Genomic DNA, 55,844 nt, shown 5'->3' on the forward strand with positions numbered 1-55,844 from the left:
CTGTACGAGTGCCCACACAGATGATTGCTTTATATTGTTAAAGAACGTTGCGGTTAAAGTTAAACTTTATCTCGCTAGGGCTGCGCATATTACGCTTTCCTATTTTTTTGTCAACACTTAATTTTTAGTTTCTTTTAAAAGATTTCAAAGCTAAGTTTTACTCGACTTACTTACCGTTTGTTCAGCGCTTTTCATTGCTGCCTGCCGGGTCAGTGGATGCGCATTATAGGGATATTCTTGAGGCCGTCAACGCTTTATTTCAGTTTTATTAAATTAATTAACCATTTGCTCAAAAGGCATACAAACAAGGCGTTATAGCGTTATTTTCGCTTAAATTTTCAGCTATGAGAGCAACCAAGCTGCGCATACAGACCTGATCCATCTCATAGCTAAATAGCAATTATTAAACTGTTGCACTGTTATCTTTTTTAATTGGATTAAATGCGGCTATCGGATTGATTAATTTTCCTTCAAATTTAAGATTTTTTGCCGGATCTGCCAAATCTATCATTTGCTGATTATTACTTAACTGTAATCGGTTTAAACACGACAAGGTGAAATCAGCACTAAATAGATCGTACTTGATAAACTTATCTTTTAGTTCTGGGTGTGATTGTTGATAGCTAATTACACACTCTGCAACTTGTTGCCAAAAGTCTCGTCCTGAATAGTCGTTTTGCTGATCAAGGATATCAGCCACGAACCTAAAGAAACAATCAAACACATCTGTAAAAATTGACAGCACTTTTAATTCATCGGGCACATCCACAGTTAAGCGTTGAATATTATCCGCCAGTACTAAATCTTTATTAAGAATAGCTATCTCCTCGGCAATATCTTTCATTATTGCTTTGGCTGGAATGTTGTTCTCAAGTAACAGGATCAAGTTTTCACCATGAGGCATAAATACTAAGTCATGGGAGTAGAAACAATGAAGGAGTGGATCTAAGTATGCTTTTAGATATTTAGCAATCCATATATGAGTAACTATCTTGGCTGATTTTATCAAAGCAGGTAATAACGCTTGTCCTTGATTATCTATATGCAGCAGCGACGCCATGGTCATTAAGCGCTGATTACTCTTTATCTTTGGCATTGGGCTTTCACGCCAAAGTGCAGAAAGCATTTTTCGATATGGGCTGTATTGATCGGTTGCGGCTTCTAGAGCGTGATTATAATAACCAATTGCTGCAACCTCACGCAGAATTGTAAAACCGGATTCAGCTAAGTACGGATCCTGTGATAATACTTGTGCTACCCAATCGTTAATTGCGGGAGTTGCACTCATATAATAAGGCGATAAACCACGCATGAATCCCATATTCAAAATTGACAGTGCGGTCTTTACATAGCGTTTATGCGGATGTGTTTTATTGAAAAAAGTACGAATAGACTGCTGCGGCTGATATTCATCTTCACTGTATCCTAAGCAAACCAAATGCTGATCAGCAATATCGTTAGAGAATAACGACGCGAGTTTATTAAACCACTGCCAAGGATGAACGGGGAAAAAAAAGTAATCGTCACTATTTACTCCACGCGCTAATAGCTTTTGCTTAAATGACTCTATGGTGTGCGTTGATAGCTCTTGCGTTATGAGTGTTTGATAATCTAAATCATCGGTGGTCGAAAACACCACTCTATCTTTATGCGCACCTAGCCAAACCAGCTGTAAGTGCGCGCCAGTCTCTGGTGCGTATTGCCGATAATCATTGGTATCAAACCCTATTCGACCATTGTTTGCTATAAAGCAAGGATGACCTTCCGTCATCGCACTCTCTACCTGTTGAAAATCCGCAGTGGTGAGTTGCTCAGCAGTCAATGCTGGCAGCTGATGCTTATAAGCACTGCCATATAAAGTACTGGCTATCTCTTCTAAATAAGTAGGCAGCATAGCTTGGCTGATACCTAAACTATGTTGTAACTCACAAATAAAGGCGATTGAATCGAGCTCGGCTACTTGGTTATCTATTTGTTTTTCAATTGAGTCTGCTGCTATATGCCAGTGATTCAAATACCCCAGCTTGGCTTTAAAGCGATAAACAATGGTTTCTTTGTCTGTACTGAGCTCAAAATATTGCCAATCTGCATCTTCATTGGTCAATTGCGGTTTTATCAGCCGCTCATGAGCAAACTCACTCAAAGCTTTGCGAACATGTAACCTATTTACATGCCGCCATAGCTGTTGCGTTAAATGACTGACGGCTTGCTCTGGGCTCAGCGGAATGTGCTTCATAGTATTATCCTTATTTAATGCATGATAAAAGTTATCACGCGTGCAAAATGCGAGATGTGCGGTTTTATGAGTTAACCTAACCGCAGATTGATAACGAAAGCCGGCTTTAGTATTCAAACAATGAATTTTGTTATTGCGAATATCGGGTTCAACAATAACGCGCTGATTTTTGTCATTAGCAAAAATGAAATTCATCACCAGTTGAAACACCGACCAAGTAAAGCCATGCACCTTGTTATTGCTTTGGGCAATCAGAATGTGCATGCCAATATCACCTGCTTTGACGGGGTAATGATTACCTATTTCATCTAATAGAGGGTCATATAACTCAACTAAAAAACACGCGCTATTGTTTGCGTAGCCGATATAAATATCACTATGTGCTAACAGGCTTTGATATTCTTGCTGTAACTGCTCAATGGTAAATTCCTGCATGCCCCAAAACTGTGCATGAGGCTGAGTAACCCACTGGTGAATTAACGCGAGATCTTGTGCTAGGCTAAATGGCCTTAAGCTAAGCTCTGCGATATTAGTAAACTGCTGACAAAAAACAGCTGCTGTAATGGACATTATTGAGCCCTCGTGGTCGATGCCAGATTGGCGCAAGGAGTATGGCGTCGACTTTGCTTGCTCAGTAGCCATAAACAACAAGCAGATATAGCGAGCCCACCAGCGGCGACCCAAAAAGGTATTACTAAACCAGAGCTTTTAACCAGCAAACCCGCGCAGTAAGAAGCTAAAAGTACACCTAAGCTTTGGCAAAAACTGACTTTACTAAAATCTTCAGCGTACTTGTCTGGCGTACTCACTTGGTAAAGCAGCAGATCAAGACGCACAATAATAATGAATAGCGATAGACCGAACAGGCAGCGTCCTGCGATCACTACTAAGTAAAGAGGGCTGGCTTGTAATGCAACGCCTGTAATGATCAACATAAAGACAACTAATAAGTTGATGGGGTTGCGATTTGTGTGCTGCCGCCAATGATTAAAGCACAGCGCAAGCAATGCCATAAAAGCAGGGATAGAAAACACAACACTCGCTAGGACGATACTGGAGGTGTCGCTAATACTTTGCCAATATGCCGCAAAAAAAGGCCGGATCAAAAAAGCACTAAAGTAAAAGCACAACATAACAATGCCAAGTTGATATACAGGCCAACGACTTGATGAAGTGATTGATGTTTTTGCTACTGGAGGCGACTGATTTTTACTAGGCGCTAATCTTATGAGATAGGCGCACACAAAAACCTGAGTAAAATCGCTTAGAGCCATTATTAAAAATGCGGCTTTGCCAGGAAGAGCCGATAACACAAAGCCACCAGCAAGTGCGCCAAGTATGGCGCCAAAGTGCACCACAACACTAAGCATTGCAATCGTCGTAACGTGATTTGTTTTCGCTTCCAAGCTCATTAAGTATGGATAAACCAGTAAATAGCTGGCTTTAAAAGCAAACATAGCCATGGAGGAAAACCAAAACCAATTTAAGTCGCTAGCAAAAAAGCTACTGACACTAAATACACCCGCAGCAATTTGGCTATAAACCAATAAAGGTAGCACATTAATGTATTTACTAATGAAGGCCCAAATAGGAAAACATACCATGACAACAAAGCAGCTGGCAGCAATGTAAGTGCCAACATAGGCAGGGTCACTTATATTAAATACCGCACTAAAGAAAGTAGGATAAAACGGCAATAACATTGAATCACTGAGCACTGCAAATACCGTTACCGCGATCAACAAAACTTTAAACTGCTTACTCATGCGCGAAACTGCTCTACTTCGTCGCTTAACTCATAATTGGGCGCAGCAAACTCCTGAAAAGCTATTTTACGTTCTATTGGATAATATTCATGTCCGGTGATCGCACGAATAATACAAGAGTTGCGATAACATGCCATGCCTAAATCAGGAGTCACAAAACCATGGGTGTGTTGCTCTGTATTTTGTACAAAAATACGTTGATGCTGCTTGTCTATTGAGTAATTACGAGCAACTTGATAAAGCCCCGCGTCGTCACTATCAATGCAATGACTGATCCCTGCTAAAAAGCTCGGTTGGTAAGACTGATAACCCGTTGCAAAAATAACGCTTTGGGTGTTTAGTGAATAACCTTGCTGCTGTTCAGTTTGCTCTAAGCTAAGTTCAAAACCCTGCTGGTGGCTCAGGTAGGTCATATCAATCAATGCCGAGTTTGTGTGCAAGCTTACTGGCAATTTAGCTGTTAGCCGTTTGCTATACAGCAAATCAAAAATATTGTTGATCAATTCGCTATTAATACCTTTATAGAGATTATGCTGACGACGATTTAACTGCTGGCGTTTTTGTTCTGGTAATTGATAAAAATAATCAACGTATTCTGGTGAGGTCATTTCTAACGTTAATTTAGTGTATTCGAGCGGGTAAAACCGTGAAGAACGAGTAAGCCAATTTAGTTGATAATTATGCTGATCAATCTCTTGTAATAAATCATAAAAAATCTCAGCGGCACTTTGCCCGCTACCAATAATGCTGATCGACTGCTTTTGCTGTAATTGACTTTTATTGGCTAAGTAGTTGCTAGAATGAATAACCCCCTCTTGCAACTTAAATGCTTGAGCACATTGAGGATGACGTGGCACCGGCCCGGTGCCTAACACTAAATGTTTAGCTAGATACACTTGCTCTGCTGTTTGTACTATATAAATATCTTCGTCTTGGCTGTACTCAACATGCTGAACCTCTGAATTAAAACGTATATTAGGCAGCTGCTTTGTTGCCCACTGGCAATACTGATTATATTCTTGGCGAAGTAAGAAAAAGTTTTCTCTAATATAAAAAGAATACAGTCGACCTTGCTGCTTTATATAGTTTAAAAAGCTATAAGGGCTAGTTGGGTCAGCAAGCGTTACCAAGTCAGACATAAAGGGGGTTTGTAAACTTACCTCAGGAAGCATCATGCCTGGATGCCAATTAAACTCAGCTTTTTTATCTAAAAAGAGGCTGCTGACTCCTTCAAGTGGCGCAGTTAAACATGCCAGACTTAAATTAAATGGCCCTAAACCAATACCAATAACATCATAAATGGACTTATCCATAGCTAACTTCCTCCAGTGCAAGACTTAAAGGAGCATGTTCGTTCGCTAAATCACTTGCTAAGTATTGATAACCATATTGCTTTATAAGCCTTACAACTTGCTGGATATCATTGATAGTGGTGGCACAGTTCAGTAAGGTGAACTTTAAATATTGTTTATCTGCTACCTTAGTTGCCGCGATCAACGCCTCACCTTGGCGAGATAACTGTTTACGAATATATTTATTTACGGCGTCCAATTCACTATCTGTAGCACCGCTATCGCCAACAAAACGAAATACTAGTGTACTTAACTGCGGCTGATGAATAATTTCAATATCTGCTTCAGAGGCTAATAACAAATAACCTTGTCGTGCTAAATGCATCACTTGTTCAAATGCTACACCTAAGTTTTGAGCTCCTACCGTACGCAGTGAAAACCACAACTTTAACGCATCAAAACGTCGTGTGGTTTGAATGCTCTTATTGCATAGATCTGGCGTTCCCGCTTGTTGCTGACTTAATGGGTTTAAATATTCGGCATGATAAGTAACAACTGATAGATGTTGCTTATCTTTTACAAAAAAAGCACTGCAGCTAACAGGCTGAAAAAATGACTTATGGTAATCAATAGTGACCGAATCTGCGCATTCAATACCCGCTAACTTGTGTTTATTATTGGGCGTGATTAATAAGCCCCCGCCATAAGCAGCATCAACATGAAGCCACGCACCACAGCGCTTAGCTATTTCAGCTATCTGCGTTAATGGATCGATACTACCAAAATCAGTTGTTCCAGCTGTTGCAACGATGGCCATAACGATATCGCCTTGTTGCTGACAGTGTTCGATCGCCTGATTTAAAGCGGTCATATCCATTCTAAAATATTCATCACACGGAACGCTTACAACAGCATCGTAACCAAGTCCTAAAATTGCGGCGGCTTTTTGAATACTAAAATGGCTAACTTTTGAGGTGAAAATTTTTAGTCGCCTAAAGTCGTGTGGTAAACCTTGCTGTTTATTAGTATGCCCTGCATATAACTGGCACTGAAAATCACGAGCTAACAACATCGCCATTAAATTAGATTGCGTACCACCACTGCTAAATACGCCATCAGCCTGCTCACCAAGCGCCAGTTTTGAGAGTGTCCAATCTACGATACTTTGTTCAATAAAAGTGGCACCACCACTTTGATCCCAGGTCTCTACAGCAGTATTAATCGAAGTAGCGAGCAATTCAGCAAGGATACTTTGATAAACAATCGGACAATTTAAATGCGCGAGATAGCGTGGATTATTAAAATAAACAGCATCTTTAAGATAAAGCTGAGCAACTTCTTTTAGTGCGTCCGGTATATCAAACAGCGGTTGATTAAGGTCAATACCAATAAATTTTTTAGCTAGCTCCTGCGGTAATATTCCGCTAAATGGTTTTTGTTGTGTTGCGATTGTTTGCTCCAACAATTGCATAACCTGCTCAAGACCTATTTTAAAATTATCTATATTTTTCTTATTAAACATTGAATTAAGCATTGAACTTGCTTCATTAGTTGAAGCTTGCTGCTGTGAATCCGCCAGTAACACATTTAACTGAACCATGAGCACGATCACCTTTAATTGAAAACAATTGATAAATCTAAATGAGAATGTATACTAATCGCGTTTCCAATAAAGTGTCAATGGTTTAATTCTAGTAAAATTTAAGGAGTGATTGTGTTAAAAAAATCAATGTTTGGACTATCTGCAATATCATTATGTTTAATGAGTAACTATGGGTTTGCTGCAGAAAAGCCAGCCGCAGACGACATAGAAAGTATTGAAGTATATGGAAAAAGTTATCGTTCAACAGGGACCAAATCGAGTTTGACGCCGATTGAATCGCCTATGAGTTTTGAGGTTTACGACAATAAATTACTAGAGTTACGCCAAGTAGATACCGTTAATGAAGCATTGCGCTATGTTTCTGGGATCACACCTGAAAATCGCAGTACAGTAACAATTTTTGACCAATATACGATTCGTGGTTTTGAAAGTTACCGTAATTTTTACGATGGTTTACCGCTGCAATACAACCTAGCTTATAACTTAGCTCCACAAGTAGATGCGTATGCAACACAAAGTGTCGAAATTTTAAAAGGCCCAGCATCGGTTTTATACGGAGCGGCACCTCCAGGTGGCATGGTTAACCAAACAGCAAAAACGCCTCAAGCATCCTCTGAGCATAATATTAGAGCCCGAATTGGTAGCAATAGCTTGGCTGAATTAGCTTTAGATAGCACAGGCGCTATTACCGACGGCGTTAATTATCGCTTTATTGCACTTGCCCGTAGCCGCGACGGCCAACAGCAAACAACCGAAGAAGAAAGAGTCACCATTGCGCCCTCAGTAACTTTTGAGATAAGTGAGCAAACAAGCTTAAACCTTAACTTATATTATCAAGACGATCCTAAAATGGTGCCATCAACGCCATTACCCGCGAAAGGCACACTTTACGAAGCCAGTTACGGTAAGTTAGATGCTGATGCGTATGCTGGCGATGAAAACTGGGCTGAGTTTGCTCGTGAAGTCACTATGATCGGGTATAAATTAAATCATGAATTTTCAGATTCAATTTCGTTTTTACAAAACTTTCGTTATACCAATGCCGATGCCACGCAACAAAATAGCTATGACTTCGGCTTAGCTGATGCAGATAAAATTTTAACTCGTACTGCCTATAAAACCATTGAAGACGCGGAAGGCTTCGTGGTTGATAACCAACTCGCTGTGCAATTTGGTTTAGCGAAGACTAATCATCAGCTATTATTTGGCTTTGAATATCAAACCCTTGATTCTACATTTGACTATGCCGATACTTTTGGTGCAAATACGCCAACACTTGATTTATCAAATCCAGATCACAGCCAGTTTAATGCAGCTACTACAGCCGCTTTAGATAGCTATCGTCAATTTAGCCGTTTAGAGCAATCTCAACGCGGTTTTTATCTTCAAGATGAGATAAAGCTCGATGCGCTGACAGTGATTGCTGGCCTTCGTTATGATAATTACTACAGTGTTACAGATGATACGAAAAGCGGTATATCTAGTAGTCAAGAAATCGATCAAAGCGATACCACTTTTCGTATGGCAGCAATTTATACCTTTGATAATAACATTGCTCCTTATGCCAGTTACTCAGAATCATTCGAGCCCACTTCGGGGGTAGATACCTTAACTGGCAAAGCATTTAAACCAACGACCGCAGAGCAAATTGAAGTCGGAATGAAATATCACAACAATGATGCAACAACTAAAGTAACCGCGGCCTTTTTTGATTTGCGCAAACAAGATGTGGTGGTTAACACTCCAGACTTTATGAAATACACACAAAATGGTGAAGTACAATCGAAGGGTTTTGAGATCAGTGTTTATCAGCAACTCACTGACACTCTTGATGTTACTGTAAATCTAACAGATATGGATGTTGAGGTAATAGATAATCCACAAAACCCGGCATTGGAAGGTAAAACACCTATTTGGGTAGCAGAGCAACAAGCCTCAATGTGGTTAAATTACTTCTTTAACGATGCACTGGAATTTAATGGCGGTGTACGTTATGTCGGTGAAAGTCAGTTAGATGCCTTAAATTCCGATACAGTACCGGGTTATACCTTGTTTGATGCTGCCGCTAGCTATCGTTTTAACGACAGCTATAAAATCGGTTTAGCCGTGAGTAACTTAACAGACAAACGTTATGTGGGTGCTTGTTTTGATATAAATGGCTGTTGGATGGGCGCTGAGCGCAGTGTTGAGCTTAGTTTAAACGCCTCATTTTAAGTATTTAAACTCGTTATGAACGCTGAACAACTCGCCCTTAGTAAGCTGTTAAATCTTGCTAAGGGCTACCACAGTGCTTTAAAAGTACCAGAACAATCAACAGATTGGCTCGATATACAATCGAGTTCATTGCTGGTTGCAAGGTTACACCAGTATTGGCAGCAGCAAAACCCCGCTGCTGGGCGCAGTTATTGGGCAATCAAAAGCTGGGGCATGCTGTATTGGCAACCTGTCTATTTAGCGCTTATCAGCGTTCATGAACTTAATATGAGTTTTTCTTTGCAAAACTTTAAGCAACACTATCAGCAAGGTGTTATTGCAGGGCTGCAACTATCCACTATAAAAGCGCAGTACCATCAAAACCAGCAACAGGCAGTAACGGATATGGCTGCCCATTTGAAACGCTATGTTGTTAAGTTACTCACAGATTTAAACCTCGTTGCAAGGCTTAATGAGCGTTTGGCGATGTCCTTATTAGCTGACACGCTATTAGCAATACTACTACTTCATGCAAAGCGAAAGCCGCAGTTTAATATTCATGTAATGGCAGCGCACTGGTTGCATGCTCTCGATATCTCAGAGGCGGGGGAGTTTATTATGCTTACAGCTTGCTCAGACTCATTAGCATTAACGCGAAAAACATGTTGTTTGCATTACCAAATAGGTAATGTTGCAAAGTGCGCTAATTGCCCAAAACAACCTCAGCAAATTAAAGTTCAACGGATGCAACAGGAGTTAATAGCAGTATGTTACAGCTAAATAAAAAGCAAAAAGCGAGTATAAACTCGCTTTTCTAGCTAAGGTAAACACTACTGCACTTACTTTTTAACTGGGCGTTTCCAACCGGTTAAGTTGCGCTGTTTTGAACGCGCGATTGCTAGCTGTTCATTTTCAACTGTGCTGGTGATCACAGAACCTGCACCAACAGTTGCTGTTGCGCCAATGTTTACCGGTGCAACAAGCGATGAGTTAGAGCCAATAAAGGCATTATCACCAATAATGGTTTTGGCTTTATTTACGCCATCGTAGTTACAAGTAATAGTACCGGCACCAATATTTACTTTTTCGCCAATTTCAGCATCGCCTAAGTAAGAAAGATGATTTGCTTTAGAGCCTTTGCCTAAACGGGTTTTTTTCATCTCAACAAAGTTACCAATATGCGAGTCTTCTTCCATAATCGCACCTGGGCGCAGACGTGCATAAGGCCCCAAAGTACACTTGTCGGCTACGCTTGCATCATCAATTAAGGTATTAGCTTTAATAATTACGTTATCGCCAATCGTACAATTTTTAAGTACGCAGTTAGGGCCAATTTCAACGTTATTACCAAGAGTAACTTTACCTTCAAAAATAACGTTTACGTCAATTAATACATCTTCACCAGTTGTCACTTCGCCGCGTACATCAATGCGAGCAGGGTCGGCAAGCGTTGCACCATTAAGCATTAACTGTTCGGCTTGCCACGACTGATATGCGCGTTCAAGGCCTGCAAGTTGTACGCGGTTATTTGCACCTTCAACTTCCATTGGATGATCTGGTTGTGCTGAGCTTATCTCTACACCTTCACTGTGCGCCATTGCGACTATATCTGTGAGGTAGTATTCACCTTGCGCGTTTTCGTTAGATAAGTTGCCTAACCAGCTTTTCAGCAGTTTACCGTTTACAGCCATGATGCCAGTGTTTACTTCGTTAATAAGTAATTGCTCTGCGCTTGCATCTTTTTGTTCAACAATCCCAACTAGCTTGCCATCAACACGTAACATACGGCCATAACCATTAGGGTTAGCTAAATTTACAGTAAGCACGGCTAAGCCGTTTTCAGGTGTAGCAGCCAATAAACGCTCAAGGGTTGATTGCTTTGTCAGTGGTACGTCACCGTATAAAACCAATACAGTGTCTTCATCATTAATATGTGGGTTTGCTTGTGCCACTGCATGGCCAGTACCAAGCTGCTCAGCTTGAAGTACCCAGTTTACATCGTTGTCAGCAAGTTGTTGTTGTAATAATTCGCCGCCATGACCAAAAACTAAGTTAGTAGATGTCGCACCGAGTGCTTTAGCATTATCGATAACGTGTTGCACCATAGGTTTACCGGCAACTTTGTGCAGCACCTTAGGTAGAGCAGAACGCATACGAGTACCTTTACCCGCAGCAAGAATTACAGTAGTAAGTGACATTAAAACAATTTCCTTCTTTCTTTGTTTTATTGAAATGAATAAGCGCGTGTAAATTCAAAAAGATTACGTAAGTCACATCATGTGCACTTACTCAATGGCAATCTAGCAGTAGCCACTGAATCTAAGCTGAAATCACAACTTGCTTTGTATTAGTTATATTGTAACGGGGATCGATGAAGGATATAAGTAAAAATAATGATAAAGAGCTGTAAAAGTAGAGTTTAGAAAAATGATAGCGTTCTAATAAGATAACAATGCAGTATATTTCAAGCACAAAAAAGCCCACATAAAGTGGGCTTTTTGAAAACCAGATAGGCTTACTTTTTACGTAATTGCTGAATAACGCGTAGCTGTGCAATTGCTTCTGCAAGTTGTACTGCTGCTTGTTGATAATCTAATTCAGCGGCTGAAGAATTCGCCATTTGCGCTTCAGCTTCACGTTTAGCTGCTTCTGTTGCTTGTTCGTCAAGGTCTTCACCACGAACCGCCACATCAGCCAAAATAGTCACTATGTTCGGTTGCACTTCTAGAGTACCACCAGCAACATACATTACTTCTTCGTGACCAAATTGCTTTACTAAACGTACCATACCAGGTTTAAGGGCAGTCAATAGTGGCGCATGTCCTGGGTTTACACCTAGTTCACCTTCACTACCGCTTACTTGAATCGATTCAACCAGACCAGAGAATAACTTCCGCTCTGCGCTTACTACGTCAAGATGTACAGTCATAGCTGCCATACTACCCTCCTAATTACATGTTTTTGGCTTTTTCTTGAGCTTCTTCGATAGAGCCAACCATGTAGAACGCTTGCTCTGGCATATCATCAAATTCACCGTTTAAGATGCCTTTGAAGCCAGCAATTGTGTCTTTAAGTGACACGTATTTACCCGGTGATCCTGTGAAAACCTCTGCCACGAAGAATGGCTGAGATAGGAAACGTTGGATTTTACGTGCACGAGATACAAGTTGCTTATCTTCGTCAGAAAGCTCGTCCATACCTAGGATTGCAATGATGTCTTTAAGTTCTTTGTAACGCTGAAGAACTGTCTGAACGCCACGTGCTGTATCGTAGTGCTCTTGACCAATTACTAATGGATCAAGTTGACGTGAAGATGAATCAAGTGGGTCTACCGCTGGGTAGATACCAAGTGACGCGATATCACGCGAAAGTACTACTGTTGCATCTAAGTGAGCAAACGTTGTTGCTGGAGATGGATCCGTTAAATCATCCGCAGGTACGTATACCGCTTGGATTGAAGTGATTGAACCCGTCTTAGTAGATGCGATACGCTCTTGCAGTACACCCATTTCTTCAGCAAGTGTAGGCTGGTAACCTACCGCTGATGGCATACGACCAAGAAGTGCAGATACTTCAGTACCAGCAAGTGTGTAACGGTAGATGTTATCTACGAAGAAAAGTACGTCGCGACCTTCGTCACGGAACTTTTCAGCCATAGTAAGACCTGTTAACGCTACGCGTAAACGGTTACCTGGAGGCTCATTCATCTGACCGTATACAAGCGATACTTTATCAAGTACGTTTGAATCGTTCATTTCATGGTAGAAATCGTTACCCTCACGAGTACGCTCACCAACACCTGCGAATACTGAGTAGCCGCTGTGCTCGATTGCGATGTTACGAATAAGTTCCATCATGTTTACGGTTTTACCAACACCGGCACCACCGAATAAACCAACTTTACCACCTTTAGCGAACGGACATACAAGGTCGATTACCTTGATACCAGTTTCTAAAAGTTCTACTGAACTTGATTGCTCTTCGTATGAAGGCGCTGCACGGTGAATAGACATACGGTCTTCTTCGCCGATTGGACCAGCTTCATCGATTGGCTCACCAAGTACGTTCATGATACGACCAAGCGTTGCTTTACCAACTGGAACTTGAATCGCTTCACCTGTGTTTGATACTAATGCACCACGGCGTAAACCGTCAGTAGTACCTAGTGCGATAGTACGTACCACACCGCCACCTAGCTGTTGTTGAACTTCTAGAGTCAAACCAGCTAAATCGCCATCTGTTATTTTTAACGCGTCATATACGGCTGGCACGCTGTCTTGTGAAAATTCAATATCCACAACGGCGCCGATAATTTGGACGACCTTACCTAAACTCATGTCTATTCCTCTCGTTAATCTTTGCCCGAAGCATTAAACTGCTGCTGAACCAGAACAAATCTCACTAATTTCTTGTGTGATTGCCGCTTGGCGAGCCTTGTTATAAACAAGCTGTAACTCATCCATAAGGTCGCCTGCGTTATCAGTTGCAGCTTTCATTGCAACCATACGGGCGGCCTGTTCAGAGGCAGCATTTTCAACTACACCTTGGTATACTTGAGATTCCACAAAACGAACCATTAATGTATCCAAAATTGCTTTTGGATCTGGTTCGTAAATGTAATCCCAACGGTGTGCAAGTTCTTTGCTTTCGTCTTTTGGCAAAGGCAACAACTGATCGATTGTTGGCTCTTGCTTCATGGTATTTACAAACTTGTTGTAAACCACATACAAGCGGTCTAATTTGCCTTCATTGAATGCTTCTAGCATTACTTTTACCGGACCAATTACGTCGGTAATAGAAGGCGCATCGCCTAACCCTGATTTTTTGGCAAGTACTGTTCCACCAAAACGGTTAAAGAAAGTGCCGGCTTTTGAGCCCATAACTGCGAAATCTGCAGAAACACCTTTTTCTTTCCACGCTTTGATATCTAAAGATACTTTCTTAAACTCATTAGAGTTTAAGCCACCACATAAACCACGGTCGGTAGAAATGACGATATAACCAACGCGCTTGACCTCACGCTCTTCCATATATGGATGGCGATATTCAAGGTTAGCATTAGCAACATGACCGATCACTTTGCGTAAATTTTCAGCGTACGGACGGCTTGAAGCCACTCGTTCCTGTGCCTTTTTCATTTTAGACGCAGCAACCATTTCCATAGCGCTAGTGATCTTTTGAGTATTTTTAATACTACCGATCTTGCTTTTAATCTCTTTTCCGCTGGCCATGACTCTTTCTCCGAATCAAGGTGTGCTTTAGCGAACTAAAGCGCACCATTTATAACTAAATTACCAAGTTTGCGTAGATTTAAACTTCTCTAGAAGTTCTTTAAGCTGCGCTTCGATCTCGGCATTGTAGTTACCAGTTTCATTGATTTGAGCCATAAGCTCTGCGTATGTGCTGTTTGCATAAGAAAGTAACCCAGCTTCGAAATCCATGATTTTAACGATTTCGATATCTTGAAGGTAACCTTTCTCTGCTGCAAATAACGACAAAGACATTTCAGCAACAGACATTGGCGCGTACTGTTTCTGCTTCATTAGCTCTGTTACACGCTCACCATGCTCAAGTTGAGCACGAGTTGCATCATCAAGGTCAGACGCGAACTGCGAGAACGCAGCTAATTCACGATACTGAGCTAGGGCTAGACGAATACCGCCACCTAGTTTCTTAACGATTTTAGTTTGTGCAGCACCACCAACACGCGATACCGAGATACCAGCATTTACTGCCGGACGGATACCTGAGTTGAATAAGTCAGTTTCTAAGAAGATCTGACCATCGGTGATAGAGATAACGTTAGTCGGTACGAACGCAGAAACGTCGCCGCCTTGAGTTTCAATGATTGGCAATGCCGTCAATGAACCTGTTTTACCTTTCACTTCACCATTGGTGAACTTTTCAACGTACTCAGCGTTTACACGCGATGCACGCTCAAGAAGACGAGAGTGAAGATAGAATACGTCACCTGGGTATGCTTCACGACCTGGTGGACGCTTAAGTAGCAATGAGATTTGACGGTAAGCAACTGCTTGCTTAGATAAATCATCATATACGATTAATGCGTTTTCACCACGGTCACGGAAGTATTCACCCATAGTACAGCCCGCGAACGGTGCTAAGTACTGAAGTGCCGCAGACTCAGAAGCAGATGCAACAACTACGATAGTATTTGCTAATGCACCGTGCTCTTCTAATTTACGTACTACGTTAGCAATAGTAGATGCTTTTTGACCAATCGCTACGTACACACACTTAACGCCTGTGTCTTTTTGATTGATGATTGCATCGATTGCTAGTGCAGTTTTACCTGTTTGGCGGTCACCGATCACAAGTTCACGTTGACCACGACCCACTGGGATCATCGCATCGATAGATTTATAACCAGTTTGTACTGGCTCATCTACTGATTTACGTTCGATTACACCCGGTGCAATTTTTTCTACAGGTTCAAAACCGTCGTTATCTAAAGCGCCTTTACCGTCGATAGGTGCACCTAGTGTGTTTACAACACGACCAAGTAAACCAGCACCAACAGGAACTTCTAAGATACGACCAGTTGTGTATACTTTTACGCCTTCTGTAAGGTCAGCGTATGGACCCATTACTACTGCACCAATTGAGTCACGCTCAAGGTTTAGTGCGATAGCATAACGGTTGCCTGGAAGCTCAATCATTTCACCTTGCATACAGTCAGCAAGACCGTGGATGCGAATGATACCGTCAGTAACAGATACAATTGTACCTTCGTTACGAGCTTCACTTACAACTTCGAACTTCTCAATACGTTGTTTGATCAGATCAGAAATTTCAGTGGAATTAAGTTGCATGCTCTTCTTCCCAATTACGATTGTAGTGTAGTGGCTAAACGGTTTAATTTACCGCGAACAGTGCCGTCGATTACTGTGTCTCCAGCCTTAATCATAAGGCCACCAACAAGTGATTCGTCAACACTACAATTCAGCTTAACTTTGCGTGCGAAACGTTTTTCAAGTGCCGCTACCAGTGTTTCTTGCTGCGTTGCAGCAAGGGTTGTTGCAGAGGTGATGTCAACATCAATCTCTTTATCGTAATCTGCTTTAAAAGCAGAGAACAATTGTGCAACAGCAGGTAGGGCGGTCAAACGTCCATTTTCAGCCATAACCTTTACAAGGTTTTGACCGTATTCGTTGAGTTGCTCTGCACAAACAGAAATAACAATTTCTGATTGCTTATCAGCAGAGGCGCTTCCAGTTAGGAATTGAGCGACTTGTTCATTTTTCGCCACTTCTGAAGCAAAAAACAACATATCATTCCAACTCTCAACTACGCCTTTTTCAACGGCAAATTCAAAGGCCGCTTTAGCGTATGGGCGAGCGATTGTAGTCAATTCAGACATGCTCAGACCCTCCTATTAAAGCTCAGCTACAAGTTTTTCAACAATGTCGCTGTGCGCGGCTTCATTGATTTCGCGCTCTAGAATCTTCTGTGCGCCGATAACCGCTAAAGTAGCAACTTGCTTACGCAGTTCTTCTTTAACACGGTTACGCTCGGCTTCAATTTCAGAATGACCTTGAGCAATGATGTTTTCGCGCTCGTCGTGACCACGAGATGTCTCTTCGTCTACGATTTGCGTTGCACGCTTCTTAGCTTGCTCGATGATTTCAGCAGCTTGTGATTTAGCTTCTTTAAGTTCTGCAGTTGCTTTTTTACGAGCAAGTTCAAGATCTTTTTCAGCTTTATCAGAGGCCGCTAAACCATCTTCAATTTTTTTCTGGCGAGCTTCAATAGCACCGTTAAGTGGTGGCCACACAAACTTCATGCAGAACCAAACAAAAACGATAAATGCTATTAATTCGCCGAGTAGAGTAAGGTTTAAACTCACAACCACTCCTCCTTAGTCAATAGTTGATCGCGGATAAAGTATTTTTTCAATATTAAAGTGCGAACAACATGTATAGACCAATACCTACACCGATCATCGCGATAGCATCGATAAGACCCGCTACGATGAACATTTTAACTTGTAGTTGTGGTGCAAGCTCAGGTTGACGAGCAGCAGACTCAAGGAATTTACCACCTAAGTTACCAAAACCGATAGCAGTACCTAAAGCACCAAAACCGATAAGTAACGCTACAGCGATATATTTAAGACCTAGTACGATTTCCATTGTTTTCTCCGATTAATTTTCAAAGTTTAAAGTTTAAGTAAAAAAATCTTTATTGAACTGACGTCTGATTAATGATCAGTTGACGCCATGCTCAGGTATACAATTGTTAGCATCATGAAGATGAATGCTTGCAATACGATTACGAGAATGTGGAACACAGCCCATACGAAGTGCAGTGGTAATTGGAATAAGCCAATCGCTGCAATCAGAATGAAGATCAATTCACCTGCGTATAAGTTACCAAATAAACGTAGTGCCAATGAGATTGGCTTAGCAAACAAGGTTACTAGCTCTAGTAACAAGTTTACTGGAATAAATAGTGCTTGAACCACTGGGTTCTTAACGTTAAACGGTTGTAATGTAAGTTCTTTAACAAAACCCATAACGCCTTTAACGCGAATCGAATAAAAGATGATAAGTGCGAATACACCTAAACCCATTGCTAACGTTAAGTTAAGATCGGTTGTAGGTACCACTTTCATATAAGTATGCGATTGACCGCTTGAAATAACATCCCAAGACTCACCACTAATCAATGCCGCAGCAGTTGGTAGGAAGTCAACAGGTATTAAATCCATTAAGTTCATCAAGAATACCCAGACAAAAATTGTCAGAGCAAGAGGGGCAATTAGTTTACTTTTACCGTGAAAGGTATCTTTCACGTTAGAGTCAACGAATTCTACGACCATCTCGATAAAGCACTGAAATTTACCAGGAACACCAAGCGTTGCTTTATTCGCAGCGCGCTTGAAGATCCATAGAAAGATCAATCCTAAACCGATAGACCATGCGAGGGTATCGACATTAAGTACCATCCACCAATTGTTAGGGTCGTCGGATAGACGCACCTGACCGTTGGTTAGGTGGTGCTTGATGTAACCCGTTAGAGTTAGCTCTTCACCTGCAGCCATGTTATATCCCAAAAGTTAATGATTAAAAAAAACTGGCGCGAACAATCCAACGAACATCACTAATATAAAACTACAAAAAAATGGCAAAAAGATTACCGGATACAGTTTAAATATCAGCGCAAACAAAAAGATTGTTAGCAAAAATTTTAATCCGTTGCCGCGTTTAAACGAGGCAAACACTTGTTTTGCTTTACTAGCACCCATATAACGGAATGCATAGATAACAAATACAAAATTAGGGAGCACCGCTACAGTGCCTCCAGCGATAGCTGAAAGGCCGGCATCTACTCCCCAACCAACAAAAATGATTACAGCAGCAACTAATGCTACAACACCCTGAAGACATATTAATTTTAATGCGGCAAGCCGATATGGCCTCGCTAACTTATTTGTCACGTTTAGTTAACCTTAGTGGCAATCTAATTGTCAGGGCATGAAAACTGGCGAAATTATACTGATTCCTACCAGTTTTGCAACTTGAGTCGGTGTATTGTGGTGCAAATTTGCGACGAATGTCTCTTTTTGGACATGATATTTATTAATGCTCGGAATTCTCTGCATTTATACGGCTTAAAATTCCATCTAACTCTTCTAAGTTAGTATACGAAATAACTAAGTTTCCTTTGCCTTTTTTGTTGTAGTTAATTTCAACTTTAGCACCCAAGTTTTCGGCTAATTGTTGTTCTAACTGTTTGACATCTGGATCTTTTTCGAAAGTTTCTTTTTTAGGGGCGGGTTCAATAATTGAACGAACTAATTTTTCTGTTTCGCGTACAGTTAAAGCCTTTGCTACAGCCAGTCGAGCAGCATCAGATTGTGCTTCACCTTCAAGGGCTAATAAACAACGCGCATGACCCATTTCAATATCGCCATGTTCCAACAATATTTTAACATCATCATTAAGGTTATTTAGTCGTAATAAATTAGTTACCGTCGTGCGTGATTTGCCTACGGCATCTGCCACTTGTTGGTGAGTTAATTCAAACTCAGTTAACAAACGGTGCAATGCAACCGCTTCTTCCATGGCATTTAGATCTTCGCGTTGAATATTTTCAATCAATGCGATGGCCACCGCAGCTTCATCAGGCACATCTTTAATGATACATGGTACTACGTCTAGCTTAGCTATTTGTGCAGCACGCCAGCGACGTTCACCAGCAATTATCTCATAACTGTTTTCTGCTACTGGACGAACTACAATTGGCTGAATAATCCCTTGCGATCGAATTGAGCTTGCTAGCTCTTCAAGCGCTTCTTCGGACATGTCTTTACGTGGCTGATATTTACCTGAGTGTAAGAACTCAATCGGTAGCTTTTGCAGTTCACTACTGGTTGGCTGAATAATTACATCCTGCTCACTCACGTTGGGTTGTTCAGTGCGGGCACTCGGTGCTGGTTTTGACGAGCTTAATAAAGCATCGAGTCCTCGGCCTAAACCGCGTTTTTTAGCAGACATGTTCTTTTTACCTCAAGTTAGGCGACGATTGGGGATATTTTTTCTTTTCTGCGTAACATTTCACCGGCAAGTGCTAAATACGCTTTAGCGCCACTTGATGCCCGGTCATAATACATTGCGGGTGCACCAAAACTCGGCGCTTCAGCTAAACGTACATTACGTGGGATCACGGTGCGGTATACTTTATCGCCAAAATGTTGTTTAAGCTGCTCAGATACATCATTGGCCAAACGATTACGCGGATCGTACATAGTACGTAAAATCCCTTCAATCTGTAGTTTTGGATTAACTAACTTGGCTAATTGCGTAATTGTGTCCATTAATGCGGTTAAGCCTTCAAGCGCATAATATTCACATTGCATAGGCACTAAAATTGAATCCGCGGCCGCCATTGCATTCACCGTAAGCATGTTCAGTGATGGTGGGCAGTCGATAAAAATAAATTCATATTGATCAGATATTTTTTCAAGGGCATTGCGTAGTCGTACTTCTCGAGCATAAAGCTCCATCAGTTTAACTTCGGCGGCGGTAACATCACCATTGGCAGCAATTAAATGATATTCACCAGAGGTTTCTTTAGTAACAACTTCTTCAATTGGTTTATCTTCGATTAATAAATCATAAATTGTTGCCACATCGCCGTATTTGTCTACGCCGCTACCCATGGTTGCATTGCCTTGCGGATCGAGATCAATAAGCAACACTTTACGTTTAGTTGCAGCCATTGATGCCGCGAGATTAACTGCTGTGGTGGTTTTACCCACACCACCTTTTTGGTTTGCTATTGCGATGACTTTTGCCACAGTATCTCTGATCCCTAGTCTTTAGAAAGAATAATTAAATGTCTTTGCGCATCTAATTTTGGTACTTCCAAGGTGATTTTTTGCTCGAACTTAACACCTGCTGGTAAAGATTCTAGCTCTTCACTTGGAAATACGCCTTTTAAGGCAATAAACTTACCTGAATGATCAATCAAGTGCGAACACCAGTCAACCATATCTTGTAAAGATGCAAAAGCACGACTCAATACACCATCTAATTTAACACTTGGTTGATAATCTTCAACTCTAGACTGCACTGGGGTTACATTTTTCAGACCTAGCTCATGTTTTACCTGCATTAAAAAACGCACGCGTTTACCTAAACTATCTAATAAAATAAATTGTGTATTAGGTAATGCAATAGCTAATACGATACCCGGAAGGCCAGGACCCGTACCAACATCAATATAATGATGACCGGGTAGGTGAGGTGCAACAACTAAGCTATCCATAATATGCTTAATCATCATATCCTCAGGTAAACGCACTGAGGTTAAATTATAAGCTTTGTTCCATTTGTTGAGTAACTCAACATATTGAACCAATTGTTGCTGTTGTTTTTCAGTTAGCGCAATATCAGTTTGCGCTAACAAAGTAGTTAATTGTTGCTGTAACACAGTATTCCTTAATGACTACGCAATTTTACGTAGTAAGCCTTGCTTCTTCAGATAAACTAATAATAGCGAAATAGCAGCAGGCGTGATACCTGAAATACGTGATGCTTGACCGATTGTATCAGGACGCGCCTCAGTTAATTTAGCAACCACTTCATTTGATAGACCCGATACGATCGAGTAATCATAATCTTTAGGCAAAATAGTTAACTCATGACGAAGTTGCTTATTGATCTCTTCTTGCTGACGAGCAATATAACCTGCGTACTTAGTGTGGATCTCAACTTGCTCTAACGCTGTTGCATGATCAAACTCAGATCCTAATCCTTCGATCGCCATTAGATCGTTATAACGGATCTCAGGGCGACGTAATAATTCTTCTAAACTTGCTTCTCGGGTTAATGGTGTTTTAAGTAAGCCATTAACTTGATCAATTACAGCGTGATCTTTATGGATCCAAGTTTCTTTGATCCGTTGAGATTCTTTTGCAATGATATCCATTTTTTCATTAAATGCTTGCCAGCGTTCATCGTTAACTAAACCAAGTTCACGACCTTTTGCTGTTAAACGAATATCAGCGTTGTCTTCACGTAGTAACAAACGGTATTCAGCACGACTAGTAAACATACGGTACGGTTCTTTGGTACCTAGTGTAGTTAAATCGTCGATTAATACACCGACATAAGCTTCATCACGGCGTGGTGTCCAAGGCTCTTTACCTTGCACTTGCAATGCTGCATTCATACCGGCAATTAAGCCTTGTGCACCGGCTTCTTCATAGCCTGTAGTGCCATTGATTTGTCCAGCAAAGAACAAACCATCAATAAATTTGGTCTCTAATGATTTCTTTAAATCGCGTGGATCAAAAAAGTCGTACTCGATAGCATAGCCTGGACGGCAAATATGTGCATTTTCAAAGCCAGTGATTGATTGCACAATCTCTAATTGCACATCAAATGGCAAACTAGTTGAAATACCATTTGGATAAAGTTCATAAGATGTTAGGCCTTCAGGCTCAACAAAAATTTGATGTTTGTCTTTATCTGCAAAGCGAACAATTTTATCTTCAATAGAAGGACAGTAACGTGGACCAATCCCTTCAATAACACCTGAGTACATAGGTGAACGATGTAAATTATTGCGGATCACATCATGAGTTTTTTCATTGGTGTATGTGATGAAGCAAGAAATTTGTTGTGGATGATCTAACTGCTTACCCATAAATGAAAACACCGGTGTTATAGCATCACCAGGTTGTTGTTCCATTTTACTAAAATCAACTGTACGGGCATCAATACGTGGTGGCGTTCCAGTTTTTAAGCGATCAACACGAAATGGTAATTCACGTAAACGATTTGCTAATGCAATTGAAGGTGGATCACCAGCGCGACCACCTTTGAAGTTTTCTAAGCCAATGTGAATTTGGCCACCAAGGAAAGTGCCTACGGTTAATACCACAGAAGGTGCGCTAAAACGCAGTCCCATTTGAGTAACAACACCTGTTACTTTATTATTTTCAACAATCAGATCATCACATGATTGCTGAAAGATCTTCAGGTTATCTTGGTGTTGTAAAATATCTTGAATAGCAGCTTTATATAAAGCGCGATCTGCTTGTGCACGAGTAGCTCTTACTGCAGGTCCCTTTGAAGAATTTAAAGTACGGAATTGAATACCGCCTTTATCAATTGCTTGGGCCATTGCACCACCTAGTGCATCAATTTCTTTAACCAAATGACCTTTGCCAATACCACCAATTGCTGGGTTACATGACATCTGACCAAGGGTATCCATATTGTGAGTCAGCAGTAGGGTATTCATACCCATACGTGCAGCAGCTAACGCAGCTTCTGTACCTGCATGTCCACCACCAACAACAATAACATCAAAATTTTCGTGAAAAATCATTTCGGGATCCTACTTAATCAACCAGCAAACTTTCAAGGGGGAGCGTATTCTACCTATAAATTTACAGAAGATAAATGATTAAACTGTGGCCAAGATCTAAGTAAATGATCTCTAATAATATAAAGGATCTTTTAAAGAGATCTTTTATTACTGTTACTACTACTGAGCATGATTTCTGTTGATAAGGTTTAGTTTACTTATTAAAACATAAAGTTAGATCGGATCTAAAGGTGTTAATATGATCGGATCTAACTGATTATAAGCTCTGATCAAAAAGGCTCTTTATGCACAGGGGGTATTGGATCAGATCTTATCCAATGGATAACATAGTCTAAAAACGCAGTTAGATCATAGCTTATCCACAATCTGATCTAAATACTCAGTAAATTGTGGGTAACTTTAAATTTGGATCTAAACTGTGATCTTAATTAAATACGGTTTATTTGCTCGATCCAGCTTGGTAACCAAGCTAATGCGGTGTCTTCTGGTAGTTCTTCATCAAGAATATTCAACTCTAAGCGCTCTGCTATACAGTGCGCGCCTTTACTTACTAAAAGTTGTTCTAGATTACGGCCAGCGAGGTTATAGGTATCATAACTGGTGTCACCTAAACCAATAACACTAAACTTTAATCCTTTTAAATCATTAACTTGATTAATATCTTCAACAAAGGATAAAAGGTTCTCAGGATAATCACCAGCACCATAAGTAGAAGTACACAATAACCAGATAGTATTTTCTTGGTTTATCTGTGAAAAGTTAGGTTGATCATGAACTTCTGTAGTGATCCCTTGAGTAACTAACTGCTCTGCTAGTTGCTCACCTACATACTCAGCAGATCCCATTTGGCTGCCTATAATGATATTAACGGAGTTCATAATTCTATTTGATCACACAACTGCTTAGTTATAGGCTTATGATAACTGAGTTTACTCAGCAGTAAAGCCTTGAATGGAAGTTTGTATAAGTATTTAAGGTACAATTTTTGATGGTTTTTATTTTTAATTCGTAATCATTTGATATATATAAATAAAATAAAGTATTCCAATATGTAATCTTCTGATCAAGCTGTTGATAAAAAGTGGGAAAGCTGGGTAGTAAAAACATAAGATCTTATTTTTATTTTACTAAGCTATTGATTTTATGTTTTATGAGTGGTGAATTTTCGTTTCATTAAGAGTTTTAAAACGAGTGATCAGAATGTGGATAGATCGCCTGTTGATAACGATCGTTTTGGCTATAAATTAATTTATGAAATGCCAAAAAATATTTCAAGTAGGGTGCTAAATAAGTAATTAATGGCAATTAAAGTTGATTTAGTGGGTTTATTGCTCGATTTATACTGTTTGAGCTAATAAATTGAGTACTTTTTATATGCCTCTCAGTTAAAAATGATCAAAAAAGCCCAAATTGTGGATAACAATTTGAGCTTGTGCTGATCAATTTCTAAATTAGTTGCTATTTTTATCACTAATTATGATTTTAATTTTGTATAAATAGCTTTTAAAACTCCGATTAGAATAAATGATCGCTACTTTTTGTGCTATTAAAAGTACTGCTAGCGGTAAAAATATAGGCTTTTGTGGCATCAAATAGTGCATTACCAAGCGTATATCTTTGCACGCCATGTGCAAATAATGAGCTGCTATTACTACTATTATCGCAAAGGAAATCACTTTTTAATGGCTGTGCCATCACGTTAAGTGGCACCTTAAGTGTCGTTGTTATTTGCTTTATTGCTGTTAAATCGGATAATCCAGGGATAAAAATACCATCAACGCCAGCGTCTTGATAAGCCAAAGATCGAGTTATTACATGTTCAAGAGAAGCCATATTTTGGCTGTAGCAATCAGTTCTAGCATTGATAAATAGCTGTGAAAAACCATACTTTTTAAGTGTATTTTTAATCGCTTTAAGGATCTCTACTTGGTGTTCTAGGGAGCGTAACTGAGCTGTTTTTTTATCTGAATCCTCAATATTAATACCGACAGCACCTAATTTGGCTACGGCCAAAACATGCTGACAAATAGTGTTTACGTCATTACTGTAACCTGATTCAATATCCACAGAAACAGCAATATTAACAGCATCGATTATTGGTTTTAGCTGACTTATAAACTCCTCAAATGAGCATTGTTCGCCATCTTCTTGACCTCGAGATTGGGCCATCCCCCAACTTGTTGTGGCGATAGCAGCAAAACCAGCATCAGCTAATATACGAGCGCTTAATGGATCCCACGCATTTGGTAATAAAAATAATTGATCTTGTTTATGTAATTGATGAAAGGTTTGGTATTTATTCATAATGATCTCAAAAGTGAATTTCATTATGACTATAAAAAGATTACTGTGACTACGCTGGCCAAATTCGGCACTGAACGTAAATTTTAGTGTGAGTTATGTTGAAATACAGCGCGAACTACTGTTATTTATAGGGGGTGGTCGTGTGACCCATAATGCTGCGAATGCAGCTCCTCAGGAACGTGTTACGGGCATTTAATACGCCTTTTTTCTTGATGCTCATTTCAAGCTAGTTCATATTTAAAATTATCACAGTGATCAGAGATTGCAACACCTTTTTGACACGCTCAAATCTCCATCCCTCTTCTGGCCCTGTAATTTTTCAAGGCGGATTGGGTGTCGAGGCATCATGAGCAGTGGCTTCGACGGGCGACTCCTTATAAACAAAGTGTGAAGTTACGCTAAAAAAGATTAAGGAAATGGCTGATAACAATATTTGATTTATTATATATACCTATGTAATTCTAATGTTAGAAAAGACACGTGTATAATTTTTTTAGGGAACAATAAATGAAGCTACGCTATTTTGGTTATTACTTGCGTAAGTTTGAAACTCAAGAAAAGTTTTTATTCAATATTAAATCGATCATTGATGCTTTCGTGAGTTCAAAGGATATGGCGCTAAAAGGTAGCTTCAAAAGAGGTGATGATAAGCTATATATTACTCCAGTCACAGGTCACCAGAACCTATACTATTTTGTTCGTACTAGTGATAATGAGCTCATAAAACGAATAAACGAGCAGAGTTTGAAAGTCGGGGAGTTAACGGACAGACTTTCGGAAAATGAGAAAGTTGCGTATGCATCATACGTGTATTTGAGTGATGATGATTGTATATTAGCTTGTGCTGGAAGCACTAGCTGCCCCCGGTTTGATGACTTTGCTGGTTACATTAACGAGCTTTTCAAAAAAGTTGGTTTAGACAACTATGAACTATCCATTGAAGCTCTTACATCAAATAGTGAGAAAAAGGACTTGCTCCAGATGGAAATGGTCAACAGTGTCTATATAGATGTCGCAGCAGATAGAGGTCTAGGAAAATTAATAACTCAAGAATTGACGGGTAGCACTGAAAGTTCAATAGGGAACTTTCGTATAACAATTGAGCCTTCGGGCACGAATTTGAAGCAAATGTTTGCTAAAATGCTAAATCGACTTGTTCCTGGAAAAAATGCAAAAAATGAACAAGGAGTTACTCGTATTGGTGCTAAGGCTAAACATGATGAGCTAAAAGGACAACTAACTGATTACTGGTTAGATAATGAAAATAACCTTACAGATAGTTTGAACCCAAAAGCAACAAAAGTACTTCTACCAGATCAAATAGCGGCTAAGTTCGATAGCAATCTACAAATAGATGGCTTATATAAATTATATATTGCCAATAATGGCTTAAAAAAGCAGGCTGATTCTTTATTACAAAAATACACGAACTCAATGCAATTTACAGTTAAAAGTAAAGGCGTTGATAATGTTCACCAGTTAAACACTGGTTCCGATTAATATCATGTGTAGAGCTGATTATACGAAATGACTCAAACAGAGGCTAAAAGGTTAAAGAGACTCATATGGCTTACTCCTATTATTGGAGTAGTAGCTGGTTTTGCATACCTTGCAATCAAGAGCTATTTCAACTGGTCTATTGGTTTTACTGAAGTACGTACTTTATCAACAATAGTGGCCGGTTTTAGCTTTACTATGCTTGGTTTTCTGGCTGCCATAGCTGCATTTCTATTTTCCTTACAAAAGTATCGCTTTTTTAAAAGATGGGTTGCAGATGGGAATTCGGTAGTATTTTTTACGTTATTCAAAGTGGCTTTTATATGCCTTTTTATAACGTTTGGTTTTAGTTTGTTTGTATTTACCTCACAAGGCCAAGGGTTGGCATTCAAAGTTATGATGATGTCCGTAACTAATAATGTGATTCAACTTTGTATCATAACAATAATAATTATGGACAAAGTTTTCAAAGCTAGGGACGGTGAATAATCATCATTACTATATACTAGCTTCTAAACCACTCCTTTCAAATCCTTTAAAGCCATAAATCGGAACCCCGCAAGCGGGGCCCCCTTGCTTCGCAACCCTGCGGGCGATTTCTAGCTTGACTGGCTTTTCACTGCGTAGTGAAGGTTATCCAAGAGGTATGCGGCGCTCTGAGTGGCAAGCACTCGACGCTTTCACACCTCCTGTATACAACTGGCATTTCAAATAATGCAGGAAAGAGGGAAGGTAAATAAATTTATATTTATCTGTTTTTATTATATTTTCCCCGTTTTCCAATCTAATATCCTTTATTGAAATAGACTTGGTAGGGGGGTCATATCCTCTTTTCGCTTACGATTTATGATAACTTCCTCTTTGGTGGACCAATAGTGGCCCACAACAAAGAGGTCAGTGGGCCATTCGAGGCCCATATTATGTAACTAAAGGAAACTATTGAAAGATAAAAAAATTATTAAATATATGAATAAATTAGGTTTTTTAACTTAAGTTGGATGTTTGTTTCCTTTGGTTTACCTTGTTATTTACCGATACAAAACGAGCTGAAAATTTTGCCAAGTAGATCGTCAGAGGTAAATTCACCGGTGATCTCGTTTAAGTAGTTTTGTGTTAAACGTAGTTCTTCAGCTAGGATCTCACCGGCAATATGCATCTCTAATTGGTCTTTGCCAGTTTGTAAATGATGAGCTGCGCTATCGAGTGCATCCAAGTGACGACGACGGGCCATAAAGCCGCCTTCGGTAGCTCCCTGAAAACCTATACATGCCTTTAAGTGAGTACGAACTAACTCTATACCATCAGCATTTTTAGCACTTAAGCTGATCACTGGATATTGCTGGTTTTCGCTCATACCGACTTCGTCACCCGATAAATCGGCTTTATTTCGGATCACGGTTACGCCCATACCGGCAGGTAGTTTGGCCATAAACTCTGGCCAAATAGCATGTGGGTCAGTGTCTTTGGTATCAGTGCCATCAAGCATAAACAACACGCGGTCGGCTTGTTTTATTTCATCCCATGCGCGTTCAATGCCTATTTGCTCAACGCGGTCTGGGCTTTCGCGCAGGCCTGCAGTATCTATTATATGTAGCGGCATGCCATCAATGTGAATGTGTTCTCGTAGTACGTCACGGGTGGTGCCGGCAATTTCAGTAACAATAGCGGCTTCACGCCCTGCAAGTGCATTTAGTAAACTAGATTTGCCTGCGTTAGGGCGCCCAGCAATCACCACGCGCATACCTTCACGCATAATGCTGCCTTGTTTTGCTTGATTGGTCACATTGCTTAGCTGGGTGATAATGGCATTTAGATCACCAGAGACTTTACCGTCAGATAAAAAGTCTATTTCCTCATCGGGAAAATCAATGGCCGCTTCAACGTACATACGCAAGTGAATGACTTTTTCAACTAAGGTATCAATGTGCTTAGAGAACTCGCCCTGGAGTGATTGTAAGGCGCTTTTGGCTGCTTGTTCTGAAGTGGCATTAATTAAGTCAGCAATTGCTTCTGCTTGGGTTAAGTCCATTTTGTCGTTCATAAAGGCGCGCTCAGAAAACTCGCCTGGCTTTGCTAATCGTACACCTTCAATTTGGCTAATTTCTTTAAGTAGCATATCCAGTACTACAGGACCGCCATGGCCTTGTAGTTCAAGTACATCTTCGCCAGTGAAAGAGTTTGGCCCGGCAAAATAAATAGCAATACCTTGATCAAGTTGCTCGCCAGCAAGACTGTTAAATGGCACGTAATCGGCGTAACGCACCTTAGGGCAACGACCAATAATCTGTTCGGCGACGGTTTTTACTAAACTGCCAGAAACGCGAATAATACCAACGCCACCACGACCAGGTGCGGTTGCTTGTGCTGCAATTGTGTCTTGATTGATCATGCTAATAGTTTGCCAACTTAAAGAGTAATGGTATGGGCGTATTGTAACCTATGCAGTTATGACTGGCGAATAGCGGGCAATAAAAAAGGCGACCAATGGTCGCCTTAATTTAAGTAACTGAGCAAATTAGCCCCTGACTTTTATTCCTTGCTTTTCCATACCGCGATAGATGATCAGCATCTGTGCGATAGAGATAAGGTTTGATACTAACCAGTAAAGTACTAGACCAGATGGGAACCAAAGGAAGAACACTGAGAAGATAACCGGCATAAAGGTCATCATCTTTTGTTGCATCGGATCAGTTACCGTCATTGGTTGTAGCTTCTGAGTAATAAACATACTGGCACCAAATAAGATTGGTAGTACGTAGTATGGGTCTTTCGCAGATAAGTCAGTTAACCAAAAAATAAATTCAGCATGACGCAGTTCTGTTGATTCTAAGAATACATAAAATAGCGCTAAGAAAATTGGCATTTGCAGCAAAATAGGGAAACAGCCACCCATAGGGTTTACTTTCTCTTTGCGGTACATTTCCATGGTTGCTTGGCCGAATTTTTGACGGTCATCACCAAACTTTTCTTTTAATGCAGCCATTTTAGGCTGTAGGGCACGCATCTTCGCCATTGACGTATATTGCGCTTTGGTAAGTGGGTACATTGCTGATTTAACAATCACAGTAATGGCGATAATTGCCACACCCCAGTTACCTAGTATGCTATGTAGCCATTTTAATAGTATAAATAACGGCTGTGAGATAAACCATAACCAACCGTAATCGACAGTTAAATCTAAGTTCGGATGAATAGCTTCAAGTATATCCGACTCTTTAGGGCCCATATAGTAAGTTGCACCAAGAGTTGCTTGTTGGTTCGCTTGTACATTTATCGGCTCACCTTTAGCACCAATAATTGCTGCGTTGCCTTTAGCAATTAAGCTGTAAAGGGTATTTTGCTGTTCTTGCGAAGGAACCCACGCACTTACAAAGTAGTGCTGAATAAAAGCAATATAACCACCTTGCGTATTAATGCTAAGGTTTTTGTCGGCCATATCAGAAAAGCTATATTTCTCGTACTTTTCCTCAGCAGAACCATAGGCAGCACCTAAGTAGTTTTGGTCAACTAAGCTGCCTTTATCTTGTACTGTGCGTTTTACTTGCGTATACAGCTGTACTTGAATTGGCTCTGCGGTGGTGTTATTTACTGAGTATTCTAAAGCAACATCGTATTGACCTTTTTTGAATACATACGTTTTAGTAAAACTAACACCTTTGCTATCAGTAAATGTAAGTGGTACGCGAAGTTCGTCACCTGTTAAAGCAAATGTTTTTTGCTCAGAGTGATAAACCGGGCGACCTTCTGCAGATGCATCTGGGCCATTTAAGCCTATTAAACCACTTTGAGAGAAATATTGTTTACCATCAAACTCACCAAGTAACATATAAGGCGTTTCGCTGCCTTTTGTTTCTTCGTATTGCAGTAAGTCAGCTTCAACAATATCACCACCACGGGTGTCAATTTTAACTTTGAATACGTCAGTCGTAATTTCAATAACTGAACGTTTCGCGGTTGTTGCTGCAGTAGGTAATTCACCATCGGTTGATGATGGAACATAATCATCGGAGTCAGGGGAATTAGTTTGTAGTGTTTGTGTGTTGGCACTAGGATCGACTTTTGGTGCGTTGTAGTCTTTATTCCACTCTTGGAACAATAAAAACGATACAAGCATCAGGCCGATGAATAAAAACGTGCGTTGCGATTCCATAACAGCTCTTATTTCTCGTGTTGGTGGTTAATATGGGTTAATTTTTCAGGTACGGGATCATCCCCACCTGAATGTAAAGGATGACATTTTAATATGCGTTTAACCGCTAACCAACTCCCTTTTACAGATCCATGCAAATTAATTGCTTGAATAGCATAACTAGAGCAGGTTGGATTAAAGCGACAATGCGGACCTAACAGCGGACTAATCCACTTTTGATAACCACGAATTAATAACACTAAACAGCGCTTAGGAAAAGCAACAAGTGGTTTTAGTAACCTCATGATGTTCAAGCCTCTGCGTAATATTTAGTGAATGGATACCATGAATTTAAACGCCCAAAATGGAATTTTAAATGCATGATTAAAAGGTGAGCTAAAGATACCTTAATTAACCATGTAATTCTATTGCTATTGGCTCTGTTTATTGGATTTAGCCGATTTGTTGGGGCGTTTTTTAAACGGCGGTGGTTTTGGTGCACCAGGTTTACAGCGTTCGTTAATCTTGCGCCATAATTTAGTGAGTTGTTTAGTTAGCTCTTCATTTGACTGTTCATCAATACCACTTTTAACCATCAGCACAATATCGACATTATCAATAGTGTGTTGGTTTAAACGAAAACTTTCGCGAGCAAGACGTTTAATACGGTTTCGTTGGCAAGCTTTTTTAACCCGTTTTTTAGCGACAGTGAGTCCTAAGCGAGGTTTTGCTTGGTCATTGGGTTTTGCTAATAAGGTAAAAAAAGGAGTTGCGGCCCGAGCGGGTTCATTAAAGATGCGAGAGTAATGCGAGGGAGTTAACAGACGTAACTCCCTGCCAAAGTTAAAGTCTTCCACTTATATATTAAGCAGAAAGAACTTTGCGGCCTTTAGCGCGGCGACGAGCTAATACTTTACGGCCATTTACAGTTGCCATGCGAGCACGGAAACCGTGTGCACGTTTGCGTTTTAAAACGCTAGGTTGAAAAGTTCTTTTCATAACAATTCCATCCGATCGGTTAAAGGTTAAAACATCCTATGCAGGTCGCGATCCTGGCACAGGTGCCATTGCGAGCGCGAGATATTATCGATGAAGTGCCTTAAAGTCAACCATAATCGCATTTATAATAGAGGGGTGATAATAGATCTGTTGGCAGGATCTGCTAGGATCCTTATATTAAAGAAGTTTTCCACAGGCTCTGTATAAAAAGTGCATAAAAGCTTGGGGTAAGTAAAATAGATCACATAATTTGATCGCGATCCAAGCCCTTTTTTGCTATGATCATACTTTGAAGTTAAAAATAATTGCTATTAAAAATCAATGTCTTGCTTGTTTTTTTTAGCCAGATCATATTTTTCAAAAAAATCAATCTTGTACTTGTGGATAAAGTGCATTCATAATACTCGGTCTTGGGTTAACAAATTGCCTAAATAATAGTAATAAATGTATGATTTCCGGCCACTAAAGATGACCGGGAATAAATACTAAGTCTTTGGGAGTTTAACTGTGTATCTGTCGGTTTGGCAAAGTTGTTTATATGTATTGCAAGATGAACTGCCTTCGCAGCAGTTCAGTATGTGGGTAAGACCACTACAAGCAGAAAGTACCGAAGATACCCTGACGATTTATGCACCTAATCGCTTTGTGCTTGATTGGGTAAGAGAAAAGTACTTAAACCGAATTAATGAATTACTTGTTGAGATTTGTAAGGATGAAGCGCCAGAGTTACGCTTTGATGTAGGTAGCAAGCCAATCCACAATGCGCAAGTGATCGCGCCTGCAACAACTGGCTCTGCGACCCCGATGAATCAGCCGGCAGCAAAGCAGCAACCAAAAGCAGCTAAAGCTGTGGTTGAGCCTGCTCCTAAGTCTGGTTACAAATCAAACATTAAAGAAAACTACACCTTTGATAGTTTTGTTGAAGGTAAATCTAACCAGTTAGCAAAAGCTGCTGCGACGCAAGTTGCGGATAATCCTGGTGCTGCCTTTAACCCGGTATTTATATATGGTGGAACGGGTTTAGGTAAAACGCATTTATTACATGCGGTTGGCAATGGTATTATGGCAAATAAGCCAGATGCAAAAATTGTTTATATGCACTCAGAACGCTTTGTGCAAGATATGGTTAAAGCCCTGCAAAATAATGCTATTGAAGAATTTAAGCGTTATTACCGCAGTGTTGATGCTTTAATGATCGATGATATTCAGTTTTTTGCTAACAAAGAACGCTCTCAAGAAGAATTCTTTCATACTTTCAATGCATTACTTGAAGGTAACCAACAAATTATTTTAACCTCAGATCGTTATCCAAAAGAGATTGAAGGGGTTGAAGATCGCCTTAAATCACGTTTTGGTTGGGGTTTAACCATCGCGATTGAGCCGCCAGAGCTTGAAACGCGAGTGGCTATTTTGATGAAAAAAGCCCAGCAGAGTAAAATTAATTTACCTCACGAAGTGGCCTTTTTTATCGCTAAAAAATTACGTTCAAATGTGCGTGAGTTAGAGGGCGCGCTTAATCGTGTGATTGCTAATGCAAACTTTACTGGTCGACCAATTTCGATCGACTTTGTAAAAGAAGCATTACGTGACTTACTCGCTTTGCAGGACAAACTGGTCACGATAGACAATATTCAACGTACGGTTGCTGAATATTATCGTATTCGCGTCTCAGACCTGCTATCTAAGCGCCGCAGCCGCTCTATCGCAAGGCCTCGCCAAGTTGCTATGGCATTGTCTAAAGAACTTACCAATCACAGCTTACCTGAGATTGGTGATGCCTTTGGTGGCCGCGACCACACTACAGTATTGCATGCGTGCAGAAAGATTAAATCACTACGTGATGAAAGCCACGAAGTGAAAGAAGATTACCAAAACCTAATAAGAACATTGTCATCTTAGGGCTGACTTTATTATGCAAATAACTATATCAAGAGAACAATTTTTAAAACCTTTGGTGCAAGTATCTGGCGCAATTGAGCGCAAGCATACCTTGCCTATCTTATCTAACGTTTTGTTAGAGGTTGAAAATGGCGAACTTTCAATGACAGGCACAGACCTTGAAATTGAACTTGTCGCAAAGGTTTTTGTTGGCGATGATACCGCTGATGCAAAATTGACTTTGCCAGCTAAAAAATTACTCGATATTTGTAAAAGTCTGCCAGACGGTTCAGATTTAACGTTGAGCAGTCAAGATCACCAACTATTACTGACCAGTGGAAAAAGCCGCTTTTCATTAACTACACTCGCTGCGGAAGACTTTCCTAATCTTGAGCAGTGGGATGGTGAAGTTGAATTTCAACTAACGCGCTTAGAACTGCGAAAGTTACTTGAAAGCACCCACTTTTCGATGGCCAATCAAGACGTACGCTATTACTTAAATGGTATGTCGTTTGAAGTAGATAATACTGATATAAAAACAGTGGCTACTGATGGTCACCGTTTAGCAATTGCGCAAAAACAATTAACGCAATCGTTAAACACTCAACGTCAGCTAATAATTCCGCGTAAAGGCGTACAAGAAATTATGCGTCTAATGGTTGCTGATGATGAGTTGGTGACAATTCAATTTGGTGCAAATCATATTCGTATTTTAGATACAGAGTTTACTTTTACGAGTAAATTAGTTGATGGGCGTTTTCCTGATTACCGCCGAGTATTGCCACGTGGTGGTGATAAAGTTATTACCGCAAATCGTGAATGGTTACGCAGTGCGTTTCAACGGGTATCTATTTTATCGAACGAGAAGTTTAGAGGTGTACGGTTAAACTTATCGAACGGACTATTAAAAATTACCGCCAACAACCCAGAGCAAGAGCAAGCTGAGGAAGTGGTTGAAGTAAGCTATCAAGGTGATGACTTAGAAATTGGCTTTAACGTATCGTATGTTTTAGATGTATTAAATACATTAAAAACAGAAGACGTTTTATTTACGCTTGCTGATTCAAATAGTAGTGCATTGATAGAAGGTGCTGGCGATGAAGAAGCCATGTACGTTGTTATGCCAATGCGCTTATAAGGCACTATGAGTTTAAGTCATTTGAGCCTCAATAATTTTCGGAATATTGAGGCGCTCACTGTAGAGCCAGTGAATGGTATTAACATAATTTATGGTGAAAATGGCAGTGGCAAAACCAGCCTTCTTGAGGCTATTTATTACCTTTCTCATGGCAAGTCTTTCCGCACCCCAAAACACAAAAGTATCATTACGCACCATAAAGAAAAATTCACCATTCATGGTCGTAAATCACTTTATAACTTATCAATTCCAATCGGTATTAGTAAGACTTTAAGTGGTGAGACAGAATTAAAAATACAGGGTAAGTCTAGTCGTCGAGTGTCTGAACTTGCCCAGTTAATGCCAGTACAAGTGATCACCCCAGAAAGCTATTCGTTGTTTTTTGGAGGTCCAAAAGAACGCCGAAAATTTTTAGATTTAGGATTGTTCCACGTGGAACAAGACTTTTTTTATTTGTGGCAATCTTTCAATAAAGTATTAAAGCAACGTAATGCATTATTGAAAAGTAAGCCTAAGAATTATTTTGATCAAATCAAGTTTTGGGATAAAGAATTTGTTAGACTGGCAGACCAAATAAATAATTTACGAATTGCGTATATAAGTAGGTTTAAGCAGCAATTTTTTGATAAAATGTGTGCAGAATTAACGCTTATACGCGATTTAGAAATAAGTTTTTATGCTGGTTGGAAAGAAAATGAATCTCTAGCCGACGCTCTCGAACAAAGCTTTGAGCGTGATAGTCGCCAAGGTTTTACAAATAAAGGGCCGCATAAAGCTGATTTCAGTTTTAGTGTCGCTGGCAATAGTGTGGAAAACACCTTTTCACGCGGTCAATTGAAGCTATTGCTTTATGCGTTAAAAGTAACGCAAAATAGTTTGATTGAGTCAGAGACAGAAAAGCAATCAATATTGCTAATAGATGATCTACCTTCAGAGTTAGGGGAAGATACGAAAGAGAAAGTAGGACAGTTATTGTCGCACTGTAGCTCTCAAATATTTATCTCTACAATTCAATCTGAAAGTATTTCTGCTGTGGTGGAACCCATGCAACGAGAACTACAAATGTTCCACGTGAAACATGGCAACCTAATAACAAGATAAGTGGGATTAACCATGTCTGAGAATTACGATTCGTCGAGTATTAAAGTACTAAAAGGATTAGACGCAGTAAGAAAGCGTCCTGGAATGTATATAGGGGACACCGATGATGGCACAGGCTTACACCATATGGTGTTTGAGGTCGTTGATAACTCTATCGATGAAGCCTTAGCAGGTCACTGTGATGACATCTATGTCACAATTCATTTAGATGGTTCTGTCTCTGTTCGAGATAACGGCCGTGGTATTCCAACTTCAATTCATGAAGAAGAAGGCGTGTCAGCTGCTGAAGTAATTATGACAGTACTACATGCTGGTGGTAAGTTTGATGATAACTCATATAAAGTATCAGGCGGCTTACACGGTGTTGGTGTTTCAGTAGTAAATGCGCTTTCAGAAAAATTAAAGCTAACAGTTCGTCGTGAAGGCAAGCTACATGAGCAATTTTACACTATGGGTGTTCCTGATGCGCCACTAGCTGTAATTGGCGAATCAGAAACCACAGGTACTGAACTTCGTTTTTGGCCAAGTGGTGAGACTTTCACAAACTTAGATTTCCATTACGATATTTTAGCTAAGCGCTTACGCGAGTTATCATTCCTGAATTCAGGTGTGAGTATTATTTTAAATGATGAACGCGAAGAAAATAAAACTGACCACTTTAAATATGAAGGGGGTATTCGTGCCTTCGTTGAGTATTTAAACCGTAATAAAACACCTATTCATAAAGGTGTATTCCACTTTACTCATGAACGTGAAGAAGATGGTATTAGCGTTGAAGTATCAATGCAGTGGAATGATGCTTACCAAGAAAACATTTACTGTTTTACAAACAACATTCCACAACGTGATGGTGGTACTCACTTAGCCGGTTTTAGATCTGCGCTAACTCGTACACTTAACAACTATATGGAAAAAGAAGGCTTTAACAAAAAAGCTAAAACAACCAGTAATGCAACAGGCGATGATGCCCGTGAAGGCTTAACTGCAGTTGTTAGTGTTAAAGTTCCTGATCCTAAGTTCTCATCACAAACCAAAGATAAGCTAGTTTCAAGCGAAGTTAAATCAGCTGTAGAACAAGCAATGGCTGAGAAATTCACTGAGTTCTTATTAGAAAATCCAGTAGATGCAAAAATAGTTGTTGGTAAAATCATTGATGCTTCTCGTGCTCGTGAAGCTGCGCGTAAAGCCCGTGAAATGACACGTCGTAAAGGCGCAATGGACTTAGCAGGTTTACCTGGGAAGTTAGCGGATTGCCAAGAAAAAGATCCAGCCCTGTCTGAACTATATATAGTGGAAGGGGACTCTGCTGGCGGATCAGCCAAGCAGGGTCGTAACCGTAAGAATCAAGCGATTCTTCCGCTTAAAGGTAAAATACTAAACGTAGAGAAAGCGCGTTTTGATAAGATGTTATCTTCACAAGAAGTTGCCACGTTAATTACAGCCCTTGGTTGTGGTATTGGTCGCGATGAGTATAACCCTGAAAAATTACGCTATCACCGAATCATTATCATGACCGATGCTGACGTCGATGGTTCGCACATTCGTACGTTACTATTGACCTTTTTCTACCGTCAAATGCCAGAAATCGTTGAACGTGGTTATATCTATATTGCTCAACCACCACTTTATAAAGTGAAAAAAGGTAAACAAGAGCGCTATATTAAAGATGATCCAGCACTTGTCGAATACCTAACTTCATTAGCATTAAATGGTGCCGCACTTTATACCGGTGCTGATGCATCTGCACTTGAAGGTGAAGCTTTAGAGGCTATCGTTCATGATTATCAAAACACAGTTAAAGTTATTGAGCGCTTAAAACGTAAATACCCGAATACGGTTATGGAACGTTTGATCTATCAAACAGAGCTAAACGAAACTGATTTAGCCGATGAAGCTAAAGTAATCGAGTGGACCAAAACGTTAGTCGATGACTTAGTCGCACGTGATGAAGATGCAACTATCTTCGCTGCTGCAACAGAGCATGATACTGAGCGTAACTTATATTACCCAGTTATCAATATTCGCCAACACGGTGTTGATAAGGCACACGTACTGAGCCATGATTTTATCTCTTCACGTGATTATAAACGCATCGCAGTAACTGGTACTAACATTGCCAATATCTTAAGTGAAGGTGCTTATATTCAACGTGGAGAGAAAACACTAGCTGTTGATAACTTTGTGGATGCATTGGAATGGTTGATCGCAGAATCTAAGCGTGGGCTATATATCCAACGCTATAAAGGACTAGGTGAGATGAATCCAAGTCAGCTGTGGGAAACTACCATGGATCCTTCAGCGCGTCGCATGTTACAAGTAACCATTGAAGATGCTGTTGGTGCAGACCAATTATTCGCAACCTTGATGGGTGACCAAGTTGAGCCGCGTCGTGAGTTCATAGAAACGAATGCACTACGTGTAGTTAACTTAGACGTATAATTAAATTATAGTAATTACAAAAAAGGAGCCTTAGGCTCCTTTTTTATTTTCTCAATTGCACAAACTGCTTAAAACATGACTACGCACAAGGTATACTGAAGGTAATTTTCACGCTACATCACAGCAGATACTAAAAGCCAAATATGCAAAAATATGACGTTAAAACCTTTCAAGGTTTGATCCTGGCTTTACAGGATTACTGGGCACAGCAAGGCTGTGTCATTATTCAGCCACTTGATATGGAAGTTGGTGCAGGAACATTTCATCCGCAAACATTTTTAAAGTCTATTGGTCCTGAACCAATGTCGAGCGCGTATGTGCAACCATGTCGTCGTCCTACCGATGGCCGTTATGGTGAGAATCCAAATCGCCTGCAACATTACTACCAGTTCCAAGTCGTATTAAAACCATCACCAGATAACATCCAGGAGCTATATTTAGGCTCATTAGCGGCTGTTGGCATTGATACCCTTACTGACGAAGTACGCTTCGTTGAAGACAACTGGGAATCACCTACGCTAGGCGCATGGGGTCTTGGTTGGGAGATCTGGTTAAACGGTATGGAAGTAACCCAGTTTACCTACTTCCAACAAGTAGGGGGCTTAGAGTGCTCTCCTGTTACTGGTGAGATCACTTATGGTCTTGAGCGTTTAGCTATGTACATTCAAGGCGTAGATAGCATCTACGATCTAGTATGGGCTGATGGCCCAATGGGCCGTGTTACTTACGGTGATGTATTCCATCAGAACGAAGTTGAGCAATCAACTTATAACTTTGAGCATGCAAATGTTGACGATTTATTTGCCCAGTTTGATAAATGCGAAGCTGAGAGCCAAAAGCTAATTGAAGCAAGCTTACCATTACCTGCTTATGAGCAAGTAATGAAAGCATCACACGCATTTAACTTATTGGATGCACGTCACGCTATTTCGGTGACAGAGCGCCAGCGTTATATCTTGCGCGTTCGTGCATTATCTAAAGCGTGTGCACAAAGTTATTATGACAAACGCGAAGCGCTTGGTTTCCCGTTGTGTAAGGATAAGTAAGCATGTCAGCACAAAATTTATTAGTAGAAATTGGCACCGAAGAGTTGCCACCAAAATCATTGCGTAAACTTGCCGAAGCATTTGCTGCAAATCTGACTGCAGAGCTTGAGAGTCTAGAGCTTAATCACCAAGGCGTAAGCTGGTATGCATCTCCTCGTCGCTTAGGTTTACAAGTAACAGCACTTGAAGCTCAGCAACAAGACAAAGAAGTAGAAAAACGTGGTCCAGCAACGAAGGCTGCATTTGATGCCGATGGCAAGCCGACCAAAGCTGCAATGGGTTGGGCTCGTGGTTGTGGTATTGAAGTAAGTGAAGCGCAAACACTCGAGACCGATAAAGGTGCATGGTTGTTACACATTGCTAAAGTAGCAGGCAAAGAAACCACAGCCTTGATGGCTGATGCGGTAAATAAAGCGTTAGCTAAACTTCCTATTCCTAAACCAATGCGTTGGGGGGCGAATAAAACACAATTTATTCGTCCTGTTCATACCGCAACTATTTTGTTTGGCGATCAGCTGATTGAAGGCGAAGTCCTTGGTAAAGCAGTGGGTAACCAACTGCAAGGCCATCGTTTTCATCATCCAGAAAAAATCACAATCAAACACGCTGATGATGTTTTTGAGGTGCTTAAGTCTGCACATGTTGTTGCTGATTACCAGCAGCGTAAAGCACAAATTCGAAGCCAAATCGAAGCTGCAGCAACAGCCGTTAATGCAGTAGTAGCTATGGATGAAGATTTACTTGAAGAAGTAACTTCATTGGTTGAATGGCCAGTAACTCTTACTGCAACATTTGAAGAAGCGTTTTTAGATGTACCAGCCGAAGCGCTGATCTACACCATGAAAGACGATCAAAAATACTTCCCATTACTTGATCAAGACGGCAAGCTACTTAATAAGTTTTTGTTTGTTTCAAACATCGAAAGTAAAAACCCAAGCGTAGTTATTGCTGGTAACGAGAAAGTAGTGCGCCCGCGTTTAGCTGATGCGCAGTTCTTCTTTGAAACAGATAAAAAGAAAACTCTTGAAAGCCGTTTAGAATCACTTAATAGCGTATTGTTCCAACAGCAATTGGGTACGCTTAAAGATAAGTCAGAGCGTATTAGTGAACTTGCTGGTTACATTGCTGAGCAATTAGGTGCCGATAAAACACTTGCTAAGCGTGCTGGTTTATTAAGTAAAACCGATCTAATGACCGAAATGGTGATGGAGTTTACTGACGTACAAGGTGTGATGGGGATGCACTATGCACGCCATGACGGTGAAGCCGAAGATGTTGCCATTGCCCAAAACGAGCAATACATGCCGCGTTTTGCCGGTGATAATTTACCTACAAACTTAATTAGCTGCGCGGTAGCGATTGCCGATAAGTTCGATACACTGGTAGGTATTTTTGGTATTGGCCAAGCACCAAAAGGTGATAAAGATCCGTTTGCGCTTCGTCGTGCAGCCATTGGTGCGCTGCGTATCATGGTAGAAAAAGAACTACCACTTGATATTTTAGATCTAGTCGCAAAATCACAAACCCTGTTTGGCGACAAGCTAACTAACTTAAATGTATCAGCCGATGTGTTTGAATTTATGCTAGGGCGTTTTCGTGCATGGTATCAAGATGAAGGTATTGAAGTAGACGTTATTCAAGCTGTACTAGTACGTCGCCCAACTAAGCCTGTTGATTTTGACCGTCGTGTTAAAGCGGTAAGTCACTTCCGTACATTAGACGCCGCAGAAGCGCTTGCAGCAGCTAATAAACGGGTAAGTAATATTCTGGCTAAAAATGACATTACAACGCAAGGCACTGTTGATGAGAGCTTATTAAGCGATGATGCCGAAAAGGCATTAGCGGCACAAGTTGCTAAGTTTGCCACTGAATTAGCGCCGTTATACGCGGCTGGCGACTATCAAGAAGCGCTTGCCCAACTTGCGGGTATTCGTGAAAGTGTTGATAACTTCTTCGACAACGTGATGGTAATGGCAGACGATGAAGCCGTTAAGCAAAACCGTTTAGCATTACTCAGTCAACTGAGTGGTCTATTTTTAGATATTGCTGATATTTCTGTATTACAGAAATAAATTCAGCTTCGCTTAAAAAGCCAGCAGCTATGCTGGCTTTTTAGTATTAGAGGGAATACCTATGAAACGTATATTAACAGTGGCTCTAGTTGCTTTACTGAGTGCTTGTTCGAGCCAAATACAAATGCCAGATCTTAGCGATGTACTGCCAGGCCAAGAACTTGACCGTACAATGTACCTACGCGGCGACTTCAATTTATGGGATGCAGAAACGCAATATGAATTTACTCAAGTCGCGCCTGCGCTTTATCAAGCACAAGTAAAGTTTTCAACACCGGGTAAAGTGTATGAGTTTAAAATAGCTGATATGGAGTGGAGCGCAGGTTATAACTGTGGGTTCAGTGGACAAGATCCAACCGGTCAATCTCTGACGTTAGGGCAAAGCGTTGTTGCCGATTGTGACACTACTTATAATTATTTTAGCTTCACTCCTGCAATTAAAGGCAGCTACATCGTTAGCATCGATTATCATAATAACGATCAGCCAAAAGTAACAATAACTAAAAAATAGAGCTACAGGGTAAATATTGCCATTATAATGTCTGATTATATTTACAGAAGTAATAACACCCTGTTAAAATTGGTACAGATTTTTTGTAATAATCGAAGTCAATTATTTTTGAGTACTATATCAAAAATAATTTAAAACCTCTAAAGCGCCAAATATAATCATAATATACTTGGATCGTTAATATGAATAAAAAAAATTAAAATAGGATTACAGATGTTAAAAACTACAGTAACAGCAGTTGTTTTAGCGGGGGCTTTTATAGCCGCTCCATTACAGGCTAAAGAGGGTCTTAACCCTTGGCAGGATTGTGGTATCGGCGCAATGGTATTTCCAGAGAATGGAACCGCAGCAGCAATTTCAAATATTATTTGGGATTTAGGTACTACAGCAGTATCTTCAAATATATCATCTGTTGGTAGCTGTGAAGGCGCAGGTGCAAAAACAGCTCTATTTATTCAACAAACATTCCCTGTACTTGAGCAAGAAATTGCTGAAGGTGAAGGTGAGTATGTTACTGCAATGCTAAATGTACGTGGTTGTGACGCTAGTTCTCATGGTCAAATTGTAAATGCTATCCGTAACGATTTTGCGACTAAACCTGCTCAAAATCCTCAAGCATTATATGCAATTGTTGAAAGCAAAGTGACTACACAGTTTGCAGCTACTTGCCCAGTTATTTAACTGTTAATAGAGTAGGTGTCAGCACCTACTCATACTTATGACTACAATCAAATACTTACCAGCACTAGCACTGTTTGCTACGTTTTCATCTTATTCATCTAGCTCACTTTCCGAGCATCCAACCTGGTTGAAATTAGGGCATTATAAAAACGCATCATCTCCTCAAAGTTATATTGAGAGTGATTCATTTTTTATCTCAAAAAATGGCAAAAATAACCCTTCATCCGAGTTAAAAGCAACGATTGATGCATTTAATAAAGACGCACAAATGCAATGCAAGTATCCTGCTAGATATCAGTGGTTACTATCACAAGGGCTTGAATTCTCAGAGCCAAAGGTTGAATGCACCGAACTTATAGAGTGGAGAGATAAACAACCGATTCACTCTGTAAGTTTAGTCTTTGCTTCAGGGTATATGAGTAATCCGGCTTCGCTTTATGGTCATATGCTTTTAAAGCTAAATAGATCAACGCCAGAGCACAATAAGTTACTAGATTACAGCTTAAATTATGGGGCACTAGTTCCTGATAATGAAAACGGTTTGGTCTATATTACGAAAGGGTTATTTGGCGGTTACGAGGCTGGTTTTTCTGATCAACTATTTTACCGTCATCAACATAACTATGGTGAAATAGAGCTGAGAGATATATGGGAATATAAGCTTAACTTTAGCCAAGAAGACGTCCTCTTTTTAACTAATCATTTATGGGAAATTATGGGGGCTAAGTATTCTTACTATTTTGCGGATGAAAACTGTGCATTTCATATCGCAAGGGTTGTTGAATTAATTATAGGTGAGCAGTTAACGAATGAGCTTTCGCCTTGGGTTATTCCTGCGACTATTTTTTCTCGCTTAAATAGTGCTCAATATAATAACGAAAAGCTAGTAAAGCAGATTGAGTTTACTCCTTCAAGAAGTAGTGTTTTTCATCAATATGAAAACAATCTTTCAGTAAAAGACTCTAAGCTGGCTTTAGCTATTTATCATTCGCAAAATATACTTTTTGAGCCGACATTTACAAATCTAGATGTGGTAACTAAAAAACGAATTATTGAAACTCTTTTTGAGTTTGTTCAGTTGCAGCAAATAAAAAAATATGATGTTGAACACATTGAAAAGTTAAAAAAAGCTCTTATTAAAGCTCGTTTAGTCCTACCTCCAGGTAAAGAAACCTCTTTTATTAATTATGATAAATATGCACCGCATTCAGCTCAGAAACCCTCAAATATATCTATTTCTTCGACTGTGTATAAAAATGAACAAAGCCTAAATTTAGGTTTCAGATTGAGTTATTTTGATTCATTAGCTTCTGATATTGCCAGAGTTCCTTACTCTAATTTAGAGATGTTGGATGTTGAGGTTGCTTTATTTGATTCGCAGTTATATCTAGAAAAATTACATCTTTTAGATCTAGAATCATTTAACCCAGCCTATAGTCAGTGGCCAAATGAAGGCGGTTGGGCATGGCAGATAAATGTAGGTTATGAAAGAAATCGCAGTCAGTGCTTTAGTTGCTCAAGTACATTTGCCATGGCAGGAGTTGGAAAGTCATGGTTATTAAATGCTAATCAGTCGCTAGTGTACGGTATGATTAATGGTTATGCTGGTGAATTACAAAGCACCCAACAATGGCTGGATACTTCAATAGAGCTAGGATTTTTAACGACTGTAACTTCTAATTTAAAACTAAGAACATCAATTGAGAAGTTTTATCACCAACAGTTAAGCGGTATTGCAACGAACATCGAGCTATCAGTGCCTATCAATCAAGATTTCGACATACGATTTGGTTATAAACATGCAACAGAGTTTCAGTGGCAGTTGAAATTAAACTTTTACTGGGATTAATGAATGTTTTAATTAGGGTTAATTATTGATTTATAACCCTTTTTTAACTAAATATCGATACGGTATGGCATCTACTTCTTTTTCTAACAGTGTATGATCCATAAACATACAAAAGCTGGGGATATCACGGGTGGTTGATGGATCGTCGGCAATAATTAATAAAGTTTCGCCATTTTCCATTTTACGTACCGCGCTTCTGATCATCATTACAGGCTCCGGACAGCGTAGGCCAATGGCATCTAATTGGTGATCGGGATTCTCAAAACTCATTGCATAACCTTTACTGTTTATTTAGCGCTTAACGATTAATTTAAGGCTGCTAGTTTAACGACCTCAGCCTGATAAATAAAGTCACTTCACTTGTGCTTATAAAGCGACATAACTTAGCTGCAAAAAATTAATTATAAAAAAGCCGCGTTGATTTAATCAACGCGGCTTTTTATCACCAAGGTATTACTTAATACATTTTATTAATCTTGCACACGTTCAAATACAGTTGCGATGCCTTGGCCTAAACCAATGCACATAGTTGCTAAACCATATTTTGCGTTTTTATCTTCCATTAAGTGAATAAGTGAGGTGCTGATACGTGAACCAGAACAACCTAAAGGATGACCCAGAGCAATAGCACCGCCGTTTAAATTCACTTTTTCATCAACTACATCAGCAAGACCTAGGTCTTTTAATACTGGTAGTGACTGTGCTGCGAATGCTTCGTTAAGCTCAGCAACATCGATATCATCAATAGTGATACCGGCTTGTGCTAATGCTTTTTTACTTGCTGGTACTGGGCCGTAACCCATGATTGATGGATCGCAACCTGCAACCGCCATGGCTTTAACACGTGCACGAATTGGTAAGCCTAAAGCTTTGGCTTTTTCTTCGCTCATTACTAACATAGCAGATGCGCCGTCAGAAAGAGCTGAAGACGTACCGGCAGTGACTGAGCCTGATGCAGGGTTAAATACTGGGCGAAGCTGTGATAAGCCTTCTACCGTTGTTTCTGGACGAATTACTTCGTCATCTTCAACTAAAATCAGTGAACCATCTGCGTCATGACCTTCCATTGCGAGGATTTCGCGGCGGAAACGTCCTTCAACCGTTGCTGCATGAGCTCGTTGATGTGAGCGGTATGCAAATTGGTCTTGCTGCTCACGGGTAATACCGTGAATAGTTGCAAGGTACTCTGCGGTTAAGCCCATTGAGCCAGATGCTTGTGCAATTGAAGTTGCTAAGCCTGGGTGAAAGTCGTTACCGTGGGTCATTGGCACATGACCCATGTGCTCAACACCACCAATGATGTAGGTATCACCAGCGCCAGTCATGATTGCGCGAGCAGCATCGTGTAATGCTTGCATTGATGATCCACATAAGCGGTTTACTGTTACCGCTGGCACTGTGTGAGGAATGCCGGCAAGTAATGCGGCATTACGAGCAACGTTAAAACCTTGCTCTAAAGTTTGTTGTACACAACCCCAATAGATATCGTCAATCGATGCTGGATCAACGGCTGGGTTGCGATCAAGTAAGCCCTTCATTAGGTGGGCGCTTAAATCTTCGGCACGCTTATGTTTAAATACACCGTTTTTTGAACGGCCCATTGGCGTGCGGATACAATCTACAATTACTGGAGTATTCATGGTCTTATCCTTCCACCTTATAGAAAATACGGCCTTCTTCAGCCCATTTGCGAGTTTGTTCAGATACTTGGTAAATCGCACCTAGATGAGCGTATTTGTCAGCTGTTGCAACAAAGTTAGCTAGTCCAGTTTGATCTAAGTAACGGAACGCGCCGCCTCTAAATGGAGGGAAACCAATACCGTAAATAAGTGCCATATCAGCTTCTTGTGGAGAAGCAACAATGTTTTCTTGTAAACACAGTAGCACTTCGTTGATCATAGGTATCATACAACGGTCGATAATTTCTTGTTTATCAAACTCTTTCGGTGCATCAGTGATTGCACTAAGTAGCTCAACTGCTTGTGGATCTTGAGCTTTTTTCAAGCGACCGCGACGATCCGGAGCATACTGGTAGAAACCCGCTTTGTTCTTTTGACCAAAACGCTTTTCGTTAGCGAATATTGTTACCGGATCTTTTTCGGCACGTGACATGCGCTCAGGGAAACCATCTGCCATCACGCCAGTACAGTGGTAAGCCGTATCAATACCGACAACATCAAGTAAGTATGCAGGACCCATAGGCCAGCCAAATACGTTTTCCATTACTTTATCTACTTTGGCAAAATCAGCGCCTTCAACAACTAACTTACTAAAGCCGGCAAAGTATGGGAATAATACACGGTTTACAAAGAATCCTGGGCAATCGTTAACAACGATAGGTGATTTACCTAACTTTAAGGCGTAATCAACAACGGCGTTAATCGTTTGCTCTGAAGTTTTCTCACCGCGAATAATTTCTACCAGTGGCATTTTTGGCACTGGGTTAAAGAAGTGCATACCACAGAAATTTTCAGGTTTTTCAAGAGCTGTGGCTAATTCATCAATACGAATAGTTGATGTGTTAGACGTTAAGATAGTGCCTGCAGGCATGTCTTTTTCAAGACCTGCTAAAACGGCTTGTTTAACTTTAGGGTTTTCAACAACTGCTTCAACAATGATATCAGCGCTTTGTAAATCGCTATCATTAAGAGTTGGTTTGATTTTACCTAACGTTGCTACCATTTTGTCCATCGCCATATGGCCGCGTTGAACTTTTTGACCTAATAGCTTAGATGCTTCACCCATACCTAAATCAAGCGCATCCTGTTGGATGTCTTTCATTATAATAGGTGTTCCTTTATAAGCTGACTGGTAAGCGATACCGCCACCCATAATACCAGCACCAAGTACTGCAGCTTGTTTAATTACTACATCACTGGTTTTAGCTTGTTTGCGCGCTTTCCCCTTGATGTATTGATCTGCTAAGAAAATACCCGTTTGGGCTGCGGCTTCTGGAGTGCGTGCTAATTTAGCAAAGTTGGCATTTTCAATCGCCATTGCTTCATCACGAGTACAGTTTGCTGCTGCTTTAATAGTACGAACTGCCATAATAGGAGCAGGATAGTGGCCTTTGGTTTTACCCATTACCATACCTTCTGCCATTGCAAAGCTCATACCTTGCTCAACACGGTTCAATTTAAGTGGTTGTAATTTTACTTGTCGCTTAGCTTGCCAATCTAGTTTTCCAGAGATTGCTAATTCAAGCGTTGAAATTCCTGACTCTATAAGTTTGTCAGTACTAACTACCGCATCAACTGCACCTACTTTTAAAGCATCAGCTGCGCGGTTTTCGGCACCAGAGGTGATCCAAAGCATCGCATTATCAGCACCAACAATGCGTGGTAAGCGAACTGTGCCGCCAAATCCAGGCATGATGCCAAGTTTTACTTCTGGTAGGCCAATTTTAGCATCAGTGCTAGCAACACGATAATCGGTAGCAAGTACCCACTCACAACCACCACCAAGTGCTAAGCCATTGATAGCGCTTAAAGTTGGGAATGGTAAATCTTCTAGCGCGTCAAAAACATCAGTGGCATCTTTGATCCACGTTACTAATTCAGCTTCTGGTTTAGTAAAGGTAGGTAAAAATTCGAAAATATCGGCGCCAATAATAAAGTGTTCTTTATCACTGGTAAAAATCATGCCTTTGATATCACTGTTTGCGGCTAATTCTTTTAATGCAGAGGCGCAATCTTTCAAGGTTTGCTGAGACAAAGTGTTTACAGAACCTGCAACACAAAATTTGAACTCGGCGATATTATCCTTGATGAAAGCAACTTCAAAGGAATCGCTTTTATATAACATTATTATTCTCCCTAGTTAGTGAACTAAGACTGGTACGATGAGTTTGCATTTCAATCAGTGTGCTTGCTTTAAATTAAAAATGCAACGAAAAATTTACTGTGGTGCCTTACTACTGGTTAAAATATAGCTTGTTTGGTGCTAAGGTGTAGGCGAAGTGTTTGTCTTTTATTTACCTTTGAATATTTAAGGTCATCATGAAAAAACAATTTTTAAGTGTAACGGCAGCAGCATTATTATTTCCTTTATTTTCTGCCTACGCTAATACTGAACATGACGCATTTTTAGATGCTGAAAGAAAAGTTAAATATGCTAGTTATCAGGAGTTTAAAGAAATAACAGCACAGCTAGACCATCCATTAAAGCCTTATGTGGAACAAGTCTATTGGCAGCGCCATCCCGATATTGAGCACCAATCTGAAATAGAGCGTTATTTAACTATTTACCAAAGTACGCCTTTAGAGTGGCCAGTGCGCAAAGCATGGCTGCAGAATTTGCAAAAGCAAAACCGCAAAGCCGCTTTTATTAATAATTATCGTGAGACTACAAATAGTGAGCTGACTTGCACTTACCTGCAGTATCAGCTTGATTTAGGGGCACCAGAACAAGCGATAATGAGACAAGTAACAAATTTATGGACTGTTGGGAAATCACAGCCTGAAGAATGTGACCTATTATTTAGTACTTGGCGTAAAAAAGGTTATATGAGCCAAGAGCAAATATGGCAACGTATTACGTTATCAGCACAAGGTGGTTCGCAAAGTTTATTGCCATACTTAAAAACTTTATTACCAAAAAATGAGCAATACTTGGCTGACTTTTATCGAAAAGTTCGCAGCGATCCCAGTGCAGTTGCAGGAATGTATCGTTACAAGCATAAAACAGTTAAGGAAAGCGAAATTGCACACTATGGAATTAAACGCTTAATTTGGCGAGATAAAACCTTAGCGCTCAAGGCGTGGGAAAAGTTAGACAAAATGTTTAACTATTCTGACGAGCAAAAGGCTGATGTGTATTATAGTTTTGCTTTAGCGTTGGCATCAAGAGGTCATCCTGAGGCACGTTTCTGGTTGAGTAAAGTGCCCAAAGATCGTCAAGATCGTAAATTAATGCAATGGCAGTTAGGCAATATGCTGAAAACTCAGGATTGGTCGGGCATCGTTGCGTTTTTTACAGGTAAAGAAAATCTCAGTCTGGGTCAGCAATATTGGTTAGCCTACAGTTTAGCTCAACGAGGTGATACACAGCGTGCTAAAGCTATTTGGCAAATAGTCGCAAAAGAGCGTGACTATTATGGCTTTTTGGCTGCCGCGCGGTTGGGGTTACCTATTGAACTCAATAATCAACCATTGTTAGTGAGCGATAAATTAATGCATGAGGTCGCTAATGCCCCAGGTTTTAAACGTGCTAAAGCGATGTATGAACTTGAGCGGTTTACTTCGGCTCGTCGCGAATGGAATTATTTAACAAGCACTTCTAGCGATGGAGAAAAGCTCGCGGCTTCAAAACTCGCAGCAGAATTAGATTGGTACGACAGTACTATTTATACTTTAGCGCAAATTAAGGCATGGGATTATGTAGAGTTACGTTTCCCATTTGCTTTTCAAGATTTATTTGAGCGTTATAGTAAACGTAATCATATAGATGTTACTTGGAGCATTGCTATTTCGCGCCGTGAAAGCTCTTTTGCACCTGATGCGCGTTCTCACGCCAATGCGCGTGGTTTAATGCAGTTATTACCAAGTACAGCGAAGTATGTCAATAAAAGTACTGTTTCAGGAAGTCGCTTAAATCAGCCGAAAACAAATATACGTTTAGGCACAGAGTATTTAGAATATTTAAAAAACAAAAACCATGGCAACGAAATACTAGCAACTGCCTCGTATAACGCTGGTTACCATAGAATCAAAAAGTGGTTACCAAATGAAGCTATGCCTGCTGAATTATGGATTGAGCTTATCCCGTACCGTGAAACTCGGGAGTACGTAAAAAATGTGTTTGCTTATCGTCAGGTTTATCACACGCGTTTAGGGCGCGAAGGAAACATACTGGCACCAATATTGGATATGAAGATGGGTGGCTAAGGCACAAGTGCTTTAGCGCATCTGCATTGGGGTTAAACAGGGTCTATGTTAGACTTAAAATAAGTTAAATTTAACAGATGGGTTTTCTATGGATAAATTAGCCGTTTTATACGCCGAACATATTGCAACACTGCAGCAGCGTACTCGTACTATTATTGAGCGTGAAGGATTAGAAGGTTTAGTGATCCATTCAGGACAAGCTAAACGTCAGTTTTTAGACGATATGTATTATCCGTTTAAAGTCAACCCGCATTTCAAAGCTTGGTTACCGGTCATCGATAATCCACACTGTTGGATTGTTGTGAATGGCAGTGATAAACCAAAACTGATTTTTTATCGCCCTGTCGATTTTTGGCACAAAGTACCAGATGAGCCACGAGATTTTTGGGCTGATTACTTTGATATCGAGCTATTATTACAGCCTGATCAAGTTGAAAAACTATTACCATACGATAAGGCGAAGTACGCTTATATCGGTGAATACCTAGAAGTAGCTCAAGCGCTAGGCTTTAGCATTATGAACCCAGAGCCGGTGCTCAATTACTTTAATTACCACCGTGCTTATAAAACTCAATACGAACTTGAATGCTTACGCCAAGCTAATCGTATTGCGGTTGATGGCCACAAAGCTGCGCGTGATACCTTTTTTAACGGTGGCTCTGAATTTGATATTCAGCAAGCGTATTTAATGGCCACTCGCCAAAGCGAAAACGAAATGCCGTATGGCAATATTGTTGCGCTTAACGAAAATTGCGCTATTTTGCACTACACTCATTTTGAGCCTCAAGCCCCAAAAGCACATCATTCGTTCTTAATTGATGCTGGCGCTAATTTTAATGGCTATGCTGCAGATATAACTCGTACTTATGATTTTAAAAAGTCGGGCGAGTTTGCCGAATTAATTGCCGCAATGACACAGCATCAAATTGCATTGGGTAAAGCACTGAAACCAGGTTTGTTATACGGTGAACTGCACTTAGATTGCCATCAACGTATTGCTCAGGTGCTTAGTGATTTTAATATTGTTAAGTTACCAGCCACTGAGATCGTTGAGCGCGGTATTACGTCGACTTTCTTTCCGCATGGGCTTGGCCATCATCTTGGTTTACAAGTGCACGATATGGGTGGTTTTATGGCTGATGAAAAGGGTACACATCAAGCGCCACCAGAAGGTCATCCATTCTTGCGTTGTACGCGCTTGATTGAGAAAAACCAAGTATTCACGATTGAACCTGGTTTGTACTTTATCGATTCATTACTTGGTGATTTAACGCAAACAGACAACAAGCAGTTTATTAACTGGGAAAAGGTTGAAGCGTTTAAACCATTTGGCGGTATTCGCATCGAGGACAATATTATTGTTCATGAAGATAGCTTAGAAAATATGACCCGTGATTTAGCATTAGATTAATCATCCGGTGTTAAAAGTTGGGGCCATATGGCCCCATTTTTTGCTTCATTATTTGGGTTTATCAAAGAATGTCAGAATATAAGTACCCAGCAGCAACCGTTTTTCATCAAGAAGAAATAAAAAAAAGCACCTTTATTGTGCATATTGCTCATACGCCAGATTTAGCCTCGGCAAAAGCGTTTATCCGTGAGATTGAAAGTAAATATAGCGATGCTCGTCATAACTGTTGGGCGCATGTTGCAGGTAATCCTGGTGGTAGTCATGTTTATGGTTTCTCTGATGATGGTGAACCAAATGGTACTGCAGGCAAACCTATGCTTAATGTATTAATGGGATCTGGGCTTGGAGAAGTCACCGCGGTAGTTACTCGTTATTTTGGCGGTATAAAGCTGGGTACTGGCGGGTTAGTCAGAGCATATGGCGGCTCGCTAAATAATGCCTTGGCACATTTAACAACTACATTAAAAGTTCCTAGTGTTGAGCTGGTGGGCTGTAGTGATTACAGCGCGCAAGGAGCGATAGAGCAGTTACTAAAAACGCAATTTCAAGTACTTAACATAGAAAAGCAATTTACTGCTAATATAGAATGGGTTATTACTATAGATAGCCGCCAAGCCACACAAGCCATAAAAGATATTTATGATTTGAGCCATGGCGCGGTTGAGTTAAGTATTAAAGAGTAAGACAATAGCATTCACGCACTAATCATTACTTAATAAAAAAGCGATAGCTCAATGCAATTTCGTACCATCATAAAAATTCTCGGCCAACTGGTTGTACTGTTCAGTATCACTATGGTGCCGCCAGCAATTGTATCGCTCATTTATAAAGATGGTGGTGGCGTGCCATTTGTTCTCGCATTTATATTCAGTGTCATTATTGGTTTACTTGCATACTATCCAAATAGACGCGAGCAGGGAGATTTAAAAGCTCGCGAAGGTTTTTTAATTGTGGTGCTATTTTGGTTAGTTCTAGGGGCATTCGCATCTTTACCGCTGATTTTTTTACAAGAACCTAATTTATCATTAGCGGATGCGGTATTCGAAGCGTTTTCAGGGCTAACTACAACCGGTGCTACAGTGTTAACAGGCATTGAATATCTCCCTAAATCGGTATTGTTTTATCGCCAACAACTGCAATGGTTAGGCGGTATGGGGATAATCGTATTAGCGGTTGCAGTGCTACCCATGCTTGGCGTTGGTGGTATGCAGTTGTATCGAGCTGAAACTCCAGGGCCTGTAAAAGATTCCAAAATGACGCCACGTATTGCCGATACCGCAAAACATCTTTGGTATATTTATGTGTCGTTAACTATCGCGTGTACTTTAGCGTACTGGGCTGCCGGAATGAATTGGTTTGATGCTATTTGTCATTCATTTTCTACTGTTGCAATAGGCGGATTCTCTACTTACGATGCTTCTATGGGACATTTTGACAGTCCATTAATCAACTTTATTTGCGTGATATTTCTAATCATCGCTGCCGTTAATTTCACCTTGCATTACGCAGCTGTTTCGAGTCGAAATCTCAGAGTGTATATCCGCGACCCTGAGTTTAAAGTGTTTTTGTTTATTCAACTAGCGCTGGTGATAGTGTGTTTTACGGTACTGTCGTCCAATAACATATATGCAAACGGTGACGAAACGCTCGATCAGGCATTATTTCAAGCGGTATCAATTAGTACTACTGCGGGTTTTGCCACCGATAATTTTTCAGCATGGCCCTTATTCTTGCCTATTTTACTGATATTTTCGAGCTTTATTGGTGGTTGTGCAGGTTCCACTGGCGGCGGTATGAAAGTAGTCCGAGTGTTTTTACTTTATCTGCAAGGAATACGTGAGCTTAATCGGTTAGTGCATCCTCGTGCTATTTACTCTATTAAACTTGGTCGTAAGGCATTACCAGATAAAGTAGTTGAAGCCGTATGGGGATTTTTCTCTGCTTATGCGTTGGTATTTGTCATTATTATGTTAGCGTTAATGGGGACCGGTATGGATAACATAACGGCGTTCTCAGCCACCGCAGCTTGCTTAAATAACCTCGGCCCTGGTTTGGGGGATGTTGCGTCGCATTATGGCGCTATTAGTGATGGCGCTAAATGGCTATTAACCATTGCGATGGTGTTCGGGCGATTAGAGATATTCACCTTATTAGTGTTGTTTACACCGACCTTCTGGCGTGGTTAGTTTGTATAAAAGCGAGCACTTGTACAAGGTTATTTATAGTTGGAAAGGAAATGGCAAAAACAAGACAACAATTAAACTTAGAAAACCTTGCCTACATTAGTGCTGGTAGCATTGTTGATGTCGAAATATTAACACCCACAGCCAGTAAGCGAATTAAAACTGAATTTGTTGGTTTATTGCATGAGCGTTTTGTGATTTTAAATTATCCATCAGCCAAGCGCTTAAGTAACGCGGGTGAATATTTAAAAGATGGTGTTGTGGTGATCGTCAGAGCGGTGCTTGAAACCGGTGGCGGGCAAGTTATAGCATTTCGTCAGCAGGTTATGTCAGTGTCGTCGCACCCGGCACGGCTTATTTATTTAAATTTCCCAACTGAAGTGCAATTATTTAGTTTGCGATCACAAACTCGTATTCCCACATTATTAGCTGCAAAAATAAAGTTTAATGACGAACGCGAGATGCAAGGAGTTATTAAAGATATCTCAGTAACTGGGGTAATGTTTGATGTAAAAAGTAAAGCTGATCTCAGTGAATTAAAGAATACTCAGTGTCATATTATGCTCGATAAAAACAATAAAGGTGTTACTGAGTTTAGCGGACAAATATGCAGTGTTAAAAGCCATGCCACTAGCGCCCAGTTTGGTATTCAACTAACGGCAAGTGAAGACGAGATGAAAACTTTCATGAAAGACCACTTTATTGACCTTTCAGTGCTTGAGCCACTGGTGTAAATTTGTGCATATTCGCTGTTTTGCGACAAAATAGCGGATATACCGTAACCCACCTTAAAGAACTCTAAATTTATTTTTATTGTTATTAATTATCAGCAACATAGATTTTTTATTTATTTCAGTTGCTAATTTTCAGCTGGTTAATTTCAGCGCCTGTCACTCTTCTTGCCTATAAAAATATAAATACGAACACTGTAAGTACGGATCTGTGTCTTTTCTATTAAACCTAATTAATTGATTTTTATAAACTATATTTTATAGGTGGTTTACGTGTTGCTAAAAAGCAACAAAAAACACCGTAAATAGCCAGTCAAAAGTAAATTTTATTTTTAATAATTTGATTTTAAACGTTTTTTTAAATGTGGCACCGAAGTTGTAATAGTCTAGTTGTACAGAACGAAAATGTGATTAGCACATCGTTCGAAACCATAAACATTGAAGGAATATTTATTATGAACACATTAAATAAAACGTTGGCACTTATTGCTCTAGCATCTTCTTCAGCCGCATTTGCTGCAACAGACTTTGACACATTAGATGTTGATGGTAATGGCGCAATTAGCCAAAGTGAAGCTTCAGTTGATGCTGAGCTTATGAGCCAATTTGCAGAGCTTGATACCGACGGTAACGGCGAACTTTCAAAAGCAGAGTTTTCAAAAGCTTAATGTCGCTTTTTGACAGGGAAAAATGAAAAGGACTTCGTAACACACTATTCATCATCTCAGGTGAAAGGAGATAACCAATGAACATACTAAATAAAGCGATAGTACTTATTGCATTAACCTCTTCATCAGCAGCATTTGCTTTTGAGGCGTTAGACTTCGATACCCTTGATGTTGATGAAAATGGTGTGATCAGTCAAGTTGAAGCCGCAGAAGATGCTGAGCTTTTAAATAGATTTGCAGAGCGTGATACTGACCAAAACGGTGAGTTATCAAAAGAAGAGTTTTCAAAAGCTTAATAATTTAATACTGAGTTTATCCTGAGTTGCCAAAGACAACCTAAGTGGGCAGGGAACCCATGATAAAGGATAA

48 protein-coding genes are annotated in these 55,844 nt (G+C 40.2%); 20 read left to right on the top strand and 28 right to left on the bottom strand.

The genetic code is table 11. The features are described from left to right. Positions 1 to 403: 403 nt before the first annotated feature. The 4 genes from H5183_RS13500 to H5183_RS13515 are packed head-to-tail and all read right to left on the bottom strand — an operon-like array spanning position 404 to position 6,894. Complete coding sequence (locus H5183_RS13500; RefSeq protein ID WP_182731919.1) at positions 404 to 2,806, bottom strand: GNAT family N-acetyltransferase; 2,403 nt, start codon at positions 2,804 to 2,806, stop codon at positions 404 to 406. Then, positions 2,806 to 4,002 carry an MFS transporter gene (locus H5183_RS13505; RefSeq protein ID WP_182731920.1) on the bottom strand — a complete coding sequence of 399 codons (1,197 nt, stop codon included), beginning with the start codon at positions 4,000 to 4,002 and terminating at the stop codon, positions 2,806 to 2,808. The genes H5183_RS13500 and H5183_RS13505 overlap by 1 nt, the downstream gene beginning before the upstream one ends. After that, positions 3,999 to 5,315 (bottom strand): lysine N(6)-hydroxylase/L-ornithine N(5)-oxygenase family protein, encoded by a 1,317-nt coding sequence (locus H5183_RS13510; protein ID WP_182718521.1) that lies wholly within the window; start codon positions 5,313 to 5,315, stop codon positions 3,999 to 4,001. The genes H5183_RS13505 and H5183_RS13510 overlap by 4 nt, the downstream gene beginning before the upstream one ends. Then, complete coding sequence (locus tag H5183_RS13515; RefSeq protein ID WP_259397273.1) at positions 5,308 to 6,894, bottom strand: aspartate aminotransferase family protein; 1,587 nt, start codon at positions 6,892 to 6,894, stop codon at positions 5,308 to 5,310. Before H5183_RS13515 ends, H5183_RS13510 begins: the two co-directional genes overlap by 8 nt. A gap of 129 nt (positions 6,895 to 7,023) precedes the next feature. Between H5183_RS13515 and H5183_RS13520 the strand changes: the two genes are divergently transcribed. Further along, complete coding sequence (locus H5183_RS13520) at positions 7,024 to 9,111, top strand: TonB-dependent siderophore receptor (protein ID WP_182731939.1); 2,088 nt, start codon at positions 7,024 to 7,026, stop codon at positions 9,109 to 9,111. A gap of 15 nt (positions 9,112 to 9,126) precedes the next feature. Continuing rightward, positions 9,127 to 9,870 carry a siderophore ferric iron reductase gene (locus tag H5183_RS13525; protein ID WP_182731921.1) on the top strand — a complete coding sequence of 248 codons (744 nt, stop codon included), beginning with the start codon at positions 9,127 to 9,129 and terminating at the stop codon, positions 9,868 to 9,870. A 59-nt stretch (positions 9,871 to 9,929) separates the two neighbouring features. Here H5183_RS13525 and glmU read toward each other — a convergent pair whose 3' ends face one another. From glmU to H5183_RS13605, 16 genes are all read right to left on the bottom strand, one after another. Next, positions 9,930 to 11,288, bottom strand: a complete 1,359-nt coding sequence (glmU, locus tag H5183_RS13530) for a bifunctional UDP-N-acetylglucosamine diphosphorylase/glucosamine-1-phosphate N-acetyltransferase GlmU (RefSeq protein ID WP_182731922.1) — start codon at positions 11,286 to 11,288, stop codon at positions 9,930 to 9,932. A gap of 317 nt (positions 11,289 to 11,605) precedes the next feature. Then, positions 11,606 to 12,028, bottom strand: a complete 423-nt coding sequence (locus tag H5183_RS13535; RefSeq protein ID WP_145241679.1) for a F0F1 ATP synthase subunit epsilon — start codon at positions 12,026 to 12,028, stop codon at positions 11,606 to 11,608. Positions 12,029 to 12,041: 13 nt separating this feature from the next. Beyond that, entirely contained in the window at positions 12,042 to 13,427 is a 1,386-nt protein-coding gene (atpD, locus tag H5183_RS13540) for a F0F1 ATP synthase subunit beta (RefSeq protein ID WP_145241681.1), read from the bottom strand. 33 nt (positions 13,428 to 13,460) lie between these two features. Continuing rightward, complete coding sequence (gene atpG, locus H5183_RS13545; RefSeq protein ID WP_145241683.1) at positions 13,461 to 14,321, bottom strand: F0F1 ATP synthase subunit gamma; 861 nt, start codon at positions 14,319 to 14,321, stop codon at positions 13,461 to 13,463. 60 nt (positions 14,322 to 14,381) lie between these two features. Beyond that, positions 14,382 to 15,923 (bottom strand): F0F1 ATP synthase subunit alpha, encoded by a 1,542-nt coding sequence (gene atpA, locus H5183_RS13550; protein WP_145241685.1) that lies wholly within the window; start codon positions 15,921 to 15,923, stop codon positions 14,382 to 14,384. A 14-nt stretch (positions 15,924 to 15,937) separates the two neighbouring features. Next, positions 15,938 to 16,471 carry a F0F1 ATP synthase subunit delta gene (gene atpH, locus H5183_RS13555; RefSeq protein ID WP_145241687.1) on the bottom strand — a complete coding sequence of 178 codons (534 nt, stop codon included), beginning with the start codon at positions 16,469 to 16,471 and terminating at the stop codon, positions 15,938 to 15,940. 15 nt (positions 16,472 to 16,486) lie between these two features. Continuing rightward, a complete protein-coding gene (gene atpF / locus H5183_RS13560) occupies positions 16,487 to 16,957 on the bottom strand; it encodes a F0F1 ATP synthase subunit B (RefSeq protein WP_145241689.1) in 471 nt (156 codons plus the stop codon). A gap of 52 nt (positions 16,958 to 17,009) precedes the next feature. Beyond that, positions 17,010 to 17,243, bottom strand: coding sequence for a F0F1 ATP synthase subunit C (atpE, locus tag H5183_RS13565; protein WP_009838908.1), 234 nt, complete (start codon positions 17,241 to 17,243; stop codon positions 17,010 to 17,012). A 68-nt stretch (positions 17,244 to 17,311) separates the two neighbouring features. Further along, the gene (gene atpB / locus H5183_RS13570; RefSeq protein ID WP_145241691.1) at positions 17,312 to 18,154 is read right to left on the bottom strand and encodes a F0F1 ATP synthase subunit A; all 843 of its coding nucleotides are present in this window, start codon (positions 18,152 to 18,154) and stop codon (positions 17,312 to 17,314) included. Between the two features lie 15 nt (positions 18,155 to 18,169). Beyond that, positions 18,170 to 18,550, bottom strand: a complete 381-nt coding sequence (locus tag H5183_RS13575; protein ID WP_145241693.1) for an ATP synthase subunit I — start codon at positions 18,548 to 18,550, stop codon at positions 18,170 to 18,172. Between the two features lie 142 nt (positions 18,551 to 18,692). Next, positions 18,693 to 19,610 (bottom strand): ParB/RepB/Spo0J family partition protein, encoded by a 918-nt coding sequence (locus H5183_RS13580; protein ID WP_182731923.1) that lies wholly within the window; start codon positions 19,608 to 19,610, stop codon positions 18,693 to 18,695. Between the two features lie 17 nt (positions 19,611 to 19,627). Continuing rightward, positions 19,628 to 20,413 carry a ParA family protein gene (locus H5183_RS13585; RefSeq protein ID WP_145241697.1) on the bottom strand — a complete coding sequence of 262 codons (786 nt, stop codon included), beginning with the start codon at positions 20,411 to 20,413 and terminating at the stop codon, positions 19,628 to 19,630. A gap of 14 nt (positions 20,414 to 20,427) precedes the next feature. Beyond that, positions 20,428 to 21,048 carry a 16S rRNA (guanine(527)-N(7))-methyltransferase RsmG gene (gene rsmG / locus H5183_RS13590; protein ID WP_145241699.1) on the bottom strand — a complete coding sequence of 207 codons (621 nt, stop codon included), beginning with the start codon at positions 21,046 to 21,048 and terminating at the stop codon, positions 20,428 to 20,430. A gap of 15 nt (positions 21,049 to 21,063) precedes the next feature. Next, positions 21,064 to 22,953 (bottom strand): tRNA uridine-5-carboxymethylaminomethyl(34) synthesis enzyme MnmG, encoded by a 1,890-nt coding sequence (gene mnmG / locus H5183_RS13595; protein ID WP_145241701.1) that lies wholly within the window; start codon positions 22,951 to 22,953, stop codon positions 21,064 to 21,066. Between the two features lie 428 nt (positions 22,954 to 23,381). After that, positions 23,382 to 23,831, bottom strand: coding sequence for a flavodoxin domain-containing protein (locus H5183_RS13600; RefSeq protein WP_145241703.1), 450 nt, complete (start codon positions 23,829 to 23,831; stop codon positions 23,382 to 23,384). Between the two features lie 637 nt (positions 23,832 to 24,468). Next, on the bottom strand, positions 24,469 to 25,257 hold the full coding sequence (locus tag H5183_RS13605; protein ID WP_182731924.1) for an isocitrate lyase/phosphoenolpyruvate mutase family protein: 789 nt from the start codon (positions 25,255 to 25,257) through the stop codon (positions 24,469 to 24,471). 507 nt (positions 25,258 to 25,764) lie between these two features. Between H5183_RS13605 and H5183_RS13610 the strand changes: the two genes are divergently transcribed. Together H5183_RS13610 and H5183_RS13615 are read left to right on the top strand one after the other, a co-directional pair. Then, the gene (locus tag H5183_RS13610) at positions 25,765 to 26,757 is read left to right on the top strand and encodes a hypothetical protein (RefSeq protein WP_182731925.1); all 993 of its coding nucleotides are present in this window, start codon (positions 25,765 to 25,767) and stop codon (positions 26,755 to 26,757) included. Between the two features lie 27 nt (positions 26,758 to 26,784). After that, positions 26,785 to 27,243, top strand: coding sequence for a hypothetical protein (locus H5183_RS13615; RefSeq protein WP_182731926.1), 459 nt, complete (start codon positions 26,785 to 26,787; stop codon positions 27,241 to 27,243). 535 nt (positions 27,244 to 27,778) lie between these two features. Here H5183_RS13615 and mnmE read toward each other — a convergent pair. From mnmE to rpmH, 5 genes are all read right to left on the bottom strand, one after another. Further along, positions 27,779 to 29,143, bottom strand: coding sequence for a tRNA uridine-5-carboxymethylaminomethyl(34) synthesis GTPase MnmE (mnmE, locus tag H5183_RS13620; RefSeq protein WP_145241707.1), 1,365 nt, complete (start codon positions 29,141 to 29,143; stop codon positions 27,779 to 27,781). A 126-nt stretch (positions 29,144 to 29,269) separates the two neighbouring features. Further along, complete coding sequence (gene yidC / locus H5183_RS13625) at positions 29,270 to 30,904, bottom strand: membrane protein insertase YidC (protein ID WP_145241709.1); 1,635 nt, start codon at positions 30,902 to 30,904, stop codon at positions 29,270 to 29,272. A gap of 8 nt (positions 30,905 to 30,912) precedes the next feature. Further along, positions 30,913 to 31,188 carry a membrane protein insertion efficiency factor YidD gene (yidD, locus tag H5183_RS13630; protein ID WP_064668255.1) on the bottom strand — a complete coding sequence of 92 codons (276 nt, stop codon included), beginning with the start codon at positions 31,186 to 31,188 and terminating at the stop codon, positions 30,913 to 30,915. Between the two features lie 126 nt (positions 31,189 to 31,314). Next, complete coding sequence (gene rnpA / locus H5183_RS13635; RefSeq protein ID WP_145241711.1) at positions 31,315 to 31,740, bottom strand: ribonuclease P protein component; 426 nt, start codon at positions 31,738 to 31,740, stop codon at positions 31,315 to 31,317. 7 nt (positions 31,741 to 31,747) lie between these two features. Beyond that, positions 31,748 to 31,882 (bottom strand): 50S ribosomal protein L34, encoded by a 135-nt coding sequence (rpmH, locus tag H5183_RS13640; RefSeq protein WP_004335215.1) that lies wholly within the window; start codon positions 31,880 to 31,882, stop codon positions 31,748 to 31,750. Between the two features lie 507 nt (positions 31,883 to 32,389). Here rpmH and dnaA point away from each other — a divergent pair. From dnaA to H5183_RS13685, 9 genes are all read left to right on the top strand, one after another. Continuing rightward, positions 32,390 to 33,781, top strand: coding sequence for a chromosomal replication initiator protein DnaA (dnaA, locus tag H5183_RS13645; RefSeq protein ID WP_145241713.1), 1,392 nt, complete (start codon positions 32,390 to 32,392; stop codon positions 33,779 to 33,781). Between the two features lie 13 nt (positions 33,782 to 33,794). Then, a complete protein-coding gene (dnaN, locus tag H5183_RS13650) occupies positions 33,795 to 34,898 on the top strand; it encodes a DNA polymerase III subunit beta (RefSeq protein WP_149983170.1) in 1,104 nt (367 codons plus the stop codon). A 6-nt stretch (positions 34,899 to 34,904) separates the two neighbouring features. Beyond that, a complete protein-coding gene (recF, locus tag H5183_RS13655; protein WP_145241717.1) occupies positions 34,905 to 35,999 on the top strand; it encodes a DNA replication/repair protein RecF in 1,095 nt (364 codons plus the stop codon). Positions 36,000 to 36,011: 12 nt separating this feature from the next. After that, the gene (gene gyrB, locus H5183_RS13660; RefSeq protein WP_149983171.1) at positions 36,012 to 38,438 is read left to right on the top strand and encodes a DNA topoisomerase (ATP-hydrolyzing) subunit B; all 2,427 of its coding nucleotides are present in this window, start codon (positions 36,012 to 36,014) and stop codon (positions 38,436 to 38,438) included. 143 nt (positions 38,439 to 38,581) lie between these two features. Next, complete coding sequence (gene glyQ / locus H5183_RS13665; RefSeq protein WP_145241722.1) at positions 38,582 to 39,484, top strand: glycine--tRNA ligase subunit alpha; 903 nt, start codon at positions 38,582 to 38,584, stop codon at positions 39,482 to 39,484. Positions 39,485 to 39,486: 2 nt separating this feature from the next. Next, complete coding sequence (gene glyS / locus H5183_RS13670; protein WP_182731927.1) at positions 39,487 to 41,556, top strand: glycine--tRNA ligase subunit beta; 2,070 nt, start codon at positions 39,487 to 39,489, stop codon at positions 41,554 to 41,556. A gap of 61 nt (positions 41,557 to 41,617) precedes the next feature. Beyond that, a complete protein-coding gene (locus H5183_RS13675; protein ID WP_182731928.1) occupies positions 41,618 to 42,067 on the top strand; it encodes a hypothetical protein in 450 nt (149 codons plus the stop codon). A gap of 213 nt (positions 42,068 to 42,280) precedes the next feature. Continuing rightward, positions 42,281 to 42,748 carry a DUF3015 family protein gene (locus H5183_RS13680; protein ID WP_182731929.1) on the top strand — a complete coding sequence of 156 codons (468 nt, stop codon included), beginning with the start codon at positions 42,281 to 42,283 and terminating at the stop codon, positions 42,746 to 42,748. A 37-nt stretch (positions 42,749 to 42,785) separates the two neighbouring features. Then, positions 42,786 to 44,597: a DUF4105 domain-containing protein gene (locus tag H5183_RS13685; RefSeq protein WP_182731930.1), complete on the top strand. Its 1,812-nt coding sequence runs from the start codon at positions 42,786 to 42,788 to the stop codon at positions 44,595 to 44,597. Between the two features lie 30 nt (positions 44,598 to 44,627). Here H5183_RS13685 and tusA read toward each other — a convergent pair whose 3' ends face one another. The 3 genes from tusA to fadB all read right to left on the bottom strand — a co-directional run bounded on the left by tusA (position 44,628) and on the right by fadB (position 48,401). Next, positions 44,628 to 44,867: a sulfurtransferase TusA gene (gene tusA, locus H5183_RS13690; protein ID WP_182731931.1), complete on the bottom strand. Its 240-nt coding sequence runs from the start codon at positions 44,865 to 44,867 to the stop codon at positions 44,628 to 44,630. Between the two features lie 200 nt (positions 44,868 to 45,067). Beyond that, the gene (gene fadA, locus H5183_RS13695; protein ID WP_145241734.1) at positions 45,068 to 46,237 is read right to left on the bottom strand and encodes an acetyl-CoA C-acyltransferase FadA; all 1,170 of its coding nucleotides are present in this window, start codon (positions 46,235 to 46,237) and stop codon (positions 45,068 to 45,070) included. Between the two features lie 4 nt (positions 46,238 to 46,241). Beyond that, positions 46,242 to 48,401, bottom strand: a complete 2,160-nt coding sequence (gene fadB / locus H5183_RS13700) for a fatty acid oxidation complex subunit alpha FadB (protein ID WP_145241736.1) — start codon at positions 48,399 to 48,401, stop codon at positions 46,242 to 46,244. 194 nt (positions 48,402 to 48,595) lie between these two features. Here fadB and H5183_RS13705 point away from each other — a divergent pair, with 194 nt between their 5' ends. From H5183_RS13705 to H5183_RS13735, 7 genes are all read left to right on the top strand, one after another. After that, positions 48,596 to 50,482: a transglycosylase SLT domain-containing protein gene (locus H5183_RS13705; RefSeq protein ID WP_182731932.1), complete on the top strand. Its 1,887-nt coding sequence runs from the start codon at positions 48,596 to 48,598 to the stop codon at positions 50,480 to 50,482. 88 nt (positions 50,483 to 50,570) lie between these two features. Continuing rightward, entirely contained in the window at positions 50,571 to 51,893 is a 1,323-nt protein-coding gene (pepQ, locus tag H5183_RS13710; RefSeq protein ID WP_145241740.1) for a Xaa-Pro dipeptidase, read from the top strand. 68 nt (positions 51,894 to 51,961) lie between these two features. Beyond that, positions 51,962 to 52,576, top strand: coding sequence for a YigZ family protein (locus tag H5183_RS13715; protein ID WP_149983180.1), 615 nt, complete (start codon positions 51,962 to 51,964; stop codon positions 52,574 to 52,576). 51 nt (positions 52,577 to 52,627) lie between these two features. Further along, positions 52,628 to 54,079 (top strand): TrkH family potassium uptake protein, encoded by a 1,452-nt coding sequence (locus tag H5183_RS13720; RefSeq protein WP_145241744.1) that lies wholly within the window; start codon positions 52,628 to 52,630, stop codon positions 54,077 to 54,079. A 50-nt stretch (positions 54,080 to 54,129) separates the two neighbouring features. Continuing rightward, positions 54,130 to 54,810 carry a flagellar brake protein gene (locus H5183_RS13725; protein ID WP_149983181.1) on the top strand — a complete coding sequence of 227 codons (681 nt, stop codon included), beginning with the start codon at positions 54,130 to 54,132 and terminating at the stop codon, positions 54,808 to 54,810. A 452-nt stretch (positions 54,811 to 55,262) separates the two neighbouring features. Then, positions 55,263 to 55,475 (top strand): calmodulin, encoded by a 213-nt coding sequence (locus tag H5183_RS13730; protein ID WP_145241748.1) that lies wholly within the window; start codon positions 55,263 to 55,265, stop codon positions 55,473 to 55,475. Positions 55,476 to 55,552: 77 nt separating this feature from the next. After that, positions 55,553 to 55,771, top strand: a complete 219-nt coding sequence (locus H5183_RS13735) for a calmodulin (protein WP_145241750.1) — start codon at positions 55,553 to 55,555, stop codon at positions 55,769 to 55,771. Positions 55,772 to 55,844 lie beyond the last annotated feature (73 nt).

The sequence above is a fragment of the Pseudoalteromonas sp. SR44-8 genome, assembly GCF_014163635.1.
Lineage (GTDB): Bacteria > Pseudomonadota > Gammaproteobacteria > Enterobacterales > Alteromonadaceae > Pseudoalteromonas > Pseudoalteromonas rhizosphaerae.

What these genes read in the sequence shown, in the direction of transcription:
- H5183_RS13500 (WP_182731919.1), bottom strand. Translation starts at nt 2,806, where the DNA reads ATGTCCATTACAGCAGCTGTTTTTTGTCAGCAGTTTACTAATATCGCA.
- H5183_RS13505 (WP_182731920.1), bottom strand. Translation starts at nt 4,002, where the DNA reads ATGAGTAAGCAGTTTAAAGTTTTGTTGATCGCGGTAACGGTATTTGCA.
- H5183_RS13510 (WP_182718521.1), bottom strand. Translation starts at nt 5,315, where the DNA reads ATGGATAAGTCCATTTATGATGTTATTGGTATTGGTTTAGGGCCATTT.
- H5183_RS13515 (WP_259397273.1), bottom strand. Translation starts at nt 6,894, where the DNA reads ATGGTTCAGTTAAATGTGTTACTGGCGGATTCACAGCAGCAAGCTTCA.
- H5183_RS13520 (WP_182731939.1), top strand. Translation starts at nt 7,024, where the DNA reads ATGTTTGGACTATCTGCAATATCATTATGTTTAATGAGTAACTATGGG.
- H5183_RS13525 (WP_182731921.1), top strand. Translation starts at nt 9,127, where the DNA reads ATGAACGCTGAACAACTCGCCCTTAGTAAGCTGTTAAATCTTGCTAAG.
- glmU (WP_182731922.1), bottom strand. Translation starts at nt 11,288, where the DNA reads ATGTCACTTACTACTGTAATTCTTGCTGCGGGTAAAGGTACTCGTATG.
- H5183_RS13535 (WP_145241679.1), bottom strand. Translation starts at nt 12,028, where the DNA reads ATGGCAGCTATGACTGTACATCTTGACGTAGTAAGCGCAGAGCGGAAG.
- atpD (WP_145241681.1), bottom strand. Translation starts at nt 13,427, where the DNA reads ATGAGTTTAGGTAAGGTCGTCCAAATTATCGGCGCCGTTGTGGATATT.
- atpG (WP_145241683.1), bottom strand. Translation starts at nt 14,321, where the DNA reads ATGGCCAGCGGAAAAGAGATTAAAAGCAAGATCGGTAGTATTAAAAAT.
- atpA (WP_145241685.1), bottom strand. Translation starts at nt 15,923, where the DNA reads ATGCAACTTAATTCCACTGAAATTTCTGATCTGATCAAACAACGTATT.
- atpH (WP_145241687.1), bottom strand. Translation starts at nt 16,471, where the DNA reads ATGTCTGAATTGACTACAATCGCTCGCCCATACGCTAAAGCGGCCTTT.
- atpE (WP_009838908.1), bottom strand. Translation starts at nt 17,243, where the DNA reads ATGGAAATCGTACTAGGTCTTAAATATATCGCTGTAGCGTTACTTATC.
- atpB (WP_145241691.1), bottom strand. Translation starts at nt 18,154, where the DNA reads ATGGCTGCAGGTGAAGAGCTAACTCTAACGGGTTACATCAAGCACCAC.
- H5183_RS13580 (WP_182731923.1), bottom strand. Translation starts at nt 19,610, where the DNA reads ATGTCTGCTAAAAAACGCGGTTTAGGCCGAGGACTCGATGCTTTATTA.
- mnmG (WP_145241701.1), bottom strand. Translation starts at nt 22,953, where the DNA reads ATGATTTTTCACGAAAATTTTGATGTTATTGTTGTTGGTGGTGGACAT.
- H5183_RS13600 (WP_145241703.1), bottom strand. Translation starts at nt 23,831, where the DNA reads ATGAACTCCGTTAATATCATTATAGGCAGCCAAATGGGATCTGCTGAG.
- H5183_RS13605 (WP_182731924.1), bottom strand. Translation starts at nt 25,257, where the DNA reads ATGAATAAATACCAAACCTTTCATCAATTACATAAACAAGATCAATTA.
- H5183_RS13610 (WP_182731925.1), top strand. Translation starts at nt 25,765, where the DNA reads ATGAAGCTACGCTATTTTGGTTATTACTTGCGTAAGTTTGAAACTCAA.
- H5183_RS13615 (WP_182731926.1), top strand. Translation starts at nt 26,785, where the DNA reads ATGACTCAAACAGAGGCTAAAAGGTTAAAGAGACTCATATGGCTTACT.
- mnmE (WP_145241707.1), bottom strand. Translation starts at nt 29,143, where the DNA reads ATGATCAATCAAGACACAATTGCAGCACAAGCAACCGCACCTGGTCGT.
- yidC (WP_145241709.1), bottom strand. Translation starts at nt 30,904, where the DNA reads ATGGAATCGCAACGCACGTTTTTATTCATCGGCCTGATGCTTGTATCG.
- yidD (WP_064668255.1), bottom strand. Translation starts at nt 31,188, where the DNA reads ATGAGGTTACTAAAACCACTTGTTGCTTTTCCTAAGCGCTGTTTAGTG.
- rpmH (WP_004335215.1), bottom strand. Translation starts at nt 31,882, where the DNA reads ATGAAAAGAACTTTTCAACCTAGCGTTTTAAAACGCAAACGTGCACAC.
- dnaN (WP_149983170.1), top strand. Translation starts at nt 33,795, where the DNA reads ATGCAAATAACTATATCAAGAGAACAATTTTTAAAACCTTTGGTGCAA.
- recF (WP_145241717.1), top strand. Translation starts at nt 34,905, where the DNA reads ATGAGTTTAAGTCATTTGAGCCTCAATAATTTTCGGAATATTGAGGCG.
- gyrB (WP_149983171.1), top strand. Translation starts at nt 36,012, where the DNA reads ATGTCTGAGAATTACGATTCGTCGAGTATTAAAGTACTAAAAGGATTA.
- glyQ (WP_145241722.1), top strand. Translation starts at nt 38,582, where the DNA reads ATGCAAAAATATGACGTTAAAACCTTTCAAGGTTTGATCCTGGCTTTA.
- glyS (WP_182731927.1), top strand. Translation starts at nt 39,487, where the DNA reads ATGTCAGCACAAAATTTATTAGTAGAAATTGGCACCGAAGAGTTGCCA.
- H5183_RS13675 (WP_182731928.1), top strand. Translation starts at nt 41,618, where the DNA reads ATGAAACGTATATTAACAGTGGCTCTAGTTGCTTTACTGAGTGCTTGT.
- H5183_RS13680 (WP_182731929.1), top strand. Translation starts at nt 42,281, where the DNA reads ATGTTAAAAACTACAGTAACAGCAGTTGTTTTAGCGGGGGCTTTTATA.
- H5183_RS13685 (WP_182731930.1), top strand. Translation starts at nt 42,786, where the DNA reads ATGACTACAATCAAATACTTACCAGCACTAGCACTGTTTGCTACGTTT.
- tusA (WP_182731931.1), bottom strand. Translation starts at nt 44,867, where the DNA reads ATGAGTTTTGAGAATCCCGATCACCAATTAGATGCCATTGGCCTACGC.
- fadA (WP_145241734.1), bottom strand. Translation starts at nt 46,237, where the DNA reads ATGAATACTCCAGTAATTGTAGATTGTATCCGCACGCCAATGGGCCGT.
- fadB (WP_145241736.1), bottom strand. Translation starts at nt 48,401, where the DNA reads ATGTTATATAAAAGCGATTCCTTTGAAGTTGCTTTCATCAAGGATAAT.
- H5183_RS13705 (WP_182731932.1), top strand. Translation starts at nt 48,596, where the DNA reads ATGAAAAAACAATTTTTAAGTGTAACGGCAGCAGCATTATTATTTCCT.
- pepQ (WP_145241740.1), top strand. Translation starts at nt 50,571, where the DNA reads ATGGATAAATTAGCCGTTTTATACGCCGAACATATTGCAACACTGCAG.
- H5183_RS13715 (WP_149983180.1), top strand. Translation starts at nt 51,962, where the DNA reads ATGTCAGAATATAAGTACCCAGCAGCAACCGTTTTTCATCAAGAAGAA.
- H5183_RS13720 (WP_145241744.1), top strand. Translation starts at nt 52,628, where the DNA reads ATGCAATTTCGTACCATCATAAAAATTCTCGGCCAACTGGTTGTACTG.
- H5183_RS13725 (WP_149983181.1), top strand. Translation starts at nt 54,130, where the DNA reads ATGGCAAAAACAAGACAACAATTAAACTTAGAAAACCTTGCCTACATT.
- H5183_RS13730 (WP_145241748.1), top strand. Translation starts at nt 55,263, where the DNA reads ATGAACACATTAAATAAAACGTTGGCACTTATTGCTCTAGCATCTTCT.
- H5183_RS13735 (WP_145241750.1), top strand. Translation starts at nt 55,553, where the DNA reads ATGAACATACTAAATAAAGCGATAGTACTTATTGCATTAACCTCTTCA.